Origin of the sequence: Micrococcus sp. CH7, assembly GCF_001595485.1 — a bacterium.
In the GTDB taxonomy this organism is placed as follows: Bacteria; Actinomycetota; Actinomycetes; order Actinomycetales; family Micrococcaceae; genus Micrococcus; species Micrococcus luteus.
Map to the genome: position 1 here is coordinate 1 of NZ_LOSQ01000015.1, position 57,391 is coordinate 57,391.

49 protein-coding genes and 3 tRNA genes are annotated in these 57,391 nt (G+C 73.8%); 23 read left to right on the forward strand and 29 right to left on the reverse strand.

What is annotated here, in order from left to right:
• Positions 1 to 182 precede the first annotated feature (182 nt).
• Both AUV08_RS05145 and AUV08_RS05150 read right to left on the reverse strand, forming a co-directional pair.
• The gene (locus tag AUV08_RS05145) at positions 183 to 2,306 is read right to left on the reverse strand and encodes a PIG-L family deacetylase (RefSeq protein WP_061867220.1); all 2,124 of its coding nucleotides are present in this window, start codon (positions 2,304 to 2,306) and stop codon (positions 183 to 185) included.
• Positions 2,303 to 3,421 (reverse strand): hypothetical protein, encoded by a 1,119-nt coding sequence (locus AUV08_RS05150; protein WP_061867218.1) that lies wholly within the window; start codon positions 3,419 to 3,421, stop codon positions 2,303 to 2,305. Before AUV08_RS05150 ends, AUV08_RS05145 begins: the two co-directional genes overlap by 4 nt.
• Before the next feature lie 161 nt (positions 3,422 to 3,582).
• On the opposite strand from AUV08_RS05150, the gene AUV08_RS05155 reads away from it, so the two are divergent.
• The 3 genes from AUV08_RS05155 (at position 3,583) to AUV08_RS05165 (ending at position 7,510) form a co-directional block, all read left to right on the forward strand.
• A complete protein-coding gene (locus tag AUV08_RS05155; protein ID WP_061867217.1) occupies positions 3,583 to 4,011 on the forward strand; it encodes a Fur family transcriptional regulator in 429 nt (142 codons plus the stop codon).
• Between the two features lie 67 nt (positions 4,012 to 4,078).
• On the forward strand, positions 4,079 to 5,797 hold the full coding sequence (gene pgm / locus AUV08_RS05160) for a phosphoglucomutase (alpha-D-glucose-1,6-bisphosphate-dependent) (RefSeq protein ID WP_061867216.1): 1,719 nt from the start codon (positions 4,079 to 4,081) through the stop codon (positions 5,795 to 5,797).
• Positions 5,798 to 6,004: 207 nt separating this feature from the next.
• A complete protein-coding gene (locus AUV08_RS05165) occupies positions 6,005 to 7,510 on the forward strand; it encodes an aldehyde dehydrogenase family protein (protein WP_061867219.1) in 1,506 nt (501 codons plus the stop codon).
• An 11-nt stretch (positions 7,511 to 7,521) separates the two neighbouring features.
• Here AUV08_RS05165 and AUV08_RS05170 read toward each other — a convergent pair whose 3' ends face one another.
• Together AUV08_RS05170 and AUV08_RS05175 are read right to left on the reverse strand one after the other, a co-directional pair.
• A complete protein-coding gene (locus AUV08_RS05170) occupies positions 7,522 to 8,361 on the reverse strand; it encodes a glycerophosphodiester phosphodiesterase (protein WP_061867215.1) in 840 nt (279 codons plus the stop codon).
• A gap of 130 nt (positions 8,362 to 8,491) precedes the next feature.
• Entirely contained in the window at positions 8,492 to 8,950 is a 459-nt protein-coding gene (locus AUV08_RS05175; protein WP_061867214.1) for an Lrp/AsnC family transcriptional regulator, read from the reverse strand.
• Positions 8,951 to 9,073: 123 nt separating this feature from the next.
• Between AUV08_RS05175 and AUV08_RS05180 the strand changes: the two genes are divergently transcribed.
• From AUV08_RS05180 to AUV08_RS05205, 6 genes are all read left to right on the forward strand, one after another.
• A complete protein-coding gene (locus AUV08_RS05180) occupies positions 9,074 to 10,504 on the forward strand; it encodes a DUF6421 family protein (protein ID WP_061867213.1) in 1,431 nt (476 codons plus the stop codon).
• A gap of 3 nt (positions 10,505 to 10,507) precedes the next feature.
• A complete protein-coding gene (locus tag AUV08_RS05185) occupies positions 10,508 to 11,185 on the forward strand; it encodes an SDR family oxidoreductase (RefSeq protein WP_061867212.1) in 678 nt (225 codons plus the stop codon).
• 1 nt (position 11,186) lies between these two features.
• On the forward strand, positions 11,187 to 12,260 hold the full coding sequence (locus AUV08_RS05190; RefSeq protein WP_061873126.1) for a low specificity L-threonine aldolase: 1,074 nt from the start codon (positions 11,187 to 11,189) through the stop codon (positions 12,258 to 12,260).
• A 100-nt stretch (positions 12,261 to 12,360) separates the two neighbouring features.
• Positions 12,361 to 13,863, forward strand: coding sequence for an amino acid permease (locus AUV08_RS05195; protein WP_061867210.1), 1,503 nt, complete (start codon positions 12,361 to 12,363; stop codon positions 13,861 to 13,863).
• A 22-nt stretch (positions 13,864 to 13,885) separates the two neighbouring features.
• Positions 13,886 to 14,977 (forward strand): hypothetical protein, encoded by a 1,092-nt coding sequence (locus AUV08_RS05200; protein WP_061867209.1) that lies wholly within the window; start codon positions 13,886 to 13,888, stop codon positions 14,975 to 14,977.
• A gap of 33 nt (positions 14,978 to 15,010) precedes the next feature.
• Complete coding sequence (locus tag AUV08_RS05205; RefSeq protein ID WP_002858225.1) at positions 15,011 to 15,559, forward strand: NYN domain-containing protein; 549 nt, start codon at positions 15,011 to 15,013, stop codon at positions 15,557 to 15,559.
• Between the two features lie 22 nt (positions 15,560 to 15,581).
• On the opposite strand, the gene AUV08_RS05210 is transcribed toward AUV08_RS05205, so the two are convergent.
• A complete protein-coding gene (locus tag AUV08_RS05210; RefSeq protein WP_061867208.1) occupies positions 15,582 to 16,430 on the reverse strand; it encodes an HAD family hydrolase in 849 nt (282 codons plus the stop codon).
• 73 nt (positions 16,431 to 16,503) lie between these two features.
• Between AUV08_RS05210 and AUV08_RS05215 the strand changes: the two genes are divergently transcribed.
• Positions 16,504 to 17,580, forward strand: a complete 1,077-nt coding sequence (locus AUV08_RS05215; protein WP_061867207.1) for a malate dehydrogenase — start codon at positions 16,504 to 16,506, stop codon at positions 17,578 to 17,580.
• A 103-nt stretch (positions 17,581 to 17,683) separates the two neighbouring features.
• Here the strand turns inward: AUV08_RS05215 and AUV08_RS05220 are convergent, their stop codons facing one another.
• The gene (locus tag AUV08_RS05220; RefSeq protein ID WP_010079702.1) at positions 17,684 to 18,604 is read right to left on the reverse strand and encodes a carbohydrate kinase; all 921 of its coding nucleotides are present in this window, start codon (positions 18,602 to 18,604) and stop codon (positions 17,684 to 17,686) included.
• A 126-nt stretch (positions 18,605 to 18,730) separates the two neighbouring features.
• Here AUV08_RS05220 and AUV08_RS05225 point away from each other — a divergent pair, with 126 nt between their 5' ends.
• The gene (locus AUV08_RS05225; protein ID WP_061867206.1) at positions 18,731 to 20,068 is read left to right on the forward strand and encodes a uracil-xanthine permease family protein; all 1,338 of its coding nucleotides are present in this window, start codon (positions 18,731 to 18,733) and stop codon (positions 20,066 to 20,068) included.
• Between the two features lie 141 nt (positions 20,069 to 20,209).
• On the opposite strand, the gene AUV08_RS05230 is transcribed toward AUV08_RS05225, so the two are convergent.
• From AUV08_RS05230 to AUV08_RS05250, 5 genes are all read right to left on the reverse strand, one after another.
• Positions 20,210 to 21,601 carry an aspartate aminotransferase family protein gene (locus AUV08_RS05230; RefSeq protein ID WP_061867205.1) on the reverse strand — a complete coding sequence of 464 codons (1,392 nt, stop codon included), beginning with the start codon at positions 21,599 to 21,601 and terminating at the stop codon, positions 20,210 to 20,212.
• Between the two features lie 52 nt (positions 21,602 to 21,653).
• Positions 21,654 to 22,547 carry a hypothetical protein gene (locus AUV08_RS05235; protein WP_231862072.1) on the reverse strand — a complete coding sequence of 298 codons (894 nt, stop codon included), beginning with the start codon at positions 22,545 to 22,547 and terminating at the stop codon, positions 21,654 to 21,656.
• Positions 22,548 to 22,645: 98 nt separating this feature from the next.
• The gene (locus AUV08_RS05240; protein ID WP_061867203.1) at positions 22,646 to 23,371 is read right to left on the reverse strand and encodes a dienelactone hydrolase family protein; all 726 of its coding nucleotides are present in this window, start codon (positions 23,369 to 23,371) and stop codon (positions 22,646 to 22,648) included.
• Between the two features lie 72 nt (positions 23,372 to 23,443).
• The gene (locus AUV08_RS05245) at positions 23,444 to 23,995 is read right to left on the reverse strand and encodes a YceI family protein (protein WP_044659846.1); all 552 of its coding nucleotides are present in this window, start codon (positions 23,993 to 23,995) and stop codon (positions 23,444 to 23,446) included.
• A gap of 296 nt (positions 23,996 to 24,291) precedes the next feature.
• A complete protein-coding gene (locus AUV08_RS05250) occupies positions 24,292 to 25,572 on the reverse strand; it encodes a Glu/Leu/Phe/Val dehydrogenase (protein ID WP_044659845.1) in 1,281 nt (426 codons plus the stop codon).
• Positions 25,573 to 25,916: 344 nt separating this feature from the next.
• Between AUV08_RS05250 and AUV08_RS05255 the strand changes: the two genes are divergently transcribed.
• Entirely contained in the window at positions 25,917 to 26,882 is a 966-nt protein-coding gene (locus tag AUV08_RS05255; RefSeq protein ID WP_044659844.1) for a CoA ester lyase, read from the forward strand.
• A gap of 110 nt (positions 26,883 to 26,992) precedes the next feature.
• Here the strand turns inward: AUV08_RS05255 and tctA are convergent, their stop codons facing one another.
• From tctA to AUV08_RS05270, 3 genes are read right to left on the reverse strand one after another with little or no spacing between them, the layout of a single operon-like run.
• Entirely contained in the window at positions 26,993 to 28,498 is a 1,506-nt protein-coding gene (tctA, locus tag AUV08_RS05260; protein ID WP_061867202.1) for a tripartite tricarboxylate transporter permease TctA, read from the reverse strand.
• 1 nt (position 28,499) lies between these two features.
• Positions 28,500 to 29,060, reverse strand: a complete 561-nt coding sequence (locus AUV08_RS05265) for a tripartite tricarboxylate transporter TctB family protein (RefSeq protein WP_044659842.1) — start codon at positions 29,058 to 29,060, stop codon at positions 28,500 to 28,502.
• Positions 29,057 to 30,064, reverse strand: a complete 1,008-nt coding sequence (locus AUV08_RS05270; RefSeq protein WP_036316525.1) for a tripartite tricarboxylate transporter substrate binding protein — start codon at positions 30,062 to 30,064, stop codon at positions 29,057 to 29,059. The genes AUV08_RS05265 and AUV08_RS05270 overlap by 4 nt, the downstream gene beginning before the upstream one ends.
• 176 nt (positions 30,065 to 30,240) lie before the next feature.
• Between AUV08_RS05270 and AUV08_RS05275 the strand changes: the two genes are divergently transcribed.
• Positions 30,241 to 30,591, forward strand: coding sequence for a universal stress protein (locus AUV08_RS05275; protein WP_043278910.1), 351 nt, complete (start codon positions 30,241 to 30,243; stop codon positions 30,589 to 30,591).
• Between the two features lie 174 nt (positions 30,592 to 30,765).
• On the opposite strand, the gene AUV08_RS05280 is transcribed toward AUV08_RS05275, so the two are convergent.
• Positions 30,766 to 30,849: transfer RNA gene (locus tag AUV08_RS05280), tRNA-Leu, on the reverse strand.
• A gap of 249 nt (positions 30,850 to 31,098) precedes the next feature.
• Between AUV08_RS05280 and AUV08_RS05285 the strand changes: the two genes are divergently transcribed.
• Genes AUV08_RS05285 through pknB form a run of 7 tightly spaced genes read left to right on the forward strand, consistent with a single transcriptional unit; the run spans position 31,099 to position 41,566 of the window.
• Positions 31,099 to 32,016, forward strand: coding sequence for a DUF3662 and FHA domain-containing protein (locus AUV08_RS05285; protein WP_061873127.1), 918 nt, complete (start codon positions 31,099 to 31,101; stop codon positions 32,014 to 32,016).
• Positions 32,013 to 32,573, forward strand: a complete 561-nt coding sequence (locus tag AUV08_RS05290) for an FHA domain-containing protein (protein ID WP_044659734.1) — start codon at positions 32,013 to 32,015, stop codon at positions 32,571 to 32,573. Before AUV08_RS05285 ends, AUV08_RS05290 begins: the two co-directional genes overlap by 4 nt.
• Before the next feature lie 3 nt (positions 32,574 to 32,576).
• Positions 32,577 to 34,292: a PP2C family serine/threonine-protein phosphatase gene (locus AUV08_RS05295; RefSeq protein WP_061873128.1), complete on the forward strand. Its 1,716-nt coding sequence runs from the start codon at positions 32,577 to 32,579 to the stop codon at positions 34,290 to 34,292.
• A complete protein-coding gene (locus tag AUV08_RS05300; protein WP_060973821.1) occupies positions 34,289 to 35,713 on the forward strand; it encodes an FtsW/RodA/SpoVE family cell cycle protein in 1,425 nt (474 codons plus the stop codon). Before AUV08_RS05295 ends, AUV08_RS05300 begins: the two co-directional genes overlap by 4 nt.
• Positions 35,710 to 37,155, forward strand: a complete 1,446-nt coding sequence (locus AUV08_RS05305; RefSeq protein ID WP_061867453.1) for a penicillin-binding protein 2 — start codon at positions 35,710 to 35,712, stop codon at positions 37,153 to 37,155. The genes AUV08_RS05300 and AUV08_RS05305 overlap by 4 nt, the downstream gene beginning before the upstream one ends.
• On the forward strand, positions 37,152 to 39,236 hold the full coding sequence (locus tag AUV08_RS05310; protein WP_036384635.1) for a protein kinase: 2,085 nt from the start codon (positions 37,152 to 37,154) through the stop codon (positions 39,234 to 39,236). Before AUV08_RS05305 ends, AUV08_RS05310 begins: the two co-directional genes overlap by 4 nt.
• 32 nt (positions 39,237 to 39,268) lie before the next feature.
• Entirely contained in the window at positions 39,269 to 41,566 is a 2,298-nt protein-coding gene (pknB, locus tag AUV08_RS05315; protein WP_061867455.1) for a Stk1 family PASTA domain-containing Ser/Thr kinase, read from the forward strand.
• Positions 41,567 to 41,611: 45 nt separating this feature from the next.
• Here pknB and AUV08_RS05320 read toward each other — a convergent pair whose 3' ends face one another.
• Positions 41,612 to 42,265, reverse strand: a complete 654-nt coding sequence (locus AUV08_RS05320; RefSeq protein WP_061873129.1) for an aminodeoxychorismate/anthranilate synthase component II — start codon at positions 42,263 to 42,265, stop codon at positions 41,612 to 41,614.
• A 157-nt stretch (positions 42,266 to 42,422) separates the two neighbouring features.
• Here AUV08_RS05320 and AUV08_RS05325 point away from each other — a divergent pair, with 157 nt between their 5' ends.
• Complete coding sequence (locus AUV08_RS05325) at positions 42,423 to 42,728, forward strand: cell division protein CrgA (protein WP_036337280.1); 306 nt, start codon at positions 42,423 to 42,425, stop codon at positions 42,726 to 42,728.
• Between the two features lie 167 nt (positions 42,729 to 42,895).
• On the opposite strand, the gene AUV08_RS05330 is transcribed toward AUV08_RS05325, so the two are convergent.
• Entirely contained in the window at positions 42,896 to 43,840 is a 945-nt protein-coding gene (locus tag AUV08_RS05330) for a rhomboid family intramembrane serine protease (protein WP_231865117.1), read from the reverse strand.
• A gap of 11 nt (positions 43,841 to 43,851) precedes the next feature.
• Complete coding sequence (locus AUV08_RS05335) at positions 43,852 to 44,382, reverse strand: peptidylprolyl isomerase (RefSeq protein WP_010079725.1); 531 nt, start codon at positions 44,380 to 44,382, stop codon at positions 43,852 to 43,854.
• A 185-nt stretch (positions 44,383 to 44,567) separates the two neighbouring features.
• Here AUV08_RS05335 and AUV08_RS05340 point away from each other — a divergent pair, with 185 nt between their 5' ends.
• Together AUV08_RS05340 and AUV08_RS05345 are read left to right on the forward strand one after the other, a co-directional pair.
• Entirely contained in the window at positions 44,568 to 45,803 is a 1,236-nt protein-coding gene (locus AUV08_RS05340; protein ID WP_036384424.1) for a hypothetical protein, read from the forward strand.
• A gap of 217 nt (positions 45,804 to 46,020) precedes the next feature.
• A complete protein-coding gene (locus tag AUV08_RS05345; protein ID WP_036384426.1) occupies positions 46,021 to 46,668 on the forward strand; it encodes an MBL fold metallo-hydrolase in 648 nt (215 codons plus the stop codon).
• A gap of 36 nt (positions 46,669 to 46,704) precedes the next feature.
• Here the strand turns inward: AUV08_RS05345 and AUV08_RS05350 are convergent, their stop codons facing one another.
• The 11 genes from AUV08_RS05350 to dnaN all read right to left on the reverse strand — a co-directional run bounded on the left by AUV08_RS05350 (position 46,705) and on the right by dnaN (position 57,219).
• On the reverse strand, positions 46,705 to 46,932 hold the full coding sequence (locus AUV08_RS05350) for an amphi-Trp domain-containing protein (RefSeq protein ID WP_036384429.1): 228 nt from the start codon (positions 46,930 to 46,932) through the stop codon (positions 46,705 to 46,707).
• Between the two features lie 77 nt (positions 46,933 to 47,009).
• Entirely contained in the window at positions 47,010 to 47,798 is a 789-nt protein-coding gene (locus AUV08_RS05355) for a queuosine precursor transporter (RefSeq protein WP_036384431.1), read from the reverse strand.
• Positions 47,799 to 48,050: 252 nt separating this feature from the next.
• Positions 48,051 to 48,123 (reverse strand) — tRNA-Ala (locus tag AUV08_RS05360).
• 11 nt (positions 48,124 to 48,134) lie between these two features.
• Positions 48,135 to 48,296, reverse strand: a complete 162-nt coding sequence (locus AUV08_RS12060; protein ID WP_010079767.1) for a hypothetical protein — start codon at positions 48,294 to 48,296, stop codon at positions 48,135 to 48,137.
• A gap of 58 nt (positions 48,297 to 48,354) precedes the next feature.
• Positions 48,355 to 48,428: transfer RNA gene (locus AUV08_RS05365), tRNA-Ile, on the reverse strand.
• Between the two features lie 100 nt (positions 48,429 to 48,528).
• Positions 48,529 to 49,029: a DUF3566 domain-containing protein gene (locus AUV08_RS05370; RefSeq protein ID WP_010079768.1), complete on the reverse strand. Its 501-nt coding sequence runs from the start codon at positions 49,027 to 49,029 to the stop codon at positions 48,529 to 48,531.
• Positions 49,026 to 51,722 (reverse strand): DNA gyrase subunit A, encoded by a 2,697-nt coding sequence (gene gyrA, locus AUV08_RS05375; protein ID WP_061867459.1) that lies wholly within the window; start codon positions 51,720 to 51,722, stop codon positions 49,026 to 49,028. The genes AUV08_RS05370 and gyrA overlap by 4 nt, the downstream gene beginning before the upstream one ends.
• Positions 51,723 to 51,790: 68 nt before the next feature.
• Entirely contained in the window at positions 51,791 to 53,941 is a 2,151-nt protein-coding gene (gene gyrB / locus AUV08_RS05380; protein WP_176726068.1) for a DNA topoisomerase (ATP-hydrolyzing) subunit B, read from the reverse strand.
• 370 nt (positions 53,942 to 54,311) lie between these two features.
• Positions 54,312 to 54,875 (reverse strand): DUF721 domain-containing protein, encoded by a 564-nt coding sequence (locus AUV08_RS05385; protein WP_061867460.1) that lies wholly within the window; start codon positions 54,873 to 54,875, stop codon positions 54,312 to 54,314.
• Positions 54,868 to 56,082: a DNA replication/repair protein RecF gene (recF, locus tag AUV08_RS05390; protein ID WP_061867461.1), complete on the reverse strand. Its 1,215-nt coding sequence runs from the start codon at positions 56,080 to 56,082 to the stop codon at positions 54,868 to 54,870. Before recF ends, AUV08_RS05385 begins: the two co-directional genes overlap by 8 nt.
• 21 nt (positions 56,083 to 56,103) lie before the next feature.
• Complete coding sequence (gene dnaN, locus AUV08_RS05395) at positions 56,104 to 57,219, reverse strand: DNA polymerase III subunit beta (RefSeq protein WP_002856446.1); 1,116 nt, start codon at positions 57,217 to 57,219, stop codon at positions 56,104 to 56,106.
• Between the last annotated feature and the right edge of the window lie 172 nt (positions 57,220 to 57,391).

Consider the following 57,391-nt stretch of genomic DNA (forward strand, 5'->3'; position numbering starts at 1 on the left):
TAGCGTGAGTCATGAGTGGGTCTTCTCGGGCAGGTCGGTGGTGTAGGAACTTCCATCCTGCGGGAGAGGCCCACTCGTCTCATCTCAGCCCGGTACCCATGTCAAGAACCTCATGACCCACAACATCTAGGCGGTGCCCCCGGACCCGGCCCGGACCCGCACCCCCTGTTCCACGGCCGGCCTCACCCGGGCCGGCCCACGGCCTTGAGGTGCCCGGAGAACCCGCCGGGGGTCCGCCCCTCCAGGCGGGACGAGGTGAGCACGCGGGTGGTGTCGGTGGCGATCACGCGCACCCGGCGGCCGTCACCGCCGTCGCGCTCCCCCGCCAGGGCCCGCACCGCCGCGGCCAGGCCGACGTCCTCGTGCTCGGCCACCGGCGGGAACCCGCCCACGGCCTCGTACAGCGACCACGGCAGCCCCAGGTTCGCCCCGTGCACGTGCGCGTGCCCCTCCTCGTGCCGGTAGCCGCGGAGCCAGGCCTGCCGCAGCGGCCCCTGGCGCACGTCCACCGTGCCCAGCACGAGCGCCTCGTCGCGGCCGGCGGCCACGGTCTGCGCCAGCAGCCAGTCGGCGGGGACGCGGCTGTCCGCGTCGGTGGAGGCGAGCCAGAGGCGCTCGGCGGGCACGTCGGGGAACAGCGCGCGGGCCCGGCGCGCACCCTCCGCGCGGGCCCGCCCGACGCCGGCCTGCCCGGCGGTCGGCTCCCCCAGTTCGAGGACGTGGATGCGCGGGTCGGCGGCGCGGGCCTCGAGGGCGGCGGCCACCGTGGCGTCGTCGCAGCGGTCCGCGGCGACCACGACCGCGGCCGTGCCCTGCGCGTGGTGCTCCTCCCAGCGGTCCAGGGCGGCGGTGAGGGCCGCGAGCGCGGCCGGCAGCCGCTCCTGCTCGTCCTTGGCGGGCACCACGACGACGGCGTGGGTCGCGGCGGCGGCCCGCACGTGGAGGCTGAGCCGGAAGTCGTCCTCCACGAGCTCGGTGCGCAGCCGCCAGCGCGGGTCGGCGGCGACGCGCGCGTGCACGGCGTCCCCGTCCAGCGGCCAGCCCTCGATGGGGTGGCGCCAGTGGCACAGCAGCAGCTCGCCGCCGGGGGCGAGCGCGGCGTCGGCGTCGTCGATCAGCGCGTCGAGCTCCTCGGGCTGCAGGAAGTAGCCAATCTCGGAGGCGATCACGAGGTCCGCGCCGGCGACGTCGGCCGGCCAGTCCGCGGGCAGCACGGCTCGGCGCACCTCGGCGTGCGGCGCGCCGGCCAGCCGGGCGGCGGCGCGCTCGACGGCGGTGGAGGACGCCTCGAGGCCGACCACGCGGTCCGCGCGCGCGGCCACGTCCGCGGTGAGCACGCCGATGGACGCGCCCGCCTCGACCACGGTCCCGTAGCGGGGCCGGGGCAGGGCGGCGAGGGTGAGCGCCCGCTTGCGGGCCTCGTAGGACGAGCTGAGGTAGCGCCACGGGTCCTCCTGGGCCCGGTAGAGCCGATCGAAGACGGCGGCGGCCCGGTGGGCGTCGGCGTCGTCGGGGCCGGAGACGCGGTGGGCCTCGAACGGGCGCTCGTGGTGGGCGAGCACGGCGGGGCCCAGGATCGCCTCGTCGCCGGGCGCGGCGGAGAGGGGCCGGACCTGGGAGGCGTGCGCGTCGAGGGCGGCACGGCGGGCGGCACGGTCGTCGTCGGTGAGCGGCAGCCGTCGGTAGCGGCGGGCGGGCAGGTCGGCCGGGTCGGCCCAGTGCCAGAACCAGATGGGGAAGGCGTAGAGCGGCAGGTCGCACTCGCCCGCGACCGCGCCGACGGCCCGGCCCACGGCCTCGTGGTCCGCGTGGCCGTCGCCCGGGTCGTGGGAGGCGAGCACGGCGGGGCCGGGGTGGGCGTCGAGGGCCGCGGCGACGGCGTCGCGCACGGCGTCCTCGTGCTCGGCCACGCCGGAGTCGGGCAGGGCCAGGGACGCCCACGTCAGCCGGTCCCGCGCCGGAGAGCCGGGGCCTGCGGAGGCGGGCAGGCCGGCGGCGAGGGCGTCGAGGGCGTGCTCCATCTCGTCCCGGCGCAGCCGGACCAGGTCCTCGGGCGTGTGCGTGGGCGAGTGCGGGTGGGAGGCCTCGCCGGCGGTGGCGACCAGCACGTGCACGCGTGCCCCGTCGCGCAGGGCGGAGCGGATCAGGCCGGTGGCGGCGAGGGTCTCGTCGTCCGGGTGCGCCACGGCCACGAGCAGCAGCGTCTGCGCGTCCCAGACGGGCAGGCGCAGCTCCGGCAGCTCACCGACGCCGCCCTCGGCCCAGGCCGCCTCGGACGTGCCGTCGTCGGTGTGGGAGAAGCTCACCACGTCCAGCCGCCGTCGGTCTCGCCGGTCAGGAGCGCGGCGCCCAGCCGGGCGTCGTCGCGGTGTCCATGGTGCTGGCGCAGGTAGACCTGCAGGTCGGCCACGGCGCGGGCGTGCGCGGCGCTGCCGGTGAGCGGGCCGGGGCCGGTGGCCTGCCCGACGACGTCCATCACCTCGGTGCACAGCTGCGCCACGGTGCCGCGGATCCGGTCGGCCTCGACCATGCCGCGGCCGTGGTCCAGGCGGCCGGCGTCCACGTCGTCGGCGGCACGGGCGAGCAGGGCGGCCATCGCATGGAGCAGCCGGTCGACGCGGCCGAGCGCGGCCTGGCCGATCTGGTCCGGGCCCGGTCCGCGGCCCTCGGCCTCGGCGGCCGCGCGGGCGGCGGTGGCGTTCCGCAGGGTGCGGGCGATGCCGACGGCGCCGCCGAACCACACCGCCGCCACGCCGATGCCGCCCCACGCGAAGCCGGGCCGGCGCAGGTACCACTCGGCGCCGCCGACGGCGTTGCCGGGGACGGCGTCGAAGGCCAGGCCCACCGTGCGGATCGGGGCGAGGCCGAGCGCGGGCCAGGCCGAGTCGGTCTCGGCCACGCCGGGGTGGGACAGGTCCACGAGCACGGCACGGCGGGTGCCGTCCGCCTCCCGGCCGGTGACGACGGCGGCCGCGCACCGGTCTGCGAGCGAGCACCACGGCTTCTCGCCGTCGAGCAGCCAGGCGGTGTCGGGGCCGTCCGGGACGGGGCGCAGGGCGGGGGTGCGGCCGCCGGACTCGGAGGCGTAGACGCCGAGCAACCCGGCCGGGGCGGGGACGCCGGCCTGGGACAGGATTGAGAGCGCGTCCAGATGGGGCTCGAGCACGCGGGCGGCCGAGAGGTCCTGCGCGGCGACGGAGGCGAGCAGCTCCCACTGCTCCCGGGTGCGCCCCGCGCCGGTCAGCGGCAGGTCGAGCGGGGCGGCGTCGTCGTCGGACGCGGCGCCGGACGCCGCACGGAGCAGCTCGACCATCGCGTCGACGTCGCCGCCGCAGGCCGCGGCGGCCGCGAGGAGGGCCTGCTCGGCCGGGCGGTCCACGGCTCCACCCGGGACGAGACGGACGGGCTCGGGCTGGGCCATGGGTGGGGACCTCCTCGTCGACGGCGCCCGGGCCGGTGCGCCCCGGGGTCGAGGATTCACCGTAGTCAGCACGGGGACGGCGGGGAATGGCCGGTGCGCCGGGGGCGAAGCGGCCCGCTCTTTCTTGACATGTTCCAGAGAACCGGATGGGATCGACTGGCATGGAGACCACGACGCGGGACGAGGACGAGCGCACGCTGCTGCGCGGCGTCGGCCTGCGCGTGACCCGGCCCCGCCTCGCGGTGCTGACCGCCCTCGCCGACCACCCCCACGCGGACGCGTCCACCGTGCTGGCCGCCGTGCGTCGGGCCCTGCCCGGCACCTCGCACCAGGCCGTCTACGACTGCCTCCACGCGCTCACCGAGGCCGGGCTCGTGCGCTCCCTGCAGCCCGCCGGCTCCCCGGCCCGCTACGAGATCTGCACGGGCGACAACCACCACCACCTCGTGTGCCGCGGCTGCGGCACGGTCGTGGACGTGCCGTGCCGCACCGGCTCCGCCCCGTGCCTCGACGCCCCCGAGGACCACGGCTTCGCGGTCGACGAGGCCGAGGTCTACTACTGGGGGCTGTGCGCCGGCTGCCGAGGGTGACCGCCGGCGTCGTCCCGCTGGGCCGCGCGTCTTCCCCCGTCCGCCCGCCCGTGCCAAGGTGTGGCACATGACCGAGAACACCGCCGCCCTGCCCCCCTCCGAGCGTCCCGGCACCCCCGCCCTGCCGCAGGACCTGATCGACGTCGACGCCCTCCTGGAGGCGTACCGCACCGGTCACCCGGACGTGACGGACCCGGCGCAGAAGGTCGTGTTCGGCACCTCCGGCCACCGCGGCTCCGCGTTCACGACCTCGTTCAACGACGACCACATCGCCGCCATCACGCAGGCCGTGGTCGAGTATCGCGCGCACCACGGGATCACGGGGCCGGTCCTCGTCGGCAAGGACACGCACGCCCTGTCCGGGCCCGCGCAGGAGACCGCCGTCGAGGTGCTGCTCGGCAACGACGTCGAGGTGCTCGTCGACTCCCGCGGCGGCTACACGCCCACCCCCGCCGTGTCCCACGCGATCCTGCACCTGAACGCCGGGCGCGAGCTGTCGCCGTCGGGCTTTGCGGTGGACGGGGACAACGCCGGCCTCGTGGACGGCCTCGTGATCACCCCCTCGCACAACCCGCCCGCGGACGGCGGCTTCAAGTACAACCCGCCCCACGGCGGCCCCGCGGACACCGAGGCGACCACGTGGATCGCCGACCGCGCCAACGAGCTGCTCGCCGCCGGGCTGGCGGGCGTGCACCGGGTAGCGAGCGCCGACGTCGCCGGCCACGCGAAGCTGGGCGGCTTCGACTTCCTGGACCGGTACGTGTCCGATCTGCCGCAGGTGATCGACGTGGAGGCGATCCGAGAGGCGGGCGTGCGCATCGGCGCCGACCCCATGGGAGGGGCGTCCGTGGCCTACTGGGGCGAGATCGCCGACCGCCACGGGCTGGATCTGACCGTGGTGAACCCGGAGGTGGACCCGCGGTTCGGGTTCATGACCCTGGACTGGGACGGCAAGATCCGCATGGACTGCTCGTCGCCGAACGCGATGGCCTCGCTGATCGAGCGGATGACCCCGGACGCGGACGGGCAGGCGCCCTTCGACGTCGCCACCGGCAACGACGCCGACGCGGACCGGCACGGGATCGTCACCCCCGACGGCGGGCTGATGAACCCGAACCACTACCTCGCGGTGGCCATCGACTACCTGTACCGCCACCGCGAGCAGTGGCCCCAGAGCGCGGGCGTGGGCAAGACCCTGGTGAGCTCCTCGATGATCGACCGCGTGGCCGGGGACCTGGGCCGCGAGCTCGTGGAGGTGCCGGTGGGCTTCAAGTGGTTCGTGCCGGGCCTGCTGACGGGCACCGGCGTGTTCGGCGGCGAGGAGTCCGCGGGCGCGTCCTTCGTGCAGTTCGACGGCAGCCCGTGGTCCACGGACAAGGACGGGCTGCTGCTGTGCCTTCTGGCCGCGGAGATCATCGCCGCGACGGGCCAGTCCCCGTCCGAGCGGTACCGCGACCTCGTGGCCCTGCACGGCGACCCGGCGTACGCGCGCATCGACGCCCCCGCGACCGCCGAGCAGAAGGCGAAGCTGAAGACCCTCTCCCCCGACGACGTCCCCGTGACCGAGCTGGCCGGCGAGACCATCCTCGCGACGCTGACCAACGCCCCGGGCAACGACGCCCCGATCGGCGGGCTCAAGGTGGTGACGCAGCACGCGTGGTTCGCGGCGCGGCCCTCCGGCACCGAGGACGTCTACAAGATCTACGCGGAGTCCTTCCGCGGCCCCGAGCACCTGACGCAGGTGCAGGCGGAGGCGCAGCGGCTGGTGGACGCGGTCATCGGCTGACCCCCGCCCCATCTCCCCTCCCCCCGTCCGCTTTCGTTCGGGAAACGGCGGCGTGTCGCACCGCTTTCGTTCGGGAAACAGCGGGGCGCGTGCGCCGTTTCCCGAACGAAAACGCCGTGGCGCCCGTCGGGGCGGCACCAGCGGCCGGAGGACGACGACGGCGCCCCGCCCTGCCGCCGCACAGGGCCGCTCGGTAGCGTGGCCGGCATGAGCACGCAGCCCCCCGGCCTGACCACCGACTCCCCCGACTCCCCCGCCGACGATCCGGTCCGCGAGCCGTTGCCCACCGAGGCCCTGCCGATCGCGCCGGCCGGGCCCCGACCCGAGGAGCCGCGGGCCGCCGTCGAGCGGCTGCGCGCCGCCGCCCGCTCCCGCGCCGCCCACCCGCGCGCGGTGCGGGTGCGCCAGCTCAAGGGCCTGAAGCGGATGCTGACCGAGCACGCGGACCGGTTCGTCGCGGCGCTCGGCACGGACCTGGGCAAGCCGGCCACCGAGGCGCTGATCACGGAGATCGTCTCGGTGCGCTCCGAGGTGGACCACGCGCTGCTGCACCTGACCGACTGGATGGAGCCGCGGCCCGTGAAGCTGCCGCTGGCCCTGCGGCCCGCGAGCGCGGAGGTCAGGCCGCGGCCCAAGGGTCTCGTGCTGGTCATCGGCGCGTGGAACTACCCGGTGCAGCTCGCGCTCGCCCCGGTCGTGGGTGCGCTGGCGGCCGGCAACACGGTGGTGCTCAGCCCGTCGGAGAAGGCCCCGGCCACGGCGGCGGCGCTGCGGGAGCTGGTGCCGCAGTACCTGGACTCCGCGCTGGTCTCCGTGGTGGCGGGCGGCAAGGAGTGCAACACCGCGCTGCTGGCGGAGCCGTGGGACCACATCCTCTACACCGGCGGGGAGCGCGTGGGCCGGATCGTCTACGAGGCGGCGGCGAAGACCCTCTCCCCCGTGACGCTCGAGCTGGGCGGCAAGTCGCCGGCGGTGGTGACGCCGTCGCGGAACACGGGAGCGATGGCCCGCCGCATCGCGTGGGCGAAGTTCACCAACGCGGGCCAGACGTGCGTGGCCCCGGACTACGTGCTGGCCGTCGGCGAGGCCGCGCTGCGCCAGGTGACCGCCGAGCTCCCCGCAACCCTGCGCGAGTTCTACGGCGACGACCCCCGCGCGTCGAAGGACTACGGCCGGCTCATCTCCGCCGAGCACGCGGAGCGGCTGCGGGAGATGCTCCAGACGGACCTCGACGCCGGCGCCGAGCTGCTCGTCGGCGGCGACGTGGATGTGGCAGGACGGTACATGGCGCCGACCGTGGTGACGGGCGTGCGGCCCGACGGCGCGCTCATGCAGGAGGAGCTGTTCGGCCCGATCCTGCCCGTGCTGACCGTGGACACCTTCCAGGACGCCCTGGACTTCATCGCGGAGCGCCCGCACCCGCTGGCCGCCTACCTCTTCACGGACCGGCCGAGCTACCACCGCGCGTTCGACGACCAGGTGCAGGCCGGCGGCCTCGGCTACGACGTCGGCCTGCTGCACGCCGGCATCGCGACGCTGCCGTTCGGCGGGATCGGCGCGTCCGGGATGGGCGCGTACCACGGCATCCACGGGTTCGAGACGTTCTCCCACCTGCGCCCGTCCATCACGAAGTCGGACCAGGTGGACACGCTCAAGACCGCGTACCCGCCGTACGGGCGGATGAAGCGGGCGCTGCTGCCGAAGATGCTCTGAGGGGGCGGGGATCAGCGCTGCGGCCAGAAGCCGCGTCGGGCGTAGACCTCAGCGAGGACGTCGGCGCGGTCGGTCATGACGCCGTCGACGCCGAGGTCGAGCAGGCGCTCGATCTCCGCGGGCTCGTCCACGACCCACACGTGCACCGGCAGGCCCGCCGCGTGGCACCGCCGCACGAAGTCGGCGGTGGCCACGGGCACGCGGCCGTGCCGGACGGGCACCTGCACGCAGTCGACGTCGAGGGCGCACCGGCGCAGCCAGCGGGTCAGTCCCAGCGGGCCCAGCGTCACGAGCGCCGCGATGGCGGCCGCCCCGCCCGACGTCGCCACCCGCTCCGGCCCGTACGCCCGCTCGGGGTGGCCGAGGCGGGCGAGGGCGCGCCGGAAGAGGCGGCGCCGCGAGTCGTGGAACGAGGCGACGAGCACGCGGTCCCACGCGCCGTGCTCGGCGAGGATGCGGGCCAGGGCCGGGGCCGACGCGCGGTCCTTGAGGTCCACGTTGAGGCGCGCCTCGGGGAGCGCCGTGAGCAGTTCGGTGAAGCGCAGCAGCGGCTCCCCGCCGACCGTGACGTCCGCCAGCCGCTCCCACGTGTGGTCGCGCAGCCGGCCGCGGCCCGTGCTGACGCGGTCCAGGGTCTCGTCGTGGAACACGACGAGCTCGCCGTCCGCCGTGGTGCGCACGTCCAGCTCGAGGTAGGTGAATCCGGCGGCGTGGGCGTCCACGAACGCGGCCAGGGAGTTCTCCCGGTCGACGGCGGCGCCCCGGTGGGCGAACCCCAGCGGGTGGCCGCGACGGGCGGGGACGGAGTCGGTGAGGTAGGCGGGGGCGGGACGGGGCGAGGTCGGACGCACGGGATCACCGTAGCGGGACGGGCGGTGGGGTACTCACTGCCGCAGCCGGGAACGCGAGAGGTCGGAATGAGCGTCAGATCCGCCCTCATTCCGACCTCTCGCGTGACCGGAGGGGCCGAAGCGCCCGCCCTCAGTCCTCGACCGGGAGCTCCAGCATGGGACGGTGCTCGTAGAAGGTCTGCAGCACCACGATGGTCCGGGTGGACACCGACGCCGTCTGTCGGATCTCCGTCACGAGGGCCTCGAGCTCGCGCGGTGAGCCCACGCGCACGAAGAGCATGTACGCGGCGTCGCCGGCCACGGAGTGGCACGCCTCGATCGCCGCGATGGACTCGAGGAGCTCGGGGGCGTCGTCGGGCTGGCGCGGGTCCAGCGGGCTGATCTCGATGAACGCGGAGAGCGGCCTGCCCACGGCCTCGGGGTCGAGCAGCGCACGGTAGCCCGTGATGACGCCCGTGCTCTCGAGCCGGCGCAGGCGCGCCTGCACGGCGGAGGTCGAGAGGCCGACCCGCTCGGAGAGCTGGGCGAGCGTGGCGCGCGGGTCATGGGAGACGGCGGCCGCAAGCCGCCCGTCGACAGGGTCGTCCATGCGCCGCACGCTATCAGCCGGCCCCGGCCGCCGGGTTGACAGCCCCATGCCCTCATGGAACCCTTCCGGCAAGTGATCCGCATCACCGGATATTTTCCGGCGATTCGACCTCAGGAAGGTTCCATGTCCACCACTCTGCAGCCCGCCCGGACCGACGGCGTTGCCTCGGAGGCCCCGGCCGACGCGCGCACCGTCGAGACCCACCCGGCCTGGCTCCGCCTCAAGGCCGCCGCCACCGCCCTGCAGCCTCTGCAGGTCAAGGACGGCTCCATCCCGGACCCGGCGGACCACGCCGCCGCGCGCGAGCACGTGGAGACCATCGTCGCCGCCGTCGAGGAGCTCGCCCCGCTCTTCCCGCACGACGCCGCCTACCTCGCCGCCCTGCCCCGCGACTTCGCGCGCTGGGCTGACGGCGGCTTCGCCGAACCCGACTTCCTGGACTCCCTCGTCGCCTTCCAGCCGCAGGAGCACCGCGTCGACGGCGTCCGGCACCTCATGGTCTTCCCGATGTACACGCAGAACGGCTCCCCCGACCGGCACGTGGAGGCCCTGATCGTCGAGACCATCTGGCCCGAGTTCATCGCCGAGCTCGAGGCCGGCGACTATGGCAACCGCCTCTTCGTCTCCCTGCGCCTGATCGACTTCACCCCCGGCTACGACACGAACTCGGCGGTGCTCTTCCCCGAGACCGTGGCCATGCGCGAGATCCCCACCTTCACGTGGGGCGCCATCTTCCAGGACCGCGAGGCCGCCCGCTTCCGTCGGGTCGTCACCGCCGCCGCCGAGGTCACCCAGCTCGAGCTCCCGGCCGAGCTCGCCGAACTGCTCTCCAGCCAGGAGCTCGCCGAGGGCACCTTCGTGATGTGGGACCTCATCCACGACCGCACGCACATGCGCGGCGACCTGCCCTTCGACCCGTTCATGATCAAGCAGCGCATGCCCTTCTTCCTCTACACGCTCGAGGAGATGCGCTGCGACATGACCGCCTTCCGCGAGTGCGTGGCGATCGAGCGCCGCCTCACGGCGCGCGCCGCCGCCGGCGAGCAGCTCACCGCGCTCGAGGAGCAGACCCGCCGCCACGCCGGGCTCGTGCAGCACGCCGTCCTCTTCGACCGGGTCTTCCGCTTCGCCCTCACCGGCTCCCGCGTCCGCAACTACGACGGCCTCGGCGGCCAGCTGCTCTTCGCCTGGCTGCACCGCAAGGACGTGATCCAGTGGCGCGACGTCGAGCTCAGCGTGGACTGGGACCGGCTCGCCGACGCCGTCGTCGAGCTGGGCGACGCCATCGACACGCTCTACTGGGAGTCCATCGACCGCCCCAAGACCGTGCACTGGCTCCAGGCCTACGAGCTCGTCGCCTCCGTGGTCACCCCGCACCCGGCCTCCGTGTGGGCGCAGGGCCTGCCGCGCGAGGTGCTCGCCGGCCCACCCAAGGGCTACACCGACCTCGTGCTCGACGACGAGTTCCCGCTGTCCATGTTCTTCGAGGCCCTCGAGAAGAAGATGCGCGGCGTCATCGAGTCCACCGCCGGGATCCGCGGCACGGACGCCTGACCCGTGGCCGCCCTGACCGACCGCGCCGTCCTGATCGCGGGCGCCACGAGCGCCTCGGGCCGGGCCGCCGCCCGCACCCTCCTCGACGCCGGCGCGCACGTCGTCGCGACCGGGCGCGACGCCGCGAAGCTCGCCCCCCTCGCCGAACTCGGCGCCGAGACCGCGGCCCTGGACCTCACGGACGAGACCGCCGTCCGCGGCCTCGTCGAGGACCTGCACGCCCGCGGCACCCGGATCGACGGCCTGCTCCACCTGGTGGGCGGCTGGCGCGGCGGCGGGGGCCTCGCCGGCCAGACCGAGGAGGACTACCGCGCCCTCGAGGCCTCGTTCACGGCGCTGCGGCACGTGAGCCGGGCCCTCGACGACGACCTGCGGGCCTCGTCCGCCGGTCGCCTCGCGATCGTCTCGTCCACGGCGGTGACCCGGCCGCTCGCCGGCGGTGCGAACTACGCCGCGGTGAAGGCGGCGAGCGAGGCATGGACCCGCGCGGTGGCGCAGGGCTGGGCCAAGGCCGCCCGGGACGCGGGGACCCCGCTGCGCTCGGCGGCCGTCGTGTTCCGCGTGACCTCCCTCGCCGGGCTCGAGGCACGGCTGGCCGAGGAGTACACGCGACTGTGGGAGGCTGAGGCGGGCGCGCTGAACGACGCCGTCCTCACGCTCCAGGAGAAGGGAACGGACTGACATGCAGAGGATCCACGATCCGCAGGAGCGGGGCTTCGCCTCGGACAACTACTCCGGCGTCCACCCGGAGGTGCTCGCGGCGATCGCCGAGGCCAACGGGGGCCACCAGGTCGCCTACGGCGAGGACGTGTACACGGCCCGCCTCCAGGAGGTCGTGGCCCAGCACTTCGGCGAGGACGCCACCGTGTGGCCGATGTTCAACGGCACCGGGGCGAACGTCGTCGGGCTCCAGGCCATGCTGCCCCGCTGGGGCGCGGTGATCTGCGCGGACACCGCGCACATCCACGTGGACGAGGGCGGCGCGCCCGAGAAGTCCGCCGGCATCAAGCTGCTGCCCGTGGCCACCGACGACGGCAAGCTCACCCCCGAGCTGATCGCCGCCGAGGCCTGGGGCTGGGGTGACGAGCACCGCGCCCAGCCCCTGGTCGTCTACCTCACCCAGTCCACCGAGCTCGGCACGGTCTACACCCCGGACGAGGTCAAGGCCATCACGGACTACGCCCACGAGCACGGGATGCGCGTCTACATGGACGGCGCCCGCATCGCCAATGCCGCGGCCTCCCTGGGCCTGCCGCTGCGCGCCTTCACCACCGACGTCGGCGTGGACGTGCTCTCCCTCGGCGGCACCAAGAACGGGGCGCTGCTGGCCGAGGCCGTCGTCGTGCTCGACCCGGACGCCGCGGACGGCCTCGTGTACCTGCGCAAGAACCAGATGCAGCTGGCCTCGAAGATGCGCTTCATCTCGGCGCAGCTGCTCGCCCTGTTCGACGGCGACCTGTACCTGCGCTCCGCCCGCCACGCCAACGCCATGGCCGCCCGGCTGCGCGCCGGCATCGAGGCGGGGGTCGCCGACGGCTCGCTGGCCGGCGTCGAGTTCACGCAGGCCACGGACGCCAACGCCGTGTTCGCCGTCCTGCCCGAGGGCGTGGCCGACCGGCTGCGCGCCCGCTTCCGGTTCTACGACTGGGACGCGGCGCGCCGCGAGGTGCGCTGGGTGTGCGGCTTCGACACGACCGAGGAGGACGTGGACGCGTTCACGGCGGCGCTGCGCGCCGAACTCGTCCCCGCCGTCTGACGGACGCGCCCGGCCGGGATACCCTTCTACCACCGTGCAGCAGGGTGGGACGCCGCGGCCTTCGACGCGCGTCCGACCGCTCCTCCACCGAAAGGCCACCGTGGACACCAGCGCACCCCGGACGTCCCCGTCGACGCCGCGCGCCTCCGCCGCCCACGCCACCCATGAGGGCGGCTCCCTGCAACGCACCCTCAAGTCCCGGCACCTGACGATGATCGCGATGGGCGGCGCCATCGGCACGGGCCTGTTCGTGGCCTCGGGCAACACCATCGCGACCGCCGGCCCCGGTGGCGCCCTCGTGGCCTATGTGGCCATCGGCTTCATGGTGTTCCTGCTGATGCAGTCGCTCGGCGAGATGTCCACGTACCTGCCGGTCTCCGGCGCGTTCGAGGAGTACTCGACCCGCTTCGTGAGCCCCTCGTTCGGCTTCGCCATCGGCTGGAACTACTGGTACAACTGGGCGATCACGGTGGCCGCCGAGCTCGTCGCGGCGGCCCTGATCATGCGGTACTGGCTCCCGGACGTGCCCTCGTGGATCTGGTCCGCGATCTTCCTCGCGCTGCTCTTCGGCCTCAACGCCCTCTCCACGCGCGCCTACGGCGAGAGCGAGTTCTGGTTCTCGCTCATCAAGGTCGCCACGGTGGTGATCTTCCTGGTGCTCGGCGTCCTGATGATCGTCGGCATCCTCGGCGGCTCCTCCCCCGGCTTCCACAACTGGACGGACGGCGAGGCCCCCTTCGTGGGCGGCGGCGCCGGCATCCTGGCGATCTTCATGGTGGCCGGCTTCTCCTTCCAGGGCACCGAGCTGGTCGGCGTGGCCGCGGGCGAGGCCGAGGACCCGGAGAAGAACGTGCCCAAGGCGATCCGCACCGTGTTCGTGCGCATCCTGCTCTTCTACGTCGGCGCGATCACCGTCGTCGGCTTCCTCATCCCCTACACCAGCCCCCACCTGCTGGGCAGCGACGTCGAGGACATCTCGATCTCCCCGTTCACGCTCGTCTTCGAGAACGCGGGCGTGCTCGCCGCCGCCTCCGTGATGAACGCCGTGATCCTCACGGCCATCCTCTCCGCGGGCAACTCGGGCCTGTACGCCTCCACCCGCATGCTCTGGGCCCTGGCCGACTCCGGCAAGGCCCCGCGCTTCCTGGCGAAGGTGAACCGGCGCGGCGTGCCCATGAACGCCCTCTACGCCACCACCGCGGTGGGCGCGGCGTGCTTCCTGACCACGTTCATCGGGGACGGCGCCGCCTACGTGTGGCTCGTCTCCGCCTCGGGCCTGGCCGGGTTCATCGTGTGGATGGGCATCGCCTGGAGCCACTACCGGTTCCGGCGGGCCTACGTCGCGCAGGGCCACGACCCGAAGGACCTGCCCTACCGCGCCTTCCTGTTCCCCCTGGGCCCGATCGTCGCGCTGGTCATGTGCGCCGTCGTGATCCTCGGCCAGAACTACCAGGCGTTCATGGGCGACGTGGACCTCGTGGCCGTGGCCAGCGCGTACATCGGCCTGCCCCTGTTCCTCGCGCTGTGGCTCGGCCACAAGCTCGTCACCGGCTCGAAGCCGGTCCGCTACGAGGACGCCGACCTCACCCGCGTCCTGGACTGAGTCCCCCACCTCGGAGGTCGCCGTGCCCGCCCCCTCCTCCCACGCTCCCGCCGCCACCCACACCGCCCGGGGCCGCCTGGTCTGGGTGGACGTCGCGCGCGGCCTGGCCCTGGTCGCGATGATGGTCGCCCACACGGCGCCCGCCGGCGGCCCGGGTGGGGTGCTCCACCTCTCCGAGCACCTCACCGCGCCCCTGTTCGCGGCGCTCGTGGGCGTGGGCGCGCGCCTCGAGGCGGAGTGGCTGGGCCGTGGCCGGGCCGTGCCCCGCGCGCTTGTGCGGGCGGCCGCCCTGTGCGGGGCGGCGTGGCTGACCGGGCTCTTCGGGGCGGCCGTCGTGAACGTGCTGGCGCACCTGGCTGTGCTCACGGTGCTCATGGCACTGCTGGCCGCCCTCCCCCTCGCCGCGCACCTCGTGCTCGCCGTCCTGGCCGGCGGAGGCGGCCTCCTGCTCGCCGCCACACCGACGGCCGACGTCGTCGACCGGCTCGTCCCCGCCGCGCAGGCGCTCGGGCTGAGCCGCGCGACGCTGACCCCGTGGGTCTCCGCGTTCCTCACGGACGGCCCGTACCGCCTCCCCCTGTTCCTCGCGTGGGCGCTGCTGGGGGCGGTGCTGGTCGCCACCGTCCACGGCACGACGACGGCGGCCCCGGCCCGGAGCGCACGGCTCACGGGACTCGCCTGGGCGGCCGGGGGGATCGCGCTGGCCGGCGTCGTGCTCGCCCTGTCCCGGACACGGACCGGCGCCGCCCCCGTGCCCTACACGGCGACCCCGGCGGAGGCCCTGCTGGACACGGGCCTCGTGCTGATCGTGCTCGGCGGGTGCGCGGCCCTGGCGCCGCGGTGGGCCGGGCTGCTGGCCGTGCCCGGCGCGATGACGCTGTCCGTGTACGTGGCGCACCTGTGGTACCTCGGCTGGGTGCGGGGGCTCGGACCCGGGCCGTGGCGCAGCGCCACGGGCACGGACGACACGTGGTTCAACCTGGCCGTGCTGGTGGCCGGCGCGCTGCTGCTGCCGCTGCTGTGGCGGGCCGTCGTGCGTATCGGCCCGTTCCGCGCGGGGCCGCTGGAGGGCGTCGTCCGCCTGCTGACGGCCCCGTTCGACCGCGCGCGCTGACCGACGTCCACCCCAGCGGGTAGCCTCGAGAGCGTGAGCGAGCGAACCACCTACCTGCTGATCGACGGCGAGAACATCGACGCCACCCTCGGCACGTCCATCCTGCAGCGGCGCCCCCAGCCCGACGAGCGGCCACGCTGGAAGCGCCTGCTCGGCTACCTCGAGGACCGCTGGGACCAGCCGGTCAAGGGCCTGTTCTTCCTCGCCATCGACGGTGAGATCCCCATCCCGTTCGTCCAGGCGCTCACCGCCCTCGGCTTCCAGCCGATCATGCTGCGGGGCGAGGGCAAGGTCGTGGACATCGGCATCCAGCGCACCGCGGAGGCGCTGCTGGGCCGGGAGGACGACGTCGTCCTCGTCAGCCACGACGCCGACTTCGCCCCCCAGCTCACCGACCTCGCGGCCACGCCGGGCCGACGCACCGGGATCATGGGCTTCGAGGAGTTCCTCTCCCACGAGCTGCGCCGCATCCCCGGGGTCGAGTTCTTCGACCTGGAGCACGCGGTGGGCGCGTTCGACTCGTCCCTGCCGCGCCTGCGCGTGATCGACGTCGAGGCGTTCGACCCGTACGAGTTCCTCTGACCCGCCGGGGGTGGCCCGCGGCTCAGTCCGTGGGCAGCTCCAGCAGGCGTTCGACGGTGGCGGCCACCCCGTCGTCGTCGCACGCCCCGACCACGCCGTCCGCCGCGGCCAGCAGCGACGGATGGCCCGAGGCCACGGCCAGGCCGAGACCAGCCCACTGGAGCATCTCCAGGTCGTTGGGCATGTCCCCGAACGCGACGACGTCGACCGGCGCGACCCCCCGGCTCGCGGCGAACTCGGCGAGGGTCGCGGCCTTGTGCACGCCCGGGGCGGACATCTCCACGAGCGCGATGCCGGGCGCGGAGTGCGTGGCACTCACGAGCTCGTCCAGCTCGGCGCGGGCCGCGGCGAGGAAGGCGTCCGGGGCCAGGGTGTCCGAGCGGGCCAGCAGCTTCACCACGCCCAGCCGACCCGGCAGCGCGGCCTCGAGCGTGGCCGCCGCGTGGACCTCGGCCCGGAACTCGGCGCGCTCGGAGAACGCGTGCTCCCAGAAGAAGCCCTCGAGGGTCTCGGCGCCGAAGGACACGGTGCGGTCCAGGGCGCGCAGCCGGTCCGTGGCTGTCCACACGGCCTCGACGGGCATGGGGTGGGCGATCAGGACGTCGTCCGTGGCGGTGTCCACGAGGACGGCGCCGTTGGAGCAGATCACCGGTCCGACGGGGCCGAGCTGCGCGCTCAGCGGGCCGAGCCAGCGGAGGGGACGGCCGGTCACGAACACCACCTCGACGCCGGCGTCGTGGGCGTCCCGCAGCGCCGTGATGGTGCGCGGGCTCAGGCGCCCCGACCGCGTGTGCCGGTACCCGATGATGGTGCCGTCCAGGTCCGTCGCGATCATCCGCGGACGGCGCGAGGGCAGGGGCAGGGCGGGCATGCGCTCAGTCTAGGCCGGGGCCGTGCGGCGGGCCGGGGTGTCCTCCGCGGGCGAGCGGGGGCACGATGGGGGCGTGGACACCGCACAGCAGACCACCGCACAGGACACCGCCCCGGACCCCGCGTCGACGACGCCCCGCACGGTCACCGTCACCGGCGCCGCCGGCAACATCGGCTACGCGCTGCTCTTCCGCATCGCCGCCGGCGGGATGCTCGGCCCGGACACCCCGGTCCGGCTGCGCCTGCTCGAGATCCCGGCCGCCCTGGGCGCCGCGGAGGGCACCGCCATGGAGCTCGCCGACGCGGCCTTCCCGCTGCTGGCCGACGTGGAGGTCACGGACGACCCGGCCCGCGCCTTCGACGGGGTCCAGCACGCGCTGCTCGTCGGCGCGCGGCCGCGCACGAAGGGCATGGAGCGGGGCGACCTGCTCGAGGCGAACGGGGGGATCTTCGGCCCTCAGGGCCGGGCGATCAACGACCACGCGGCGGAGGACGTGCGGGTCGTCGTCGTCGGGAACCCGGCCAACACCAACGCGCTGATCGCCGCCGCCCACGCCCCGGACGTGCCGGCCGAGCGCTTCACGGCGCTGACCCGGCTGGACCACAACCGGGCCGTGGCGCAGCTGGCGGCGCGGGCCGGCGTCGCGGTGACGGACGTGGCCGGTGTGACGATCTGGGGCAACCACTCCGCGACCCAGTTCCCGGACCTCACCCACGCCCGCGTGCGGGTGGACGGGACGTGGCGGCCGGCGCTCGAGGTGGTGGATCCGGCGTGGGCGGGCGAGGAGTTCGTGCCGCGCGTGGCGAAGCGGGGCGCGGAGATCATCGAGGTGCGCGGGGCGAGTTCGGCGGCGTCGGCGGCATCCGCGGCGATCGACCACATGCGCGACTGGACCCTCGGCACCGGTGCGGACGCGGACGGGGCGCCGCGCCGGACGTCGGCCGCGGTGGTCTCGGACGGCTCCTACGGGGTGCCGGAGGGGCTGATCAGCTCGTTCCCCGTGACGTCCGACGGCGGCACCGCGTGGCGGATCGTGCCGGGGCTGGAGCCGGACGAGTCCGTGCTGCCGGGTGAGGGCGGGCGGCTGGCTGCGACCGTCGCCGAGCTGGAGGCCGAGCGCGACGCCGTGCGAGGGCTGGGCCTGCTCTGAGGCGACCGGGATCTTCTGCGTCTCTGACCCTTCTGGGGGCGTCCCCGCCCGCCGGAAGGGTCGGATGCGCAACAGATTCGTGCGGGGACGGGCGGGCGTGGGATCAGTCCGCCAGCTCGGCCCGCGTGGGCGGGTCCGCCCCCGGGCGGGAAGCCGTGATCGCCGACGCGCGGGAGGCGTAGATCAGCACCGACTCGACGTCGGCCGGGTCCATCGCGTGCAGGCGGCCGCGGTTCGCGGCGCCGAGCAGGGAGCGGTCGTCGAGGGCGGCGAGCAGGGCGGCGGTGAACGAGTCACCGGCGCCCACGGTGTCCGCGACGTCCACGGGCACGATCGGGCGCTCCACCACGCCGTGCGCGGTGACGGCCACGATGTCCTCGGCGCCGCGGGTCATCACCACGAACGCCGGGCCCATCTGCTGCCACGCCTGCAGCGACTCGCGCAGCGGGCGGTCCGGGTACAGCCACGCGATGTCCTCGTCCGAGGCGTGAACCACGTCCGCCAGCCGCACGGACTCCTCCGCGCGGGCGCGGGCGAACGCCCGGTCCGGCACGATCGTGGGCCGCACGTTGGGGTCGTAGCTGATGGTCGTGACCGCGGAGATCCGCTCGAGCAGGGCCATCACCTCGGCGTCGCCGGGGGCGAGCATGGTGGCGATGGAGCCGGCATGCATGTGGTGCAGCGGGCCGCCGGCGGCGTCGTCGAAGTCCCGGGCGAGCGCGGCGGCGGGCGGCAGCGTCCAGTCCAGCTCGAACTCATAGCTGGCGGCGCCCGTGGGGTCCAGGCGGGCGGTGGCCACGGAGGTGGCGGCGGCATCCGGCTCGAGCAGGCAGCGCACGCCGTTCTCCCGCAGATGCGAGGCGATCATGTCCCCGTGCGCATCGCGGCCGAGGCGGCCGGCGAACAGGACGGGCCGCTCCAGCCGACTCAGGCCCACGGCCACGTTCAGGGGGCTGCCCCCGACGTGCACGCGGGGGGTCGCGGTGTCCGAGACCACGACGTCGACGAGCGCCTCTCCGATCACACCACAGTACTGAGCCACGCGCCCCACGGTACCCTAATCACCGGCGCGGAACCGGGGCTGTGCTCAGGCTTCCAGGCCCCCGAGAAACGCCCGACACCCCCATCCCCGACCCCTCGGCAGGCGGCCATGTCCCCCACCCCCACCCGGCCCTCGCGCGGCCCCGGCTGGCGCCTCCACGGCGACGGCCGCACCATCACCCCGGGCACCGTCGTCGCCCCGGACGAGCGGCTGAGCTGGCCGCGGACCGTGGGCATCGGCGTGCAGCACGTGATGGCCATGTTCGGTGCCACCGTGCTCGTGCCCGCCCTGACCGGCATGCCCGCGACGACGGCGCTGCTCTTCTCCGGCCTCGGCACCCTGCTCTTCCTGGTCATCACGGGCAACCGCCTGCCCTCGTACCTGGGCAGCTCGTTCGCGTTCATCGCACCGCTGACGGCCGCCGCCACGATCGGCGGCACGGGGGCCGCGCTCGGCGGCATCCTCGTGACGGGCCTGCTGCTCACGGTGATCGGCGTGATCGTGCACCGCGCCGGCACCGGCTGGATCCACGCGCTCATGCCGCCGGCGGTGATGGGCACGATCGTGGCCCTGATCGGCCTCAACCTCGCCGGCGCCACGACGACGGCCATGCAGGAGGTGCCGGTCACCACGTTCGGCACGGCCCTGGCGGTGGTGCTCACGGCCGTGACGTTCCGGGGGCTCCTGGGCCGCCTGTCCATCCTCGTGGGCATCGTGGTGGGCTACGTGCTGGCCCTCGCGCAGGGCCAGGTGGACTTCGCCGCCGTCGGGGAGGCCGCCTGGATCGGGCTGCCGCCCTTCCACGGCCCGGAGCTGCGCTGGGACCTGCTGCCCCTGTTCCTGCCCGTCGTGCTCGTGCTGGTCGCGGAGAACATCGGCCATGTCAGGACCGTCGGGCTGATGACCAAGCGCGACCTGGACCCGCTCACCGGCCGTGCCCTGATCGCGGACGGCCTGTCGACCATGCTCTCCGGCGCGGGCGGCGGCGTCGGCACCACCACGTATGCGGAGAACATCGGCGTGATGGCCAGCTCGCGCGTCTACTCGACGGCGGCGTACTGGGTGGCCGGCCTGACCGCGATCGCCCTCGCGTTCCTGCCGAAGTTCGGGGCCGCCGTCGCCACCATCCCGGCCGGGGTGGCCGGCGGCGCGGGCATCATCCTCTACGGGATGATCGGCATGATGGGCGTGCGCATCTGGGTGCAGAACCGCGTGGACTTCTCCAACACCGTGAACCTCATGACGGCGGGTGCGGGCCTGATCATCGCGATCGCCGACCCCCAGCTCGTGGTCGGCGGACTCGTGTTCGGCGGCATCACGCTCGGCACGGTCGCCGCCCTGGTGGTGTACCACCTCATGACGACGATCGCCCGCGCCCGCGGCACCGAGCCGGTGCCCGAGGACGAGGAGCAGTTCGAGGCCTCGGAGGCCGGCCGGCTCGGCTGACCCCGATCCCGCGCCACGCGCACTTTCGGTCGTGAGGTAGGGCCGATCCCACGACCGAAAGCGCTCAGAACCCCCCTTTCACGTTCGAAAACGCGGGGGGTCGGCTGCGCGGGGCCGGGCGGGGCTGGGGGGCGGGTCCCGTCAGCCGGCCGCGACCTCCTCGTCGGCGAGGGCGAGGACCTGGTCGAGCACGTCGAGGCCGAAGCGCAGGTCCTCGTCCGAGATGTTCAGCGGCGGGCACAGGTGGAACCGGTTCTCGGCCATGAACAGCAACAGCCCGCGGTCCTTGGCCTCGGCCATCATCCGCCCCATCACGGGCGCGACCTGACCGAGCGGGGCCAGCCGCTCCCGGGTCTGCCGGTCCTTCACCAGCTCGACGGCCCAGAACGCGCCGGCGCCGCGCACGTCGCCCACGCTCGGGTGGGCCGCGGCGATCTCGGCCAGGCGCGGCCCGATGACCTCCTCGCCGATGCGCTTCGCGTGGGCGACCATGCCCTCCTCCTCCATCGCGGTGATCGCGGCGACGGCGGCCGCGCACGCGAGGGGGTGGCCCGAGTAGGTCAGGCCGCCGGGGTAGGGCGTGGTCGCGAAGCTCTCGTAGACGTCGTCGCTCATGGCGACGCCGCCCAGCGGCACGTACCCGGAGTTGACCCCCTTGGCGAACGTGACGATGTCCGGGGTGACGCCCGTGAGCTGGTGGCCGAACCACTCGCCCACGCGGCCGAAGCCGACCATGACCTCGTCGATGATCAGCAGGATCCCGTGCTCGCGGCACAGCTCCTTGACGCCGGCCATGTAGCCGGGCGGCGGCAGGAAGATGCCCGCGGTGCCGGGGACGGCCTCGAGGATCACGGCGGCCACGGTGGAGGGGCCCTCGAGTTCGATCACGTCGCGCAGGTGGGCCAGCGCGCGCTCGGCCTCCTGCTCGTCGCTCTCCGAGCCGAACGCGGAGCGGTACGTGTACGCGGGCTGGAAGTGCACGACGCCGTCGGACGCCGAGTCCGAGCCCACGCGCCGCAGGGAGCCGGTCAGGTTCGCCGTCAGGCGCGTGGCGCCGTGGTACGAGAGGTACGCGGAGAGCACCTTGTGCCGGCCCGTGTGCAGGCGTGCCATCCGCACCGCGTGCTCGTTGGCCTCTGCGCCCGCGTTCGTGAAGAACACGTGGTTGATGGACTCCGGCAGCCGCTCCGTGATCAGCCGGGCCGCCTCGGACCGGGCGTCGTTGACGTGCTGCGGGGCCACGGTGGCCAGCGTCTCGGCCTGCTCGCGGATCGCGGCCACGATCTTCGGATGGCGGTGGCCGACGTTCGTGAAGACGAGCTGCCCGCTGAAGTCGACCATGGGCCGACCCTCGCCGTCCCACACCCACGACCCCTCGGCATCGAGGATGGTCATGGGATTCAGGTCGCGCTGCGCGCTCCACGAGTGGAACACGTGCGCGCGGTCGAGCTCGTGGGCGCGGCGGCCCCGCTCGATGGCCTCGTCGCTGATCCGGGGGTCCCGGCGGCCGACGTGCTGCTGATGCTCGGACATGCGCCCTCCTTGAGTGTGATGCGGGTCATTCCGAGCATAGGCGCGCCCGCCCTCAGCGCGAGCTGGCGCCCCGCCGCCCGCGCGCCACCCCCACGAACGCCTGCACGAGCTCCGAGTCGGCCGCCTTGAGCCAGGCCAGGGCGACGTCCCAGCCGGGGTGGCGGGCGTCGTCGTCGCCGTGGCCCGCGGGATCCGCCCCGTCGACGACGGCGGCGCCCGCCTCCGCCTCGGCCCGCGCCTGCTCGTCCGCGAGCGCGGACCGCGTGGCGGCGGCCTCGCGGTCGGCGCGGGACAGGCCCACGGTGTCGTCGAGGGTGGAGGCCAGCGGCAGCACGATCACGTCCTTGCGGCCGAACATGCGGGCCACGGACATCGGCAGCACGACGTGGCCGGCGCCGGACGCGGCGATCTCCAGGGCCATCCGCTCGCCCGCGCCGGGCAGCTCGGCGGCGTCCATCGGCTCCGGGCTGGGGGCCGGGGCGAAGCGGGCGGGATCCAGCTCCTCGTCCGGGTCGAGCTCGGCGGGCGGCACCGGGCCGTCCGCGTCCACGTCCCACGCGGCGAGCAGGTGGTCCCTGCCCACGCACACCACCGGCAGCTCGGAGTAGACGCCCACGAGGTGCACGTGCCGCGGGTCGACGCCGCCGGCGCGCAGGAACTCCTCGACGGGCACGTCGCGTCGGCGCCGCACGTAGCCCAGCTGCGGCAGGAAGTGGCGGGGCTGACCGGCGGCGTCGTGGGCGAGGTGGGCCAGCTGGGCCGCGTCGTCGTGGTTGACGAGCTGCACCGTGCGCTGGCGCGTGGTGAACCGCTCCACCCACGTGGACGGCGTGGCCCCGGGGATGGTGGCCAGGAAGAGGGTCTCGGGCGGGACGGGCAGGTCGGCCGGTGGCGCGGGCGCGGGACGACGCCGGCCCTCGCCCCCGGCGCGGCCCGCAGGCTTCACGCCCTTGGCCACGCCGCGCCCGCCGCCGGAGCGGGTGGACCGGGCGGGGCCGCCCCTGCTCGCGCGGGACTTCCCGCCCCGGCCGCCACGGGAGCCGCTCAGCGGACCTTCTCCTTCAGGAAGGAGACGGCGCGGTCCCAGGCGAGGGCCGCGGCCTCGGGCCGGTAGTTGCCCTGGGGGTTCTCGTCGTTGTGGAAGGCGTGCGGGGCGTCGTAGTAGAAGTACTCGACGTCGGCCCCGGACTCCTCACGGATCTGCTGCTCCTGCTCCCGCGCGTCCTCGACGGGGAAGGAGTCGTCCTGCTCGGCGTAGTGGCCCTGGACGGCGGCGGTGACGCCGGAGAAGTCGCCGGGCACGCCCTGGCCCACGCCGTAGAAGGGCACGGCGGCGGAGACCTTGTCGCCCTGCTGGGCCGCGAGGGCGAGCACGAAGCCGCCGCCCATGCAGAAGCCGATCGCGCCCACGGTCTGCGAGGTCACCTCGTCCCGGGCGAGCAGCCAGTCGACGGCGCCGGCCAGCTGGCGGGCCCCCTCCTCGGCGGGCAGGTTCTGCATCATCTCGCCGGCCTCGTCGCCGTCGTGGGCGATCCAGCCTCCGTAGAGGTCGGGGGCGAGCGCGACGAAGCCGAGGTCGGCGAGGCGGTCGCACACATCCTTGATGTGGTCCACCAGGCCCCACCACTCCTGGATCACGATCACGCCGGGGCCCTTCCCGGAGGCGGGCAGCGCGAGGTAGCCGTGGCCCGTCCGGTCGCCGTCCTGGCCGGCGTCCTTGGTGGGCAGGTCGAACGTGACGTTCTGGTGCGGGGTCTTCGAAGCCATCATGGGCCCCACCCTATGAGGAGACCGGGCCCCTCATCGAGGGACCCGGTCTCGACGCGCGAGGTCGACTCAGGCTCAGGCCTGGGCGTCGGCCTCGGACAGCACGAAGGCGGCGCCGATCTCGAGCTTCACCTTGTCCGAGACCAGGACGCCGCCGGCCTCGGTGGCGGCGTTCCAGGTCAGACCGAAGTCCTTGCGGGAGATCTCGCCGGTGGCCTCGAAGCCCACGCGGGTCGCGCCGAAGGGATCCTTGTCCTGGCCGCCGAACTCGGCCTCAAGCTCCACGGTCCGGGTGACGCCGTGCAGCGTCAGCTCCCCGACCAGGGTGAACTCCTCGGGCTCGCCGCGGACCTCGGTGGAGCGGAAGGTCATGGTGGGGAACTGCTCCACGTCGAAGAAATCGGCGGAGCGCAGGTGGCCGTCGCGGCCCTCGTTCTTGGTGCTGATGGAGGCGACGTCGACGGTCACGTCCACGGAGGACTGGGCGAACTGCTCGGCGATGACGAGCTGGCCCTCCACGGCGTGGAAGGTGCCGCGCACCTTGGAGATGCCCGCGTGGCGGACGACGAAGTCGACGTCCGAGTGGGCGGCGTCGAGATTCCAGGTTCCGGTGGTGATGGCGTTCATGGGGTGCTCCTTCTGAAGCGGGTCTGTCTGGTGTGTCCGGGGTGGGCCGCCGCGGCGGCGATGGCTCCTGGGCCTCCGAACTTGTTTCAAATTCAAACATCATCCGGGCAGGCCGTCCACGCTTGATCGTCAAAATTCGAAATAGAGACGGAGGTCACGGTCCGGGGGCACATCAGGCCGCGTCCGCCCACGACGACGGCCCGGAACCTCCGGGGTTCCGGGCCGTCGGCCCGCGGTCGGGCAGCGGGGCCGCGCTCGGGCGGCCGGACGGGGTCAGGCGGCGGGGCCGCCCCCCGTCACGGGTAGAGGCCGCGGGTGCGGTGGGCCTCGGCCACGCGCTGGACAGCGGTCAGGGTGGCGGCCTCGCGCAGGCTCACGCGGCGGCTCTCGGAGGTGGCCAGCACCGCCTTCCATGCGGCGACCATGCGCCGCTTCAGGCGCTCGTCCACCTCCTCGCGGCTCCACCAGTAGGCCTGGTTCGCCTGGACCCACTCGAAGTAGGAGACGATCACGCCGCCGGCGTTGGCCAGGATGTCCGGGACGACCAGGACGCCCTTCTCCTCGAGGATGCGGTCGGCCTCGCCCGTGGTGGGGCCGTTGGCGCCCTCCACGACCAGCCGGGCGCGCACGCGCGGGGCGTTCTCCTCGGTCAGCACGGACTGCACGGCGGCCGGGACCACGAGGTCCACGTCCATCTCGAGCAGCTCGTCCGCGTCCATGGGCGCGGTGCCGGGGGTGTCCTTCACGGAGCCGGTGTCCCAGAGCTGCCTCTGCAGGGCGTCGTAGTGCAGGCCCTCGTCGTCGCGCACGGCGCCGTACTGGTCCGACACGGCCACGACCTTCACTCCGGCCGCCTCGAGCAGCTCGACCGTGCCGGCGCCGACCTTGCCGAAGCCCTGGACCGCGGCCGTCGCCCGCGACGGCTCGATGCCGAGGTGCTCGAGCGCGGCGAGCGCCACGTAGACCACGCCCGCCGAGGTGGCGGAGGCGCGGCCCAGCGAGCCGCCGAGCGAGACGGGCTTGCCGGTGACCACGCCGAGCGTGGTGTGGCCGACGTTCACCGAGTAGGTGTCCATCATCCAGGCCATGGTCTGCTCGTCCGTGCCCACGTCCGGGGCGGGGATGTCCACCTCGGGGCCGATGATCGGCTGGATCTCGGAGGTGTAGCGACGGGTGACGCGCTCGAGCTCGGCCTTCGAGTACTGGCGCGGGTCGATGGTCACCCCGCCCTTGGCGCCGCCGTAGGGCACGTCCAGCAGGGCGCACTTCCAGGTCATCCACATGGCCAGTGCGCGGACCTCGTCCAGGTCCACGTCCAGGCTGAAGCGCACGCCGCCCTTGGCCGGGCCGCGGGAGAAGTTGTGCTGCACGCGGTAGCCGCGGAGCACCTCGGTGGAGCCGTCGTCGCGGCGCAGGGGGATGGAGACGGCCATCTCGCGGCGGGGGGCGGCGAGCATCTGGTGCAGGCCCTCGTCGTAGCCGAGCGTCTTCACGGCGGCGGAGAGCTGGGCCAGGGCGTTGTCGAGCGGGGAGGACGGGGCCGTCACGGCCTCGTCCTCGGCGGGGATCCTCGTCATTGAGCGTCCTCGTGGTCCGGTGGGCAGGGATGTGTCGCGGCCCGACCGACGCGCGGAGGGCCGCGCCCCATTGCGCGGCCGACGTCGTCCGGACCCCGATGAACGCTACGCGCTCCCCCCGCACCCGTCACCCCTTCTGAGCCGAGATCCACGCCCACCCGGGTGACGTCGGACACGGTGGCGTGTACTGTGCTGTGGACGCGCCGCACACCCGCGGCGCCCTTCGGCGTCGAACCAACGCCGCTCGCTCAGGGCCCACCTGGTCCGTCCCCCGGCCGTCCGCCGCGCGAGGCACCCCGCCCGCGACCTCGGCCCGACGCCCCAGCCCCGTGAAGGAGCCCCTCATGACCGTGACCCTGCCCGCCGCGATCACCCCCTCCCCCGCGTTCCAGCCCGTGCCCGGCCAGCGCATCGATCCGGAGCTCGCCCGCTCCTGGCTGCTGGTCAACGCCGCCCAGCCCGAACGGTTCCAGCCCGCCGAGGACTCGGCCGCGGACATCGTCATCCTCGACATCGAGGACGCCGTGGCCCCCAAGGACAAGGACCAGGCCCGCGCGGACGCCGTCGCCTGGCTGACCTCCGGGCACACCGGCTGGGTGCGGCTCAACGGCTACGGCTCGCGGTGGTGGGAGCAGGACGTCGAGGCGCTCGCCGCGGCCCTGCCCGCGCACCTGGGCGGGCCGGTCGCCGAGGGCGGCCTGGCCGGCGTCGTGCTGGCGATGGTGGAGTCCACGGACCACGTGAACGAGACCGCCCGACGGCTGCCCGGCGTGCCCGTCGTGGCGCTCGTGGAGACGGCGCGCGGGCTGCAGCGGATCGACTCGATCGCCGCCGCGAAGGGCACGTTCCGGCTGGCCTTCGGGATCGGCGACTTCCGCCGCGACACCGGCCTGGGCGAGTCGCCGATGGCGCTGGCGTACACGCGGTCCCAGTTCACGATCGCGGCGCGGGCCACGGGGCTGCCGGGCGCGATCGACGGGCCGACCGTGGGCTCCACCGGCGTGAAGCTCGCCGAGGCGACGGCGGTGACCGCGGAGTTCGGCATGACCGGCAAGCTGTGCCTCGCGCCGGAGCAGTGCGCGGCCGTGAACGAGGGGCTCAGCCCGTCCCAGGAGGAGCTGGCGTGGGCCCACGAGTTCCTCGCGGACTTCGAGGCCGACGGCGGCGAGATCCGCAACGGCTCCGACCTGCCCCGCAAGGCGCGCGCGGAGAAGATCCTCGGGCTGGCCACCGCGTTCGGGGTGCACTCCACGCGGTACCCGGACCAGGACAACGCGATCACGGCGCCGTCGGACACGTACCACTACTGAGCGGGCCGCCGCCCACCAGAAACGCGGGTTGAGTTGTCACGGGTGCGGAGGCCGCACACCGGTGACAACTCAACCCGCGTTGTCTCGGGGGGCGCGGATCCCGCCTCCGCTCACACGTCCTGACGCGTCCGGCGCACGACGGCGGCCCGCACCGAGAACGCCAGCACGATCGCCAGGATCCCGTAGATCACCCACGTGATGGGGGTGGAGACGAGCACGGCCGGGTCGCCCACCGAGCTGAGCAGGGCGTCGCGCAGGCTGGTCTCCGCCAGCGGGCCGAGCACCATGCCGATCATCAGCGGCGCCAGCGGGTAGCCGTACCGCCTCATCAGGAAGCCCAGCACGCCGATCCCCAGCAGCATCAGCAGGTCGAACACCGCGCCCGTGGTGGCGTAGATGCCCAGCCCGCAGAACAGCGTGATCCCCGCGTAGAGGTAGTGCTTCGGGATGAGCAGGAGCTTGGCCCACAGCTGCGCGAACGGCAGGTTGATCGCCAGCAGCACGATCATCGCGATGAAGAAGCTCGCCAGCAGCGCCCACACGAGGTCCGGGCTGCGGTCGAACAGCAGGGGGCCGGGCTGCAGCCCGTACTGGCGGAACGCCGCCAGCATGATGGCCGCCGTCGCGGAGACGGGCAGGCCGAGCGTGAGCAGCGCGCCCATCGCCATGCCGGTGGTCGAGTTGCCCGCGGCCTCCGGGGCCGCCAGCCCGCGGATCGCGCCGCGGCCGAACTGCGGATGCGCCCGGCGCCGGTCCAGGCGCCGCTCGGCCGAGTACGCCAGGAACGTCGGCACCTCGGAGCCGCCCACCGGCACGATGCCGAACGGCAGGCCGATCGCCGTGCCGCGCAGCCACGCCGGGGCGGCCTCGCGGAACTCGGCGCCCGAGAGCCACGGCCGGCCGGTGCGGCGGATGCGCAGGTCCTCGTGCTCGCGGCGCACCCGGGAGGCCACGTGGAACACCTCGCCGAGCGCGAGGATCGCCACCGTGACGGTCACCAGCGGGATGCCGTCGAACAGCTGCGGCGAGCCCATCGTGAAGCGCTCGGCGCCGGTCACCGCATCGATCCCGACGACGGCGATGCCCAGTCCCAGCACCAGAGAGGCCAGGCCGCGCAGCACCGAGTCGGCGACCACCGAGGAGGTGGCCACGAACGCGAAGAGCGCGAGCGCGAAGTACTCCGCGGGGCCGAATCTCGTGGAGAACTCCGCCAGCACGGGGGCGAGGAACACGACGCACACCGAGGCCACCATGCCGCCGATGAAGGCGCCGAGCGCCGCCGTCGCCAGGGCCTGGGCCGCCCGGCCGTTCTGGGCCATGCGGTGGCCCTCGAACGTGGAGGCGATGGCCGAGGCCTGGCCGGGGGTGTTCATGAGGATGGCCATGGTGGAGTCGCCGAAGAGGCCGCCGAAGTACACGCCGGAGAACATGATGAACGCGGCGGTGGGCTCGAGGGCGAAGGTCATGGGCAGCAGCAGGGCCACGGCCATCGAGGAGCCCAGTCCGGGCATCACGCCGACCGCGGTGCCGAGCAGACAGCCCAGCACCACCCAGAGCAGGTTCATGGGGGTGAGGGCTCCGGCGAAGCCCTCCATGAGGAGTCCGAGGGTCTCCATGTCAGAAGCCACCTCCCAGGATGCCCGAGGGCAGGGTCAGGCCCAGGGCCACCGCGAAGCCGAGGTAGGCCAGCGAGGAGACGAACAGGGCGACGAGGATGTCGAACACGGGGTGCGGGGCACCGAACGCGCGCGTGATGCACCAGAACAGCAGCGCCCCGGCGAGGATCCACCCCAGCCAGGGCAGCAGGACGGCGAACGCGAGGAAGCCGAGGAAGCACCAGGCCAGCGCGCCGAAGTCCGAGTGGAACAGGGTCAGCGGGCCGGCCGCCTGGCCGACCTCGCCGTCCGCGTCGGCCTGACCCTCGGGGGCCTGGCGCACGCGCACGACCTCCACCGCGAGCGCGGCGGCGATCACGAGGCCCGCGACCGAGAGGATCAGCGGGAAGAAGTCCGGGCCGGGGAAGTCGGCGCCGTCGGTGTCCATGGTCAGGGACCCCAGCAGCAGGTAGAGGCTGAACGCGGCCAGCACGGCCGGCATGACGAGTCCGGAGAGCCCGGCGGCGCGTCCCCAGCGGGAGGGGGCGTCGGCGGCGGGGGGGACGGTGGATGCGTGGCTCACTTGATCTCCTCCGTCAGCGTGCCGATGCGCTCCTTCTCGGCGGCGATGAACTCCTCGAGTTCGGTGCCGGAGAGGGGCACGGGGTTCCAGTAGTTGCGCTGCACCGCCTCCTTCCACTCGGGGGTGTCGACCGCCTCGGCGATGAGGGCCTCGAGCTCGGTGCGCTCCTCCGCGGAGACGCCCGGCGGCACGAACAGGGCGCGCCAGTTGGTGAGCGTGACGTCGTAGCCCTGGGAGCGCAGGGTCGGGATCTCCTCGACGCCGGCCAGCGGCTCGGCCGCCACCACGCCGAGGGCGCGCAGTCGGCCGGCCTCGACCTGCGGGTAGATGTCCGCGAAGCCGCCGGCGGAGGCCTGGGCGGTGCCGTTGAGCAGGGCCTGGATGGCCTCGCCGCCGCCGTCGGACGGGATGTAGGTGGTGTCCGCGACCGGCACGCCGGCCGTGCGGGCGATGTCCGCCATGACGAGCTGGTCGAAGGAGCCGCCGCCGGTCCACGCCACGTGGGCGGGGTCGGCGCGCCAGGCGCTCACCAGGTCGTCCATGCTCTGGTACGGCGAGTCCGCCGGGACCACCACGAGGCTGTATTCCTCGACGACGCGGCTGACCGCGGTGACCTGGGAGAGCTCGGGGCCGGTGCCACGGGCCGCGTGGGCGGCGATCTGGCCGGTGCCGCCCACCATGAGGTTGTTCGCGTCCTCGAGCGTGGTCAGCTGGCCGAGGGCGATGTTGCCGCCGGCACCGGGGATGTTGACCACCTGGACGTTGTTCACCAGCCCGTTGACGCGCATGGTCTGCTGCAGCTCGCGCTGGAACGAGTCCCAGCCGCCGCCGGCGGCCGCGGGGGCGATGAGGGTCAGGTTGGTGCGGATGTCGTTCCCTCCCGAGGCCGAGCGGATGGAGAAGGCGGAGGCCGCGAGCACGGTGAGCACCGCGATCACGCTGAAGACGATCCGGCCGATCCCCGTGCGTCGGCGCGGGGGGCCGTCGGGGGAGGTGGAGGACATGGCGGTTCCTAACAGAGACACCCCGCCGCCAGGGAGTGGCGCCGGGGACAGGTGCGAGTGGTGGAGGTCACCGTAACAGCGCGACGAGGCTGCGTGCGCTCCGCGTCCGCAGAGTGACCGACGACAACCGGCCCGGGTGGTGACGGGGACCGCGCCCATGACGCACAGTGGTCCCCATGACGATCATCAGCACCGGAACCAGCACCCCCGAGAGCGCCGCGGCCTGGCGGGCCGCCCTGGCGGAGGCGGCCCTGCGCGGAGAGGACGTGGTCTGGTTCTCCCTCGACGGGACCGAGCCGGACGAGGCGGAGGCACGCGAGGCCGGCGTCGGCGTGTCCGTGGCGCACGCCCAGGAGCGCGGCCGGGACGCCGTCGGCGACCTGCTCGAGCACGCCGAGCGCGTGGGCGCGAGCCGGATCGTGGTGGGCGTGAAGCACCGCTCCCCCGTGGGCAAGCTGCTGCTGGGATCGGCCGCGCAGCAGATCATCCTGGAGGCCCGCGTCCCGGTGGTGTGCGTCAAGCCGTGAGGGCCGACGTCGGGCGGGCGGCCCCGCGCCCGGCCCACCCCGCGGCGTTTGGGGGCGGTTTCGGGCGGTATTCGGCGTGGATACCGCCCGAAACCGCCCCCAACGGGTGAGTGGGACCAGCCCGGGAACGCCGAAGGCCCCGGAACCACACGGTTCCGGGGCCTTCGTCCTCGGTGCGCGAGGGGGGACTTGAACCCCCACGTCCTTGCGAACACTGGCACCTGAAGCCAGCGCGTCTACCAATTCCGCCACTCGCGCGAGCGGCTTCCTGCTCTCGGCTCCGGGCATCCGGCGACCGTCACAGGCAGCGAGGAATACTCTAACCCCCGCCCGCCCGGGCGTGCAAATCGGCCCCGACGCCCACCCCCGCGTCCCCGCCACGCCGGCAGCTCGCCCCTCCGGCACCTCTCCCACCCGCGCTCCACCCCGCAGAATCCCGCTGTTCTCGGCGGTCTCCCAGCCCGGCCCGTAGTATCGGGACGGACAACTGTGGAAAGGGGCCCCGTCGTGGGACTTCTGGACAACCTCGAACGCGGCCTGGAGCGGGCCGTGCGCTCGGCCTTCTCGGCCGGCGGTCCGCGGGCGGTCAAGCCGGTGGAGATCGCCTCGGCCCTGCGACAGGCGATGGACGACGAGTCGTTCGCGCTGTCCGAGGGCCACACGGTCGCGCCCAACAGCTACGTGGTCCACTTCTCCCCCGCCGACTTCGAGCGCGCCCGCTCGTGGGGGTCCACCCTCGCCAGCGAGCTGTGCGACGAGGTCATCCGCCACGCCGACTCCCAGGGCTATGCGCTGCCCGGCACGGTCCGGGTCGCCTTCCACCCGGACGCGGACGTGCGCGCCGGGGACCTGCGCGTCGTCACCCGCCTGGACGACGGCTCGCTCACCGCCCCGGCCCCCCACGACGACGGCGCCTCGCCCGCCACCGCCCACGGCCCGGGAGCCTCGGCCGCGGCGCCGGACCGACTGGTCGAGGACCTGCCGGCGGCCGCGCCCCGCAAGCCCTCCCCCGCCCCGCGCGTCGGGCCCCGTCCGGCGCCCCGCCGGGCCGCCGCCTCGACCGCGCCCGCCGCCCCCGCCCACGCCGACCAGCCGACCGTCGTGATGGGCCGCCCCGTGACCGGGCCCGCCGGCCCGGCCCTCGAGCTGGACGGCCGCATGCTCCCCCTGGACGGGGACGACCTCATCCTCGGCCGCTCGGCCGAGCGTGCCGACCTCGTGATCCCGGACTCCTCGGTGTCCCGCGAACACCTGCGCCTGCTCACCGTCGGCTCCACGGTCACGCTCCTGGACCTGGGCAGTCGCAACGGCGTGCTCGTCAACGGCCGCCGCGTGGACGGCTCCGTCACCCTGCGCGACGGGGACGTGGTGACCGTCGGCCAGACCGAGCTGCTGTTCTTCGGCGGGACGGGGGGCCGCGCATGAGCGAGCTCGCCGTCGCCGTGCTCCGCATGGGCCTGCTGCTGGCCCTGTGGGTGCTGATCATCTCCATCGTCATGGCGCAGGGCCGCGACCTCGTGGTCGGCCGACGCAACAAGACACGCCTCCAGCAGGCCCAGCGCGACGCCGGCCTGGTCACCGCGGTGCCCGCGGCCGGGGCCGCCGGGGCGGGCTCGTCCGCGGTCGACCGCCCCGCGCCCGCGTCGACGCCGGCCCCCGCCGCGTCCGCGCCGACGACGCCGGCCCCGCGGCTGTCCCGGACCCTGCGGGTGGTCGAGGGCCCGAAGGCCGGGCAGACCATCGCCCTGGAGGGCCGTCCCCTGCTGATGGGCCGCGCCCAGGACGCCGACCTGGTGCTCGTGGACGACTACGCCTCCGGCCGCCACGCCCGGCTGTTCCCGCAGGGCACCCGCTGGTTCCTCGAGGACCTCGGCTCCACGAACGGCACCTACGTGAACGGCGCCCCCGTCACCCGCGCGCTGCCCGTGGGCCCCGGCACGGCCATCCGCATCGGCAAGACCGTCATGGAGCTCGAGGCCTGACCCATGACCCTCGTCCTCCGCTACGCCGCCCGCTCCGACGTCGGCCGCGTCCGTGCCAAGAACGACGACTCCGCCTACGTGGGCCGTCATCTGGCCGTGCTCGCGGACGGCATGGGCGGGCACGTGGGCGGCGACGTGGCAAGCGCGTCCACGGTGCTGGACCTGGCCCCGCTGGATGCGGTGGGCTACGAGGACCCGGCCACGGTGCTGCCGGACGAGATCCAGAACGCCAACCTGATCCTCAACGAGCTGGTGCACGCCAACCCCAAGCTCGCCGGCATGGGCACCACGTGCACCGCCGGCCTGCTCGCGGGGACCACGCTGCACATCGCGCACATCGGCGACTCCCGTGCCTACCGGCTCGCGGACGGCGAGTTCTCCCAGGTCACCACGGACCACACGTTCGTGCAGAAGCTCGTCGACGAGGGGCGCCTCGAGGCCGGGGAGGCCCCGTTCCACCCGAACAAGAACGTGCTCATGCGCGTGCTCGGCGACGTGGACGCCTCCCCCGAGCTGGACGTGTTCGAGGTGCCCGTCGCCCCCGGAGAACGGTGGCTGTTCTGCTCGGACGGCCTCACGGACGTGGTCCCCCCCGAGAAGATCCACGAGGTGCTGCGGGACTCGGAGGCTCTCAACCAGGCCGTCGACACCCTCGTGGACCTCACCCTCAAGGGCGGCGCCCCGGACAACGTCACCGTGGTGGCGTTCGAGATCGCGGAGGGCACGGCGGAGGAGCTGGCCCCCGTCCCGGACGTCCACCTGTCCGAGCAGGCCCTCGCCGCCGCCCACCCGCCCGAGGTCGGCCCGGTCTCCGGCCTGCTGCTGCGCGAGGACCTGGACGCACGGCCTCACCTGCTCGTCGGCGCGGCCTCCAACGCCGTGAAGACCGATCGCATCCCCGTGGTCACCCGCAGCTCCACGCGCCGCCGTGCCGCCGCCCTGCTCGGCGAGACGCCCGTGCCGGAGAACCGTCCCCGGCGCACCGCGGCCGTCCTCACGGACGGGCCGGATCCCGCCGCCGCCCCGCGCCCGGACGCCTCCGTCCCGCCCGCCGCGCAGAGCGGCACCGCTGCCGCCGCCGGCTCCTCCTCCGCCGCCACACCGGCCGCCACCGCTGCCGACCACCCGTCCGACGAGGCCGCCGAGCCGATGACCACGGCCCCCACCCCGGCCCCGGCGACCGCCGGGCCCGCCGGCGGCCCCGAGGACGGGGCCGCGCGTCGGCGGCGTGGAAAGGACGACCGCCCGGTGCAGTACCGCCGCGGCTGGTTCATCCCCGTGTTCACCACGCTGCTCGCCCTCACCCTCGCGGCCGTGGCCGTGTGGGGCTACCTGTGGACCCAGACGCAGTACTACGTGGGGGCCAACGACGGCCGGATCGCCGTGTTCAAGGGCGTCTCCCAGCGGCTGGGCCCGCTCGAGCTGTCCCACGTGGACCGCCAGACCGACCTCCCGGTGGACGCGCTGCCCGCGTACGCACGCGACCGCGTGAACGCCGGCATGGCCGCCCGGGACGTGGACCACGCGGAGCAGATCGTCGCCGAGCTGCGCGACTCGCTGCACCCGAACGCCCCCGCCCCCGCCGGTGAGCCCTCCGAGCGGGCCCGGCCGAGCACGACGCCGTCGTCGTCCTCCGCCCGCCCCTCGGACGCGTCCGGCTCCACCGCGCCGACGAGCCCGGCGTCGTCCCCGAGCGCGACGGGAGGTGAGGCCCCGTGACCGAGGTGATCTCCCCCGCACGCCCGCGCCGGAACATCGAACTGGTCCTGCTGCTGGCCGCCCTGACCATCGCCCTGGGGGCGGACCTGCTGGGCATGATCGGCACGGATGCCCCGCTGGACTCCACCGCCTGGGTGCCGCTGGGCATCTTCGGCGCCGCCACCCTCGTGCTGCACGTGGTCCTGCGGCTGCGGGCCCCCTACGCGGACCCGTTCATGCTGCCGATCACCGCCCTGCTCAACGGGCTGGGCCTGGCCATGATCCACCGGCTGAGCCAGGACGCCGCGATGGCCAACCCCACCTCGCAGCTCGTGTGGTCCGTCCTGGCCGTCCTGGTGGCCTCCGCCCTGGTGTTCCTGGTGCGCGACCACCGGGTGCTGCGGCGCTGGCCCTACCTGTTCCTCGCCGCGTCCGGCGTGCTGCTGCTCCTGCCGCTCGTGCCCGGGCTGGGCCTGAGCATGTACGGGGCGCGGATCTGGATCGACGTCGGATTCGGCACCTTCCAGCCCGGCGAGATCGCCAAGATCACGCTGGCCATCTTCTTCGCCGGCTACCTCTCCGCGAACCGCGACCTGATCCTGCTGGCCGGCCGCCGCGTGGGCCCGGTGACCTTCCCCCGAGCCCGGGACCTCGGCCCGTTGCTGGCCGGCTGGCTCCTGGCGCTCGGCGTGCTCGTGTTCCAGCGCGACCTGGGCTCGGCCCTGCTGTTCTTCGGCATGTTCATGGCGATGCTCTACATCGCCACGTCCCGCGCCTCCTGGATCCTCCTCGGCCTGGGCCTGATCGCCTTCGGCGCGGCGCTGGCGTTCCTGTTCATGCCGCACGTGACCGCCAGGTTCGAGATCTGGCTGAGGGCCTTCGACCCCGAGATCTACCATCGCGACTTCGGCGGCTCCTACCAGGTGGTCCAGGGCCTGTTCGCGATGGCCTCGGGCGGGCTGATGGGCACCGGCCTGGGCGCGGGCAACCCCACCCAGGTGCCGCTGTCCTTCTCGGACATGATCCTCACGGCCATCGGCGAGGAGCTCGGCTTCGTGGGCCTGGCCGCCGTGCTCGTCCTGTACCTCCTGCTCGTCACCCGCATGATGCGCGCCGCCCTCGGCGTGCGCGACGCGTTCGGCAAGGTGCTCGCCTCCGGCCTGGCCTTCACCATGGCGTGGCAGGTGTTCGTGGTGATGGGCGGCGTGACCCTCGTGCTGCCGCTCACCGGCCTCACGACGCCGTTCCTCGCCGCCGGCGGCTCCTCGCTGCTGGCCAACTGGATCATCGTGGGGCTCGTGCTGCGCATCTCGAACGCCGCCCGCCGGCCCGTGGTCGTGGACGGGATGGTCAACGCGTCCGGGCCCGGCGCCGGCCACCTCGACCCCGGCACGGCGCTCCCGGCGGCCGCCGTGCCCCCGGGAGGAGGTGAGGAGCGGTGAACGAGGCGATCCGACGCACGTGGACCGTCATGGCGGCCATGCTCCTCGTGCTCGCGCTGGCTGCGTCCGTCATCCAGGTGCTGGCCGCTGACCAGCTCAAGACGCACGCCCTGAACTCTCGGCAGATGTTCCTGGAGTTCGGCGCCCCGCGCGGGCCGATCCTCGTGGACGGCGAGCCGATCGCCGAGTCTGTCCCCTCCGGCGACGCGTACCACTACCAGCGCGTCTACCACGAGACCGAGCTGTACGCCCCGCTCACGGGCTTCTATTCGCTCACCTACGGCACCGACGGGCTGGAGGCAGCCATGAACGAGCAGCTCTCCGGCACCCCCACGTCCCAGTTCGTGGACCGCGCCATGGAGATCATCACGGGTGCCACACCCGAGGGCGACCAGGTGGAGCTGACGATCGACCCCGAGCTGCAGCGTCTGGCGTACGACGCGCTCCCGGACGGCGTGCGCGCCTCCGCCGTGGTCACGGACCCGACGACGGGCGAGATCCTGGCCATGGTGTCGAAGCCGGGCTTCGACTCCAACGCGCTCTCCTCACACAGCCCGGCCGAGGCGCAGTCGGCCATGGCCGCGATCGACCAGATCCCCGGCGCCAGCGCATACCGCAACCGCGCCGCGGAGCAGCTCGTGTCCCCCGGCTCCACGTTCAAGCTGATCGACGCGGTGGCCATGCTCGAGTCCGGTGACTACACCCCGGACGGGACGGTGGACATCCCCGCCGCGTGGACGCTGCCCGGCACGACCACGGAGCTGCCCAACTACGACGGCTCACCGTGCAACACCGTGGGGCGTCAGACCCTCACGTGGGCGCTGGCGCAGTCCTGCAACACGCCGTTCGCCATGGCCGCCGTCGAGCTGGGCCAGGACCGGATCCGGGAGGTCGCCGAGCGGTTCGGCTTCAACGACTCCTTCGACTACCCGCTGCCCGTGACCGGCTCCGTGTTCCCCTCCGACCTGGACGACGCCGCGCTGGCGCAGTCCTCGATCGGCCAGCGGGACGTGCAGGCCACCGCGCTGCAGATGGCCATGGTGGCCGCCGGCATCGCGAACGACGGCGTGGTCATGGAGCCGCAGCTGATCAAGGCGGTCCGCCGTTCGGACCTCACCACGGTGCAGGAGTTCAGCCCCCGTGAGCGCGGCCGGGCCACGACCCCCGAGGTGGCCGGGCAGGTCTCGGACATGATGGTCTCGGCGGTGGAGGACGGCATCCTGGGATCCGTGCAGTCGGACACGGTGCGGATCGCGGCGAAGTCGGGCACGGCCGAGGTCGGGGACACGGGCAACGTGCACTCCTGGATCACCGGCTTCGACGCGAGCGAGAACCCCCGGGCGGCCGTGACGATCGTGGTGGAGGACGAGCCGCCGGGGGTTGGACATCAGACAGTCGTCAGTGGCATGAAGGCAATCATGGAAGCGGTGGTCACGGAATGAGGCCGACATCGGGCATCACCCTCGGCGGCAGGTACCAGTTGACCGATCGCATCGCGATCGGCGGCATGGGCGAGGTGTGGAAGGCGCGGGACAAGGTCCTGGGCCGGATCACCGCCGTGAAGATCCTCAAGGAGGAGTACACAGGTGACCCCAACTTCCTGCGCCGCTTCCGGGCGGAGGCCCAGCACACGGCGCTGCTGAACCACCCCGGCGTCGCCAACGTCTACGACTACGGCGAGGAGAAGGGCTCCGCCTACCTCGTCATGGAGCTCGTGCCGGGCCAGCCACTGTCCTCCATCCTCGAGAAGGAGAAGGTGCTCTCCCCCGAGCGGACCCTGCGGATCATCGCGCAGACGGCGGCCGCGCTCTCGGCTGCCCACGCCCAGGGGCTCGTGCACCGCGACGTCAAGCCCGGCAACCTCATGATCACGCCCACCGGCCGGGTGAAGGTGACGGACTTCGGCATCGCGCGCCTGGCGGACCAGGTCCCGCTCACGGCCACCGGCCAGGTGATGGGCACCGCCCAGTACCTCGCGCCCGAACAGGCCACGGGGCAGCAGGCCACCGGCTCCTCCGACCTCTACTCGCTGGGCATCATCGGCTACGAGGCCCTCGCCGGGCATCGCCCGTTCACGGGCGAGTCCCAGATCGCGATCGCCCTCGCCCAGGTCAACGACACCCCGCCGCCCCTGCCGGACACCGTCCCGGCCCCGGTGCGCGCCCTGATCATGTGCATGCTCTCGAAGGACCCCAAGGAGCGGCCCTCGGACGCGACCGCGCTCTCGGAGGCCGCCGACGCGCTGCGTCGCAAGGACACCCGCGGCGCCGTGGAGGCCGTGCCCGGCCTGGCCGTCTTCCTCGAGGAGCAGGGCGTGGCCGACCCCTCGGGCGCCGAGACCGCTCCCCTGGACTACGACGGCATGCGCACCACCCATCCCCGCGCCGAGGGCACCCGGACAGACGGCTCCCCCGCCACCGCGGCGCTGCCGGTGACCGCGGCCCAGCCCCGCACCGACGACGACGCCCGCGGCCCCGGCGCCGCCGGTGCGGCGGCCGTGGGCGCGGCCGGTGCGGCCGGCGCCGCCGCGAGCGCGAGCACGCGCGACCACGAGATCGCCGCCGTGCGCGACCAGCAGACCCGCCCGGGCGACGTCGTGGACCCTGGCCCGCCCGCCGGGGGCGGCTCCGCGCCCGCCCGCCGGCGACGCGCCAACCCCTGGCCGCTGTGGGCACTGCTCGGGCTCGTGGTGTTCGCCCTCCTGGGGGCGCTGCTGTGGCCGCTGCTCACGGGTGGCCGCGGCAACGGCGGCTCGGCGCCGGCGACCTCGCAGGAGGAGTCGTCCGTGAACGTGGACCCGGAGGCGTACAGGGGTCGCCCCGTGAGCGAGGTGCGCACCGAGCTCGAGGGACTCGGCCTGGCGGTGCGCGAGGAGGACCGCGACGCGCAGAGCCCGCAGGGCACCGTCGAGGAGATCAACCCCGTGGGGGCGCTGCGGCGCGGTGAGACCGTCACGCTGGCCGTCTCCACCGGTGAGGGCGTCATCCCGGAGGGACTCGTGGGCCAGCCCGTGGAGAGCGCGATCCAGACGCTGCGCGACCGCGGCTTCACCGTGGACCGGGTGGACGACCCGTCCGCCGACGGCGCCGACGGCGAGGTGGTGCGCGTGGTGCCCGGCGAGGGCGAGCGTCACCGCTACGACACGCACGTGCAGCTGATCGTGGCCACCGGCGGGTCCGACGCCGCGCCGACCCGCGAGGCCTCCCAGCCCGCCTCGGAGCCGGAGCCCAGCGCGTCGGAGGAGCCGAGCACCGGGCCGAGCCCGTCGGCCTCGGACGAGCCCAGCCCGTCCCCCACCGCCGAATCCCCGACGGCCACCGCCGACCCGGAGCCCACGCCGGAGCCGTCCGAGGAGCCGACGACGCCCACGGCGGATCCGACGACGGAGTCCTCCGGGGAGTCCACGGCGCCGACGGGCCAGCCCACCACCGACCCGTCCGCTGACGCGCGCGGCGCGGAGGCCTCCTCCGCCGACGCGCGTGGCGCGCAGGCCTCGTCCGCCGACGCCACGCCCTCCGCCTGAGCGGCGGGCGGGACGACCACGCGGACGTGTCTGTGGACGAGCAGAGGACCCTGAACGGGCGGTACCGGATCGGTGAGCTGATCGGGCGCGGCGGCATGGCGGACGTCTTCCGCGGCGAGGACCTGCGGCTGCACCGCCCGGTGGCGGTGAAGCTGATGCGCCGGGATCTGGCGCGCGACCCGCACTTCCAGGCGCGCTTCCGCAAGGAGGCGCGCTCGGCGGCCTCCCTGAACCACCCCTCGATCGTCTCCGTGTACGACACGGGCGAGGTCTCCCTCGAGGACGGCCTCCATCCGGTGGACTGCCCGTTCCTGGTGATGGAGCTCGTCTCCGGCCGGACGCTGCGGGAGATCCTGCACGCCGAGGGCGCCGTGGGCCCGGACCGCGCCGTGGCCTGGACCCGGGGCGTGCTGGAAGCGCTCGAGCACGCGCACGAGGAGGGCATCGTCCACCGCGACGTGAAGCCCGCGAACGTCATGGTCACGGACACGGGCACCGTGAAGGTGATGGACTTCGGGATCGCCCACGCGCTGGCAGACACCTCCGCCACCACGTCGCAGACCCAGGCCGTGGTGGGCACCGCCCTGTACCTGGCCCCGGAGCAGGCGACGGGCCGCACCGTGGACGGCCGCGCCGACCTCTACGCGGCCGGCTGCCTGCTGTTCGAGCTGCTCACAGGCCGGCCCCCCTTCACGGGCGACACGCCGCTGGCCGTGGCCTACCAGCACGTGCGCGAGGAGCCGCCGGCGCCCTCCGACGTCGACCCCGACCTGCCGCCCGCGTTCGACCCCGTGGTGCTGCGCGCCCTGCGCAAGGATCCGCAGGACCGGTTCCCCACCGGCGCCGCGTTCCTCGCGGCCCTCGAGGAGGCCGCGGCGGATCCGCACGCCGCCCCCGGCCGTCACACCCCGCCGCTCGGTGCCGGCCATCCCGCCCCAGTCGGCGCGGGCGGCGCGGTGCCGCGCGCCACGCCCGCGGAGCACGGGGCCGACGACGCCGACGTGCCGACGGCCACGGTCCCGCTGACCCGGCCGACGCCCTCCGCCCCGGCCGAGCCGGACGTCGCACAACCCCAGGCGGCGAACCACGCCGTCGCGGGTGCGGGACTGCCCGGCGCCGCCTCCGCCGCGCAGCTGGCCGCCGCCGCCGCCATGGACGGCCCCCGCCCGGTGACCGGCGGCCAGCCGGTGACGCCCGGTGCAGCCGCGACGCCCCGGCCCGAACCGCCGCCCCGAGACACGCCGGCACCGGCGACGGCCACACCCCGTCGCGTCCGACGCCGCGTCCGCCGGCGCACGCTCCTGGCGGCCGGCGTGGTCCTGGTCGTGCTGGCCCTGGTCCTGGCGCCGTGGCTCGCGGCGGCCCTGCGCAACACCGTGGAGGTGCCCGCGGTGGTGGGGCTGCAGCAGGACGAGGCGGTCGCGGCGCTCGAGGACGCGGGCCTGGTGGCCGTCGTCTCGTCCGCGTACATGGCCGACGCCCCGGACGGGACCGTTACCCAGAGCGACCCGCAGACGGGCACGGAGGTGCCCCGCGGGGCCGAGGTGCGGGTCCGGGTGTCCCGCGGCGAGGAGGGTATCGCGCTGTCCGACTCCCTGCACGGGCTGTCCGAGGACGCGGCCCGCCGCGAGCTGGAACGGCTGGGCCTGCGCGTCTCCTCCGTGCTGTACCAGGACGACGGCCGACTCGAGCGCGGGCTGCTCGCCCGCACCGACCCCGCGATGGGCACCCACGTGCCGCCCGGCTCCTCCGTGGTGCTGCACCTGTCCAGCGGCATGGTCGCCGTGCCGGACGTGGTGGGGATGAGCGCTCCGGACGCGCGGCGTCAGCTGGCGCTGAGCGCCCCCGAGCTGCGCGTGCGGATCCAGGACGAGGACGGCGCGACCACCGACACCGGCACGGTCGTGGCCCAGGATCCGCCCGCCGGCGTCCGCGTGGACAACCGTTCCTCCCTGACCCTGACGGCGTCCTCGTGGATCGCGCCCACGGCCGAGCCCTCCGAGCCGGCGCCGCCGTCCAGCGAGGCGCCCGAGCCCACGCCGTCGGCGTCCGCGTCACCGAGCCCCCCGCCGTCGGAGAGCGCGGAGCCCTCCGAGAGCGCGGAGCCGTCGCCCTCGCCGTCCGCCTCGGCCACGCCCACCCCCGAGCCGACGGCGACCGCGACGCCGTCGCCGACGCAGAGCCCGTCGTCGACGTCGGCGGCCCCGTCGACCTCGCCGGGGCCGACCGAGCAGTCACCGAGCACCTCGCCCACCGGGACGCCGGTGGACCCGCTGCCGACGCTGACGCCGGACCCCGAGCCCTCGATCGATCCGCCGCCGTCCACCTGAGCGGACGGGGCGCCGTCCGACCCGCGAACCGGGCCCCGGGACCGGTCAGTCCTGGCGGACGAGGGGCGAGAGCCGGCCGCCGCGCTCGGCGGCCCCGGAGAGCCCCACGGACTCGAGCCAGTTGCCGAGCATCCGGTAGCCGCCCTCGGTGAGCACGGACTCGGGGTGGAACTGCACGCCCCACAGGGGCGCGGTGCGGTGGGCCAGTCCCATCACGACGCCGTCCTCGGTCTCGGCGGTGATCTCCAGGACCGCCTCGTCCACGGTGGGCCGCACGGCGGCCAGCGAGTGGTAGCGGGTGGCGGTGAACGGCGAGGGGACGCCCTCGAACAGGGGGTGCTCGCCGTGGCGGACCAGGGACGTCTTGCCGTGCATGAGGGACTCCGCGTGCGTCACGGTGGCGCCGAACGCCTCCGCGATGGCCTGGTGCCCCAGGCACACCCCGAAGAGCGGACGGCCGCCGTCGGCGGCGGAGCGGATGAGGTCGAGGGAGACACCGGCGTCGGCGGGCGCGCCCGGCCCGGGCGAGATGAGCACCGCCGTGTGCTCGGCCGCGAGCTCGAGGGCGCGGCCGGGGGTGACCTCGTCGTTGCGGATCACGGTGGTGCGGGCCCCGAGCTGCTCGAGGTAGCCCACCAGGGTGTAGACGAAGCTGTCGTAGTTGTCGACGACGAGGACGGAGACCTCGGGGCTCTGCACGGGGGCGCTCTTTCCTCCCCGCCGCGTGGGAGCGGGGTGCATAGACTGGCCGGGCACGTCGCTGACCCCGGTCCTGGGCAGGTCAGCAGGATACCGTCCCCGCCCCGGTCCCCGCCGGTGGGGGCGCCCACCACCCCCCCACCCGAGGAGAAGACCCGTGGCAGCACCCGCCGGCAAGCGCAAGGACTCGGCCCGTCGGAAGCGCGAGGAGCTCGAGGCCGCGCGCCGCAGCCGCTCCGCCGTGCGGACGGACCTCGGGGACGTGGACCCGGGTCCGAAGCCCCTCTCCCCCGTGTACAAGGCCGTGATGTTCGGCCTGCTGATCCTCGGCCTGCTCTGGATCATCGTCTACTACCTGACCCAGGGCCTCTTCCCGATCGTGCAGATCGGCGGCTGGAACATCCTCGTGGGCTTCGGCATCGCGCTCGTCGGGTTCCTCATGATGTCCCGCTGGAGCGAATGACACACGTGTAGTTCTCCACAGCGGTGGACAACCCTGTGGATGGCCGATCCGCACGATCCCGCCCGGAGACGAGTTGTCCCCGGAGTTGTCCACAGGTGTGGACACCCCTGTGGGAAGAAGTGCACACCCCGCTGTGGAGAACTCCGGGGACGGTCGGGGACGACGGCCTAGCCGAGCAGGCCGGCCACCGTGACCCGGGCGGCGCCGAGCACCGTGAGCGCCGCCAGCGCCGCCGCCACGACCACGAGGCCGGCCGCCTGGGCGCCCACGGACGGCACACGCGCCCGCCCGGGGCGCAGCCCGCCGGCCAGGGAGAACACGACGGCGACGACGGCGCCCGTCAGCAGCCCGCCCACGTGCACCTGCCAGGCCACCCCGGGCAGCAGGAACGAGAACACGAGGTTCAGGCCGATCAGCACGGCGATCGAGCGCACCTGCCCGCCCCGCACCCGGGTGAGCAGGAACAGGGCCGCGAACATGCCGTACACGGCACCGGACGCCCCGACGACGGGCTGCAGCGGGTCCGAGACCCACAGTGCGAACACCGCACCGCCCACGGCGGAGAGCACGTAGAGGGCGAGGAACCGCCACCAGCCCAGCGCGGGCTCGAGCACGCGCCCGATCACCCACAGCGCGAGCATGTTCAGCAGCAGGTGCGTGGGGCCGGTGACGTCGTGCACGAGCGCGTAGGAGGCCATCCGCCACGGCTCCATGCCGTACGGGGACGTGTAGAGCCCGGCGTACCAGAGCGCTTCGGTCACGCCGGACGCCTGATCCCGGGTCATCCACTGCGCCGCGTAGACCACCACCGTGACCGCCAGCAGGATCCAGGTGACGGGCGAGGCGGCGAAGCCCGTCCGCCGTCGGACCGGGACCGTCGCGGCGGCGCCGGCGGCGGGGGCCGCCGTCGGAGCGGGGCCGGCCACGACGCCGGACGCACAGTCCACGCAGACCGGCCCGGCCGCGGAGCCGGGACGCTGGCAGTCGAGGCACGCGGGGCGCCGGCACACGGCGCAGCGCACATACGCGGCACGGCCCGGATGCCGCGGGCACACCGGGGGTGTGCCGTCCGCGGAGTCCGGGCCGTGCGGGTCAGAGGGGGTGGTGCTCACCGAGGGGCTGCTCAGGCCTCGTCGATGTCGATGGACTCGATGACGACGTCCTCGAGCGGGCGGTCACGGGGATCGGTGGCGACGGCGTTGAGCTCGTCCACGACCTTCTGGGAGGCCTCGTCCTTCACCTCGCCGAAGATGGTGTGCTTGCCGTTGAGCCAGCCGGTGGGCACGGAGGTGATGAAGAACTGCGAGCCGTTGGTGCCGGGGCCGGCGTTGGCCATGGCCAGCAGGTAGGGACGGTCGAACTGCAGCTCGGGGTGGATCTCGTCGCCGAACTGGTAGCCGGGGCCGCCGATGCCCATGCCGAGCGGGTCGCCGCCCTGGATCATGAAGTCCTTGATGATGCGGTGGAACACGGTGCCGGAGTACAGCGGGGCGCCGTTGTTCTTCTCACCGGTCTGCGGGTGGGTCCACTCCTGCTCGCCGGTGGCGAGACCCACGAAGTTCTTCACGGTCTTCGGGGCGTGGTTGCCGAACAGCTCGACGACGATGTCGCCGTGGTTCGTGTGGATGGTCGCGGTGTGCGTCTTGTTCGCCATGCGCCCCATTGTTCCATCCGCGGCGGCGGGCCGTCCGGATCCCGCCGTCCGGGGGCGGGTCTTCCGCGATCGGCGTACGCACTCCCGGCGTGCCGGGACCCGTGCCACGGCGGGGGTCGGCCACTAGGCTGGGCCTCGAGGACCACCGCGTTCAACGACCATCCAGAACTCACGGGAGGCATCACATGGCTCGCAAGACCCTGCACGACGAGATCCAGCACGACGGCGACGCGAACGCGTTCGTCGCACGCCAGGCGGAGAACCTGCGCCACTGGGCCGCCCCGAAGGTGGAGTCCACCCGCGCCTGGAGCGAGGTGGCCGCGGCCTACGGGCTGATCGGCGGCTCCGCCGCGGCCGAGGAGGGCCGCCGCAAGGCCCAGGACGCCAAGAAGGAGTACGGCCCCGTGGTCGAGCGCGGGGCGCGGAAGGCCGGCGAGGCCGTCGCGCACCAGTACGGGCTGCTGGCCCCCGCCGTCGCCAAGGGCGTGGACACCGTCCAGGACTTCCTCGAGCACCTGCAGGCCCAGGCGCAGGACGCCGGCCACGAGGTGCAGCAGCAGTTCGCCGCGGCGCGCAAGGACGCTGAGAAGGCCGCGAAGAAGGGCCGCCGTCGTGGGGGCCGCAAGGCCACGCAGCTGCGCCGGGACGGCCGCCAGGCCGCCAAGGGCCTGCGCAAGGACGCGAAGAAGGCCGCCAAGGGCGCCCGTAAGGACGCGCAGCGGTCCGCCGCCCTGTTCAGCGACCGTGCCGGTCAGGCCAAGGACGCCGCCGCGGCGGGCGGCCTGACCCTCGCCGGTCTCCTCGCCACGGGTCTGTCCGCGCTGCAGGAGCAGGGCGGGAAGGTAGCCCCGCAGGTGCAGGCCCGCCTGGCCGACGCCGGCGACTACGCCCAGCGCCGCAAGGAGGAGGTCCTCCCCGTGGCCGCCGCCCGCCTGGCCGACGGCGCCGCGCACGCCCGCAAGACCGCCCACGACGTCGAGGTCCCGGACGCCCTGGAGCAGGCCCTGATCAAGCTCACCGGGGACAAGGCGATCGTGAAGCGCCTGCGCAAGGGTGCCGAGCAGTACGCCGGCGCGGCCGAGAAGGACCTGAACCGTGCCGCCGGTCGCCGGGCCTCCCGCTCGGGCGGCCGCTCCTGGATCGTCGCGGGCATGGCGGCCGCCGCCGCCGGCGCCGGCTTCGCCCTGTGGCGCCTGACCAAGCCGGTGCAGGATCCGTGGACCGCCCCGGTGCCGGGCCCGATCACCGCGAACATCCCGGTGGTGGAGGCGAACAACCCCTACGCCCAGCAGCAGAAGGTCGTGGCCGAGGCCGGCTCGGCCGCGGCGGGCCAGGGCGTGCGGGTGGACACCGCCACCCCGGACCCGGTGGCCGCCGCCAACGCGAAGGTGCTGGGCGTCCAGCCCGGGCAGCAGCGCTGACCCGCTCCCCCCCGTGCCCTGAGCGCGCAGCGGACGACGCCCGGCCCGCGCATCCTCGGCAGGACCGAGGGGCGCGGGCCGTCGCGCGTCCGGACGCCGGTCGGGGCGGGGCCCGGTGGGCGGCCATCGAACGGGGCGCGGGCCTTGTCCGCCGCCGGGAGCACGCGGGAGGCTGGAAGCGCCCGGGATCCCGACGCCGGGCGGAGGAGTGATCCGCATGAGCACGACCCTGACCCTCTTCGGCCACTCGGCCGTCCGCCTCGAGAAGGCCGGCCGACGCCTCGCGTTCGACCCCGGCGCGTTCAGCGACGCGGCGGTCCTGGACGGCGCGGATGCCGTCCTCGTGACACACGGCCACCCGGACCACGTGGTCCCCGAGCAGCTGGCCAGGGCCGTGGCCGGCACGGAGGCGCACGTGTGGGCGCCACGGGACCTCACGGGGCCGCTGGCGGAGGCGGGGCTCGACGCCGGGCGCGTGCATACGGCCGTGCCCGGGGAGACGTTCGAGGCCGCCGGCTTCCGGGTGGAGGTGCTCGGCGGGGAGCACGCGGTGATCCACGCCGAGGTGCCGCGCCCGGTGAACGTGTCCTACCTCGTGGACGGGGCCGTGCTGCACCCCGGCGATTCGTTCACGGTGCCGGACGCCGACGTCGAGGTGCTCCTGCTGCCCGTCGCGGCGCCGTGGCTGCGCATCGCGGACGTGGTGGACCAGATGCGGGCCATCGCGGCGACGCACACCCGCCCCATCCACGACGGCATCCTCAGCGAGGACGGCAAGGGCGTGGTGGACGGGGTGCTCTCGGGGCTCGCCGAGGGCGTGACCGACTACCGGCGTCTGGCCCCCGGGGAGCCCTGGACGTTCTGAGGCACGGGGAGGCGACGGCGGCCGACCCGGGGCCGGTCACCAGCTGAGGGTGATCTCCAGTTCGGCGCCGCCGCCATCCTCGACCTCGAGCTCCACCTCGAGGCCCACGCGGTCCGGGACGGTGACGACCACGTCGCGGTCGCCGTGCTCGATCCGCACCTCGTTCTGCCGGGAGAGCTGGTCGGCGAGGTCGCGCAGGCGTGCGGCGGCCTGCTCGCGGCTGAGGGTCTGCTGCTGCTCGTGCTCGAAGAGGTCCTTGCCCATGGCACCGACGGTAGTCGGTGGGCGGGGTGCGCGCGACGGACGGGCCCCGGCGCGGCCGACGCCGGGGCCCGTGCGGGTCAGCGGGACGCGGCCGGGGCGACGGCGGGGTTCTCGTCGCGGTGGATCTCGAAGCCGGGTGCCCGGTAGGTGGGCTCCCGGCGCTTGAGGGCGCGGATGACGAGCAGGGTCACCGGCACGATGAGGATCTCCACGAGCGTCTTGTAGCCGAAGCCGGTCACCGTGTAGTTCGCCAGTTCCAGCAGCGAGATGGTGCCGGCGTAGGCGATGGTGCAGAAGATCAGGGTGTCGAAGAACTGGCCGACCACGGTGGAGAGGATGAGCCGGAAGGCCACGTGCCGTTCCTTCATGCGCTCCTTGAGGCGGACCACGATGGACGCGTTGAGCAGGGAGCCCACGAGGAACGCGACGAAGCCGGCCACGGTGATCCGCAGCATGGGCGCGAGGGCCTGGTCCCAGACCTCGAAGCCCTCGACGGGCGTGGTCCAGGAGACCACCGTGTAGGTGAGGGCGGCGAGCACGAGCATCGTGAAGCCCAGGACGATGGCCCGGCGGGCCCGGCGCCAGCCGTACACCTCGGCGAGGATGTCGCCGACGATGTACGCGAACGGGAACAGGAAGGCGCCGCCGTCGAAGATGAGGGGGCCGCCGTCGTAGAAGAGGTCGGAGACGATCGGGACGGTGGGGCCGTAGAAGAGCTTGGCCGCGGTGACGCCGGAGAGGATGAGGAGGGCGATGAAGACGCCCACGAAGATGTCGTAGTAGCTCGCGGGCACCCGGGCGTAGGCCGGAGTGCCCTGCCCAGGGGCGGGTCGGTCGGGGGACGGGGTGTCGATGGTGGTGTTCACCGGACCATCCAACACCACGCACGACGGCGACGGGAGCGGTGGGCGGGTCCGGCGGCGGGGGTTCGGGGCAGGCCATCCCCGTCCCTCCGTGGGCAGAAACGCCCTCTCTTCTGCCCACGGGGCCCGAAGTCCTGCGGTTTGTGCCCCAGGAGCCCCCGGGTCGCCGGTTTCTGCCCACGGTGCCGGCGCCGGCGGCCACCCTGGGCATACGAAAGGGCCCGGGAATCTCACGACTCCCGGGCCCTTCTTCGGTGGAGGCAAGGGGACTCGAACCCCTAACCCCCTGCTTGCAAAGCAGGTGCGCTACCAATTGCGCCATGCCCCCGTGAGGACCGGTTAGTCCTCCGGTGCCGGCTCGACGCCGTCGGCGTCCTCCGGCAGGTCGTCCGTGGCCGTGGCCCAGACGTCCTTCCCCGCACTGTTCTCCCGCCAGAGACGCGCCCCGTAGGCGGCTGCCGCGGCGCCGACCACGAGGGCCACGCGTGCCAGTCGACCCATGGGAAGACCTCCGGAGACGAACGGAGCCCCAGCGGACCGGGGCTCTGTGTGGTGGGAGTGGGCGTACCAAGACTTGAACTTGGGACCTCTTCGTTATCAGCGAAGCGCTCTAACCGCCTGAGCTATACGCCCTCACCGTCGCTCACGGCTGACGCCGTTCACAACAGGAGATGACTGTACAGGAGCGCCGACGCCCCGCGCAAATCCGCGCGGGGCGTCGTCGAGGGTCTGCTCAGTCGTCCGTCAACGTGACGCCGAGGCCGCCCACGAGGCTCGCGCAGAGGTTGTAGAGCAGCGCGGCCACGGTGGCCAGGGCGGTCAGCAGGATGACGTTGACCACGGCCAGCACGGTGGCCAGCGAGGTCACGGTGCTCAGCGGGGCCAGGGACGCCACGGTGTAGCGCCCGGCCTCGGAGCCGAGCACGGTGCCGATCACGTCGTTGACCCTGTCGAAGATCCCGAGGACGTCGGACAGCGAGTACAGCGCCACCGCCGCCACCACCGTGAGGATGCCCAGCGCCACCGAGAGCAGGAACGCCAGCTTCAGCACGGACCACGGGTCCACCCGGGTCAGGACCAGGCGGGCGCGGCGCACCTTGGCCTTCGGGACGGCGCGGACCAGGTCCTCCTGCGAGGACCCGCTGGCCTTGCGCACCGGACGACCGGACCGCGGCTCGGCGGCCTTCCCGGTGCTCCGTCCCTGGCCGGGACGCGACGACGCGGACGTGCTCACTGCTCTCCTCCGTCTGCACCCTCACCGGCGTCCTGCGTCAGGGCGTCCTCCGGTGCGGCTACGGGGTCGGTCGGGTCGATGTCTGCGTCCAAGGGTACATCCGGCCCCGCTTCGGCCTCGGCGTCCGCCTTGGCCTCCATCTCCTGCTCGTTGTTCAGGGTGACGGCGACGATCCGGTCCCGCTTGTCCGGCTTGGCGAAGATCACGCCCATCGTGTCGCGGCCCTTGGCCGGCACGCCGGCGACGGCGGAGCGCACCACCTTGCCCGAGGCCATCACCACGAGGACCTCCTGGTCCTCGCGCACCACGAGACCGCCGGCGAGCTCGCCGCGGTCGTCCACGAGCTTGGCGACCTTGATGCCGAGGCCGCCGCGGTTCTGCAGGCGGTACTCGTCCACGTGGGTGCGCTTGGCGAAGCCGCCGTCCGTGACGGTGAAGACGTAGCCGTCCTCCTCCACCACGTCCATCGTCAGCAGGGAGTCGTCGTCGCGGAACTTCATGCCAGTCACGCCCGAGGTCGCACGGCCCATGGGACGCAGCGCCTCGTCCGTGGCGGTGAACCGCAGGGACTGGCCCTTGTGCGAGATCAGGATGAGGTCGTCGTCGGGCGAGACCACGCGGGCCGAGACCAGCTCGTCCCCCTCACGCAGCTTGATGGCGATCAGGCCGGCGGTGCGGTTCGTGTCGTAGTCCAGCAGCGGCGTCTTCTTCACGAGGCCGCCGCGCGTGGCGAGCACGAGGTACGGGGCCCGGCCGTAGTCCACGAGCGGCTGGATCTGGGCGATCCGCTCGTCCGGCTGGAACGCGAGCAGGTTGGCCACGTGCTGGCCCTTCGCGTCGCGGCCGGCCTCGAGCAGCTCGTACGTCTTGATGCGGTACACGCGGCCGAAGTTCGTGAAGAACAGCAGCCAGTGGTGCGTGGACACGGTCAGGAAGTGCTCGACGACGTCGTCGCCGCGCAGCGTCGCCCCGCGCACGCCCTTGCCGCCGCGCGCCTGGGACCGGTACTGGTCGATCCGGGTGCGCTTGACATAGCCGCCGCGGGTGATGGAGACGACCATCTCCTCCTCGGGGATCAGGTCCTCGATGGACATGTCCCCGTCGAAGCCGGCCATGATCTCGGTGCGGCGGTCGTCGCCGTGCTTGGCCACGATCTCGGCGAGCTCCTCGGAGATGACCTCGCGCTGACGCTGCGGGGACTCCAGGATCCGGTTGTACTCGGCGATCTTCGCCATGAGGTCGTCGTACTCGTCCTGGATCTTCCGGGACTCCAGGGCAGCGAGCTGGCGCAGCTGCATCTGCAGGATGGCCTGGGCCTGGACGTCGTCGATGTCCAGGAGCTCCTTGAGGGCCTCGCGGGCCACGTCCGCCGAGGCCGAGCGGCGGATGGTCGCGATGACCTCGTCCAGCATGTCCAGGGCCTTGAGCAGGCCGCGCAGGATGTGCGCGCGCTCCTCGGCCTTGCGCTTGCGGAACGCGGTGCGGCGCACGATCACGTCGATCTGGTGCTTCACCCAGTGGTGCACGAAGCCGTCCAGGGACAGGGTGCGCGGCACGCCGTCCACGAGCGCGAGCATGTTGGCCGAGAAGTTCGACTGCAGCTCGGTGTGCTTGTAGAGGTTGTTCAGCACCACCTTGGCGACGGCGTCGCGCTTGAGCACGATCACCAGGCGCTGGCCGGTGCGGCCGGAGGTCTCGTCGCGCATGTCCGCGATGCCGTTGATCTTGCCGTCCCGCACCATCTCCGCGATCTTCGCGGCGAGGTTGTCCGGGTTGGTCATGTAGGGCAGCTCGGTGACCACGAGGCACGTGCGGCCCTGGATCTCCTCCACGTTGACCACGGCGCGCATGGTGATGGGGCCGCGGCCGGTCCGGTAGACCTCCTCGATGCCCTTGCGGCCCAGGATCTGGGCGCCCGTGGGGAAGTCGGGGCCGTGCACGCGGGCCAGGAGCGCCTCGAGCAGCTCCTCGCGGGTGGCCTCGGGGTGCTCGAGGTACCACTGCACGCCCGCGGCCACCTCGCGCATGTTGTGCGGCGGGATGTTCGTGGCCATGCCGACGGCGATGCCCGAGGAGCCGTTGACCAGCAGGTTCGGATACCGGGCGGGCAGGACGACGGGCTCCTGCTGCTTGCCGTCGTAGTTGTCCTGCATGTCGACGGTGTCCTCGTCGATGTCCCGGACCATCTCCATGGCCAGCGGGGCCATCTTGGTCTCGGTGTAGCGCTGGGCGGCCGCGCCGTCGTTGCCCGGGGAGCCGAAGTTGCCCTGGCCGAGCGCCAGCGGGTAGCGCTGGACCCAGTCCTGGATGAGGCGCACGAGGGCGTCGTAGATCGCGGTGTCGCCGTGCGGGTGGTAGTTGCCCATCACGTCGCCCACCACGCGGGCGGACTTGTTGAACGCACGGTCCGGGCGGTAGCCGCCGTCGTACATCGCGTAGAGCACGCGACGGTGCACGGGCTTGAGGCCGTCGCGCACGTCCGGCAGCGCGCGGCCGACGATCACGGCCATCGCGTAGTCCAGGTACGAGCGCTTCATCTCCGACTCGAGGTCGACGGGCTCGACCTTGTCGGCGGCGCCCTCGGGGAGCACGTAGTGCTCGACCTCGATGTCCAGGCCGGTCTGGGGGGTCTGCGGGGTCGGGGCGCCCTCGACGGGCTCGTCCGGGGTCTGGGGGGTGGTCTCGTCGCTCACGCGGGTCCTCTCGTGCTCCCCGCGACGGCGGGGAGGGTGGTCGGCTCAGGCAGGTCTGCGGGTCCGGCTCAGACGTCCAGGAAGCGGATGTCCTTGGCGTTCTGCTGGATGAAGGTGCGGCGGGACTCCACGTCCTCGCCCATGAGCATGGAGAAGACGGCGTCCGCGGCGGCGGCGTCCTCCATGGTCACCTGCAGCAGGGTGCGGTGCTCCGGATCCATGGTGGTGTCCCAGAGCTCCTGGTAGTTCATCTCGCCCAGGCCCTTGTAGCGCTGCACGCCGTTGTCCTTGGGGTAGCGCCAGCCCTTGGCCAGGCCGGCCTCGACGGCGGCGTCGCGCTCCTCGTCCGAGAACACGTAGTCGTGCGGGGCGTTGGACCACTTGATGCGGTACAGCGGCGGCTGCGCGAGGAACACGTGGCCGGCCTCGATGAGTGGGCGCATGTACCGGAACAGCACGGTCAGCAGCAGCGTGGTGATGTGCTGGCCGTCCACGTCCGCGTCCGCCATGAGCACGATCTTGTGGTACCGCAGCTTGGAGATGTCGAACTCCTCGCCGATGTTGGTGCCGAACGCCGTGATCATCGACTGGATCTCGGCGTTGCCGAGGGCCTTGTCCAGGCGGGCGCGCTCCACGTTCAGGATCTTGCCGCGCAGCGGCAGGATGGCCTGCGTCTCCGGGTTGCGGCCCTGCTTGGCCGAGCCGCCGGCGGAGTCGCCCTCCACGATGTACACCTCGCAGCGCTCGGGGTCCTTCGAGGAGCAGTCGGCCAGCTTGCCGGGCATGCCGAAGGACTCCAGCGGGGACTTGCGGCGCGCGTTGTCCCGGGCCTTGCGGGCGGCCAGGCGGGCGTGCGAGGCCATGATGGCCTTGCGGATGATCTCCTTGGCCGGGCCCGGATTGCGCTCGAACCAGTCGCCGAGGTGGTCCGTGACCGCCTTGGACACGAACCCGCGGGCCTCGGAGTTGCCGAGCTTGGTCTTGGTCTGGCCCTCGAACTGCGGCTCGGAGAGCTTCACGGAGATCACGGCGGTCAGGCCCTCGCGGATGTCCTCGCCCGTGAGGTTGTCCTCCTTGGGCTTGAGGATCTCCTTCTCCCGCGCGTAGCGGTTGACCAGGGAGGTCAGCGCGGCGCGGAAGCCCTCCTCGTGGGTGCCGCCCTCGTGGGTGTTGATCGTGTTCGCGTAGGTGTGCACGGACTCCGAGTAGGCGGAGGTCCACTGCATGGCCACCTCGACGGCCATGGAGCGGCCGTCCGAGACGTCCTCGGCCTCGAAGGCGATGACGTCGTCGTGGACGTACTCGACCTTCTTGGCGGAATTGAGGTGCTGGACGTAGTCGAGCAGGCCGTTCTCGTACAGGTAGGTGACGGAGCGGCGCTGGGGCTCCTGCTCCGCCTCCTCCGCCAGGCCGTTCTCCGCGACGTCCTCACCGGCGGCGCCCTCGCCCGCGATCTCGTCGTCGACGACCTCGTTGGACTCCTGGACGCGCTCGTCCGTGAGGGTGATGCGCAGGCCCCTGTTGAGGAAGGCCATCTGCTGGAAGCGGGCACGCAGGGTCTCGTAGTCGAACTCGATCGAGTCGAAGATCTCCGGGTCCGGGTAGAACGTCTGCACGGTGCCCGTGGCGTCCGTGGCCTCCCCCTTCACCAGCTCGCCCTGGGGCACGCCGCCGTCCGCGAAGGACATGCGCCACACGTGCCCCTGACGGCGGACCTCGGTGTCCACGCGGCGGGAGAGCGCGTTGACCACGGAGATGCCCACGCCGTGCAGGCCGCCCGAGACGGCGTAGCCGCCGCCGCCGAACTTGCCGCCGGCGTGCAGGATCGTCATGACGACCTCGACGGTCGGCCTCCCCTCGGTGGGGTGCAGGTCCACGGGGATGCCGCGGCCGTCGTCCGCCACGCGCACGCCGCCGTCGGCCTGCAGCGTGACGTCGATGCCGGTGGCGTAGCCGGCCAGCGCCTCGTCCACGGAGTTGTCCACGACCTCGTACACGAGGTGATGCAGGCCCCGCGGCCCGGTGGAGCCGATGTACATGCCGGGGCGCTTGCGGACGGCCTCGAGGCCCTCGAGCACGGTGATGGCGCTGGCGCCGTACTCACCGGGCACCTTCCGGTCCTTCACCGGGGCCTCGGGCTGCCCGACGGCGTCCGGCACGGCCTCCGGGTTCGGCGCGGCCGACGCGGCGGTCGGCTCCTCCGCGGGGTTCTCGGGCATGGCGTCAACCACGGGTGGCTCACTTCCTCGGACGTCGGCGGCTGGGTCGACCCGCGCGCAGGCGCGCGACGCCGCCCGGACATAACCGGCACGCGACACGCTCCCGCAGATCCACGGGGGTGGGGGACGGACGACAACCGGCCCCCTTTCACTGGTCCCAGTGTACCGCCTGACACCCCGAGGGCCCGCATCGACGGGGGTCCGCCACGGGAGAACACCCGCTCAGCGGCCAGGGACACGGCTCAGGACGTGCGCAGGAGACCGCCCATGCCTCCCGGGCCGTCCCCGACCCTGTGAGCGCGCCAGAGCGGCGCCCATGGCCTCGCCGCGTCCGGGACGCCGTCGTGCGCCGCGGGGGGCCGCCCCGGACTCAGCCGTAGGTGTCGCGCGGCCCGCGGCCGCCGCGCACGGTGCGCGGCCCCTTGCGCCAGCTCGGGGCCTGCGGCCCCGCCACCTCGATGCGGGTCACGACGCCGGGCCCGAGCGCCTCGTCGAAGCGTTGCAGGAGCACGGGGCTCATCAGGCGCAGCTGCGTGGCCCACGCGGTGGAGCTCGTCCGGACCCGCACCACGGAGTCCTCGAAGCTCTCCGGGCGGCAGTGCAGCGCGATCTCCGGCCCCACCAGCTCGGCCCAGCGGGTGAGCACGGAGCCGACCGCCACGGGGGTGGACCAGCCACGGTCGCGGATGAGCCGGCCGAACACGGTGGACACCGTGGCCGGGTCCCGGTCCGCACCCCCGAACGGGAGCCGACGGTCCTGCCGCTCCCGGCCGGCCGACGTCGTGCCCGCCATGGCCCCGGCCAGGCCCGCGCCCGTCCCCCGCGCCCGCAGCGGCGCCTCGCCCCGCTCCCGGGCGGCCTCGCGGACCCGGCGCAGCTGCACGAGCGCCAGGTCCGGCCGGTCCGGCTCGAACGGGGCGGGGGTCTCAGCCATCGGCGCCGCCCTCGCGCCGGGGCTCGCGGATGTCCCCCTCCACGGGGGCCGCGGCGGCCACGGCCTCGGAGCCCTCCGCGTCCTGGCGGATGAGCACGCGGTGGGCCGTGAGCTCCTCGGGGACGTCCTCGAGCGCGGCGGCCGTGACGATCACCTGCTCGGCCCGGTGCACGAGCGCGGCGAGGCGGCGGCGACGGGCGGCGTCGAGCTCCGCGAACACGTCGTCCAGGATCAGGACGGGGCGGGCGTCGGGGTCCGGGTCGTCCGCCACGAGCACGTCGTAGGCCGCCATGCGCAGGGCGAGCGCCAGCGACCACGTCTCCCCGTGGGAGGCGTAGCCGCGCGCGGGCGCCGGACCCAGGAAGAGGGCGAGCTCGTCCCGGTGCGGGCCCACCAGGGTGAGCGCCCGCGCCCGCTCCTCCTCCCGTTGGGCCTCGAGCGTCCGGTGCATGTCCGCGGCCAGGTCCGCCACGGCCGGGACCTCCGCGTGGGTGCCACGGGCCAGCGGGACGGTGGACTCGTAGGCGTAGGCCGCCGCCTTGGAGCCGTTGGTCAGCGCGGCGTACATCTCCTGGAGGGGGCGGGCCAGCAGGCGCAGCACGTGCAGGCGGCCGTGGAGCAGGCGGGCGCCAGCGGCGCAGAGGTGCTCGTCCCAGACGGCGAGGGTCGCGTCCTCCTCGGGGCCCCAGCGGCGAGAGCTGCGGCCCGCCTTGAGCAGGGCGTTGCGCTGGCGCAGCACGCGTTCGTAGTCGGCGGCGGCCTCACCGAGGGCCGGACGCAGCTGCACCATGAGCTGGTCGAGGAGACGACGACGGCCACCGGGCTCCCCCGTCACGAGGCTCAGGTCCTCCGGGGCGAAGACCACGGTGCGCAGGATCCCGAGGCCCTCCTTCGCCCGCACGGGGGCGCCGCGGTTGATGGCCACCCGGTTGGACCGGCCCGGCAGGATCTCCAGCTCGAGGGCGACGGCGCGCGACCCGCGGTGCACGCGCCCGGCGATCCGGGCCCGGTCCCGGCCGAAGCGCACGAGCTGCGCGTCCGAGCTGACCCGGTGGGACTGCTGGGCGCCGAGGTAGCCGATCGCCTCCACGAGATTGGTCTTGCCCACCCCGTTGGCCCCGAGCAGCACCGTGGACCCCGGCGTCAGCTCCAGATCGGCCCAGCGGTAGGACCGGAAGTCCGCGACGGTGAGGTGGGACAGGTACACGGGAGCGTCCGGCCCCCTGCGTCAGGCGATGCGCACCGGCATCACGAGGTAGCGGTAGTCGGAGACGACGCCGTCCTCCTGGTTCACGCCGGTGAGCAGGGCGGGCTTGGGCGCGGACGTGAAGGCGAAGCGCACCTGCGGCTGGTCCACCACGGCCAGGCCCTCGGAGAGGTAGGACGGGTTGAACGCCACGGTGATGTCCTCGCCCTCGAGCGTGCACGGCACGGACTCGTTGGCGCTCGCGTCGTCGCCGGTGCCGGCGTCCAGGGTGACCTGGCCGTCCGTGAACACCATGCGCAGGGCGGTGTTGCGCTCGGCCACGAGGGCCACGCGGCGGGACGCCTCGACCAGGGCGGCGGTGTCCACCACGGCCTGGATGGGGCTGGACTCGGGGAAGAGCGAGCGGATCTTGGGGTACTCGCCGTCCACGAGCACGGAGGTGGTGCGACGGCCGCCGGAGGCGAAGCCCACGAGGTCGGCGGTCTGACCGAGCAGGATCTCCAGGTCGCCGCCGGAGCCGAGGGACTTGGCGACCTCGGTGAGCGTGCGCGCCTTGATGAGCAGCGACGTCGAGAGGGACGGGTCCGCCGGGGTCCAGCGGATCTCCTTCATGGCCAGCCGGTAGCGGTCCGTGGCCAGGAAGGTCATGGTGTCGCCCTCGATCTCCACCTTCACGGCGGTGAGGATCGGCAGGGTGTCGTCCTTGGAGGCGGCGACGGTGACCTGGGCGACGGCGTGGGCGAACGCGGCGCCGTCCACGGTGCCCGCGGGGGCCGGCAGCTCGGGCAGGGCCGGGTAGTCGCCCACGGGCATCGTGGCCAGGGCGAAGCGGGAGGAGCGGCAGGTGACGAGCACCTTGCCGCCGTCGAGCTCCACCGTGACCTGGGCCTGCGGCAGGGAGCGGACGATGTCGTTCAGCAGGCGGCCGGAGACGAGCACCTGGCCCGCGGTCTCGACGTCGGCCTCGATCTCCAGGCGCGCGGAGGTCTCGTAGTCGAAGCTCGCGATGGACACGACGCCGGCCTCGGCCGTGATCAGCAGGCCCGAGAGCACCGGCACCGGCGGGCGCGGGGACAGGGAGCGTGCGGCCCAGGAGACGGCGTCGGTGAGGATGTCGCGTTCGACGGTGAACTTCACGAGCTGCACTGCCTCTCTGGGGGTGATGACGGGGGTTGCGGGCCCGGGGGGAACGGCGACACGCGGGCCTCAGCATAGGCGGTCCGCGCGGCGGGTGTCAGGTCGCCGACGAATGACAGCGGTGTAATTCCAAGGATCTCGGGCGCACGGGGGCACGGGCGCAGCCCGGGCC

What these genes read in the sequence shown, in the direction of transcription:
- AUV08_RS05290 (WP_044659734.1), top strand. Translation starts at nt 32,013, where the DNA reads ATGAGCGAGCTCGCCGTCGCCGTGCTCCGCATGGGCCTGCTGCTGGCC.
- AUV08_RS12060 (WP_010079767.1), bottom strand. Translation starts at nt 48,296, where the DNA reads ATGGGTCGACTGGCACGCGTGGCCCTCGTGGTCGGCGCCGCGGCAGCC.
- AUV08_RS05350 (WP_036384429.1), bottom strand. Translation starts at nt 46,932, where the DNA reads ATGGGCAAGGACCTCTTCGAGCACGAGCAGCAGCAGACCCTCAGCCGC.
- AUV08_RS05150 (WP_061867218.1), bottom strand. Translation starts at nt 3,421, where the DNA reads ATGGCCCAGCCCGAGCCCGTCCGTCTCGTCCCGGGTGGAGCCGTGGAC.
- gyrB (WP_176726068.1), bottom strand. Translation starts at nt 53,941, where the DNA reads ATGCCCGAGAACCCCGCGGAGGAGCCGACCGCCGCGTCGGCCGCGCCG.
- AUV08_RS05340 (WP_036384424.1), top strand. Translation starts at nt 44,568, where the DNA reads ATGGCTCGCAAGACCCTGCACGACGAGATCCAGCACGACGGCGACGCG.
- AUV08_RS05385 (WP_061867460.1), bottom strand. Translation starts at nt 54,875, where the DNA reads ATGGCTGAGACCCCCGCCCCGTTCGAGCCGGACCGGCCGGACCTGGCG.
- AUV08_RS05165 (WP_061867219.1), top strand. Translation starts at nt 6,005, where the DNA reads ATGAGCACGCAGCCCCCCGGCCTGACCACCGACTCCCCCGACTCCCCC.
- AUV08_RS05190 (WP_061873126.1), top strand. Translation starts at nt 11,187, where the DNA reads ATGCAGAGGATCCACGATCCGCAGGAGCGGGGCTTCGCCTCGGACAAC.
- AUV08_RS05240 (WP_061867203.1), bottom strand. Translation starts at nt 23,371, where the DNA reads ATGATGGCTTCGAAGACCCCGCACCAGAACGTCACGTTCGACCTGCCC.
- AUV08_RS05230 (WP_061867205.1), bottom strand. Translation starts at nt 21,601, where the DNA reads ATGTCCGAGCATCAGCAGCACGTCGGCCGCCGGGACCCCCGGATCAGC.
- AUV08_RS05180 (WP_061867213.1), top strand. Translation starts at nt 9,074, where the DNA reads ATGTCCACCACTCTGCAGCCCGCCCGGACCGACGGCGTTGCCTCGGAG.
- AUV08_RS05310 (WP_036384635.1), top strand. Translation starts at nt 37,152, where the DNA reads ATGAGGCCGACATCGGGCATCACCCTCGGCGGCAGGTACCAGTTGACC.
- AUV08_RS05225 (WP_061867206.1), top strand. Translation starts at nt 18,731, where the DNA reads ATGTCCCCCACCCCCACCCGGCCCTCGCGCGGCCCCGGCTGGCGCCTC.
- AUV08_RS05250 (WP_044659845.1), bottom strand. Translation starts at nt 25,572, where the DNA reads ATGACGAGGATCCCCGCCGAGGACGAGGCCGTGACGGCCCCGTCCTCC.
- tctA (WP_061867202.1), bottom strand. Translation starts at nt 28,498, where the DNA reads ATGGAGACCCTCGGACTCCTCATGGAGGGCTTCGCCGGAGCCCTCACC.
- AUV08_RS05210 (WP_061867208.1), bottom strand. Translation starts at nt 16,430, where the DNA reads ATGCCCGCCCTGCCCCTGCCCTCGCGCCGTCCGCGGATGATCGCGACG.
- AUV08_RS05295 (WP_061873128.1), top strand. Translation starts at nt 32,577, where the DNA reads ATGACCCTCGTCCTCCGCTACGCCGCCCGCTCCGACGTCGGCCGCGTC.
- AUV08_RS05155 (WP_061867217.1), top strand. Translation starts at nt 3,583, where the DNA reads ATGGAGACCACGACGCGGGACGAGGACGAGCGCACGCTGCTGCGCGGC.
- AUV08_RS05245 (WP_044659846.1), bottom strand. Translation starts at nt 23,995, where the DNA reads ATGAACGCCATCACCACCGGAACCTGGAATCTCGACGCCGCCCACTCG.
- AUV08_RS05275 (WP_043278910.1), top strand. Translation starts at nt 30,241, where the DNA reads ATGACGATCATCAGCACCGGAACCAGCACCCCCGAGAGCGCCGCGGCC.
- AUV08_RS05175 (WP_061867214.1), bottom strand. Translation starts at nt 8,950, where the DNA reads ATGGACGACCCTGTCGACGGGCGGCTTGCGGCCGCCGTCTCCCATGAC.
- AUV08_RS05345 (WP_036384426.1), top strand. Translation starts at nt 46,021, where the DNA reads ATGAGCACGACCCTGACCCTCTTCGGCCACTCGGCCGTCCGCCTCGAG.
- AUV08_RS05335 (WP_010079725.1), bottom strand. Translation starts at nt 44,382, where the DNA reads ATGGCGAACAAGACGCACACCGCGACCATCCACACGAACCACGGCGAC.
- pgm (WP_061867216.1), top strand. Translation starts at nt 4,079, where the DNA reads ATGACCGAGAACACCGCCGCCCTGCCCCCCTCCGAGCGTCCCGGCACC.
- AUV08_RS05270 (WP_036316525.1), bottom strand. Translation starts at nt 30,064, where the DNA reads ATGTCCTCCACCTCCCCCGACGGCCCCCCGCGCCGACGCACGGGGATC.
- AUV08_RS05255 (WP_044659844.1), top strand. Translation starts at nt 25,917, where the DNA reads ATGACCGTGACCCTGCCCGCCGCGATCACCCCCTCCCCCGCGTTCCAG.